At 70.2% G+C, this 56356-nt stretch carries 54 protein-coding genes, 1 tRNA gene and 1 pseudogene; 32 read left to right on the top strand and 24 right to left on the bottom strand.

Annotation, left to right across the window (positions count from 1 at the left end):
* The first annotated feature begins 686 nt into the window (after positions 1-686).
* The 4 genes from Pme01_RS24610 (at position 687) to Pme01_RS24595 (ending at position 7180) form a co-directional block, all read left to right on the top strand.
* On the top strand, positions 687-3116 hold the full coding sequence (locus Pme01_RS24610) for an HsdM family class I SAM-dependent methyltransferase (RefSeq protein WP_168115153.1): 2430 nt from the start codon (positions 687-689) through the stop codon (positions 3114-3116).
* Between the two features lie 437 nt (positions 3117-3553).
* Positions 3554-4660 (top strand): restriction endonuclease subunit S, encoded by a 1107-nt coding sequence (locus Pme01_RS24605; RefSeq protein ID WP_168115152.1) that lies wholly within the window; start codon positions 3554-3556, stop codon positions 4658-4660.
* 749 nt (positions 4661-5409) lie between these two features.
* Entirely contained in the window at positions 5410-6561 is a 1152-nt protein-coding gene (locus Pme01_RS24600) for a hypothetical protein (protein WP_168115151.1), read from the top strand.
* A gap of 415 nt (positions 6562-6976) precedes the next feature.
* Positions 6977-7180 (top strand): hypothetical protein, encoded by a 204-nt coding sequence (locus Pme01_RS24595; protein WP_168115150.1) that lies wholly within the window; start codon positions 6977-6979, stop codon positions 7178-7180.
* A 326-nt stretch (positions 7181-7506) separates the two neighbouring features.
* Here the strand turns inward: Pme01_RS24595 and Pme01_RS24590 are convergent, their stop codons facing one another.
* The 3 genes from Pme01_RS24590 to Pme01_RS24580 are packed head-to-tail and all read right to left on the bottom strand — an operon-like array spanning position 7507 to position 9586.
* A complete protein-coding gene (locus Pme01_RS24590) occupies positions 7507-7962 on the bottom strand; it encodes an NUDIX hydrolase (RefSeq protein WP_168115149.1) in 456 nt (151 codons plus the stop codon).
* A gap of 2 nt (positions 7963-7964) precedes the next feature.
* Positions 7965-8804, bottom strand: coding sequence for a hypothetical protein (locus Pme01_RS24585; RefSeq protein WP_168115280.1), 840 nt, complete (start codon positions 8802-8804; stop codon positions 7965-7967).
* On the bottom strand, positions 8804-9586 hold the full coding sequence (locus Pme01_RS24580) for a GntR family transcriptional regulator (RefSeq protein WP_168115148.1): 783 nt from the start codon (positions 9584-9586) through the stop codon (positions 8804-8806). The genes Pme01_RS24585 and Pme01_RS24580 overlap by 1 nt, the downstream gene beginning before the upstream one ends.
* A 171-nt stretch (positions 9587-9757) precedes the next feature.
* Here Pme01_RS24580 and Pme01_RS24575 point away from each other — a divergent pair, with 171 nt between their 5' ends.
* From Pme01_RS24575 to Pme01_RS24530, 10 genes are all read left to right on the top strand, one after another.
* Complete coding sequence (locus tag Pme01_RS24575; protein ID WP_168115147.1) at positions 9758-10186, top strand: plasmid replication, integration and excision activator; 429 nt, start codon at positions 9758-9760, stop codon at positions 10184-10186.
* 107 nt (positions 10187-10293) lie between these two features.
* Positions 10294-10497 carry a hypothetical protein gene (locus tag Pme01_RS24570; RefSeq protein WP_168115146.1) on the top strand — a complete coding sequence of 68 codons (204 nt, stop codon included), beginning with the start codon at positions 10294-10296 and terminating at the stop codon, positions 10495-10497.
* Positions 10494-10787 carry a hypothetical protein gene (locus Pme01_RS24565; protein WP_168115145.1) on the top strand — a complete coding sequence of 98 codons (294 nt, stop codon included), beginning with the start codon at positions 10494-10496 and terminating at the stop codon, positions 10785-10787. The genes Pme01_RS24570 and Pme01_RS24565 overlap by 4 nt, the downstream gene beginning before the upstream one ends.
* Positions 10787-12217, top strand: coding sequence for an FtsK/SpoIIIE domain-containing protein (locus tag Pme01_RS24560; protein WP_168115144.1), 1431 nt, complete (start codon positions 10787-10789; stop codon positions 12215-12217). The genes Pme01_RS24565 and Pme01_RS24560 overlap by 1 nt, the downstream gene beginning before the upstream one ends.
* A complete protein-coding gene (locus tag Pme01_RS31695; protein ID WP_308441111.1) occupies positions 12214-13014 on the top strand; it encodes a hypothetical protein in 801 nt (266 codons plus the stop codon). Before Pme01_RS24560 ends, Pme01_RS31695 begins: the two co-directional genes overlap by 4 nt.
* Entirely contained in the window at positions 13011-13802 is a 792-nt protein-coding gene (locus Pme01_RS24550) for a deazapurine DNA modification protein DpdA family protein (protein ID WP_168115143.1), read from the top strand. Before Pme01_RS31695 ends, Pme01_RS24550 begins: the two co-directional genes overlap by 4 nt.
* Positions 13803-13827: 25 nt before the next feature.
* Positions 13828-15534 carry a replication initiator gene (locus Pme01_RS24545; RefSeq protein WP_168115142.1) on the top strand — a complete coding sequence of 569 codons (1707 nt, stop codon included), beginning with the start codon at positions 13828-13830 and terminating at the stop codon, positions 15532-15534.
* 198 nt (positions 15535-15732) lie between these two features.
* Positions 15733-15936 (top strand): hypothetical protein, encoded by a 204-nt coding sequence (locus tag Pme01_RS24540; protein ID WP_168115141.1) that lies wholly within the window; start codon positions 15733-15735, stop codon positions 15934-15936.
* Complete coding sequence (locus Pme01_RS24535) at positions 15933-16136, top strand: helix-turn-helix domain-containing protein (protein ID WP_168115140.1); 204 nt, start codon at positions 15933-15935, stop codon at positions 16134-16136. The genes Pme01_RS24540 and Pme01_RS24535 overlap by 4 nt, the downstream gene beginning before the upstream one ends.
* 77 nt (positions 16137-16213) lie before the next feature.
* Positions 16214-17305, top strand: coding sequence for a tyrosine-type recombinase/integrase (locus Pme01_RS24530; RefSeq protein WP_203935840.1), 1092 nt, complete (start codon positions 16214-16216; stop codon positions 17303-17305).
* Positions 17306-17378: 73 nt separating this feature from the next.
* Here Pme01_RS24530 and Pme01_RS24525 read toward each other — a convergent pair.
* Positions 17379-17454: transfer RNA gene (locus tag Pme01_RS24525), tRNA-Thr, on the bottom strand.
* A gap of 302 nt (positions 17455-17756) precedes the next feature.
* Between Pme01_RS24525 and Pme01_RS24520 the strand changes: the two genes are divergently transcribed.
* Positions 17757-18848 carry an ABC transporter ATP-binding protein gene (locus Pme01_RS24520; RefSeq protein WP_168115138.1) on the top strand — a complete coding sequence of 364 codons (1092 nt, stop codon included), beginning with the start codon at positions 17757-17759 and terminating at the stop codon, positions 18846-18848.
* Positions 18849-18921: 73 nt separating this feature from the next.
* On the opposite strand, the gene Pme01_RS24515 is transcribed toward Pme01_RS24520, so the two are convergent.
* Positions 18922-20124 (bottom strand): mechanosensitive ion channel family protein, encoded by a 1203-nt coding sequence (locus Pme01_RS24515; protein WP_239088438.1) that lies wholly within the window; start codon positions 20122-20124, stop codon positions 18922-18924.
* A 236-nt stretch (positions 20125-20360) separates the two neighbouring features.
* Here Pme01_RS24515 and Pme01_RS24510 point away from each other — a divergent pair, with 236 nt between their 5' ends.
* A complete protein-coding gene (locus tag Pme01_RS24510) occupies positions 20361-20564 on the top strand; it encodes a hypothetical protein (protein WP_168115136.1) in 204 nt (67 codons plus the stop codon).
* Here Pme01_RS24510 and rlmB read toward each other — a convergent pair.
* Positions 20521-21645, bottom strand: a complete 1125-nt coding sequence (gene rlmB / locus Pme01_RS24505; RefSeq protein ID WP_168115135.1) for a 23S rRNA (guanosine(2251)-2'-O)-methyltransferase RlmB — start codon at positions 21643-21645, stop codon at positions 20521-20523. The genes Pme01_RS24510 and rlmB overlap by 44 nt on opposite strands.
* Complete coding sequence (gene cysS / locus Pme01_RS24500; RefSeq protein ID WP_168115134.1) at positions 21645-23057, bottom strand: cysteine--tRNA ligase; 1413 nt, start codon at positions 23055-23057, stop codon at positions 21645-21647. Before cysS ends, rlmB begins: the two co-directional genes overlap by 1 nt.
* Positions 23058-23165: 108 nt before the next feature.
* Here cysS and Pme01_RS24495 point away from each other — a divergent pair, with 108 nt between their 5' ends.
* Positions 23166-23792, top strand: coding sequence for an IclR family transcriptional regulator (locus Pme01_RS24495; RefSeq protein ID WP_168115279.1), 627 nt, complete (start codon positions 23166-23168; stop codon positions 23790-23792).
* Between the two features lie 13 nt (positions 23793-23805).
* Here Pme01_RS24495 and Pme01_RS24490 read toward each other — a convergent pair whose 3' ends face one another.
* From Pme01_RS24490 to Pme01_RS24475, 4 genes are all read right to left on the bottom strand, one after another.
* Positions 23806-25203, bottom strand: a complete 1398-nt coding sequence (locus Pme01_RS24490; RefSeq protein WP_168115133.1) for a class II fumarate hydratase — start codon at positions 25201-25203, stop codon at positions 23806-23808.
* Positions 25204-25257: 54 nt separating this feature from the next.
* Positions 25258-28347, bottom strand: coding sequence for an AfsR/SARP family transcriptional regulator (locus Pme01_RS24485; RefSeq protein WP_168115132.1), 3090 nt, complete (start codon positions 28345-28347; stop codon positions 25258-25260).
* A 360-nt stretch (positions 28348-28707) separates the two neighbouring features.
* Positions 28708-30351, bottom strand: coding sequence for a fumarate hydratase (locus tag Pme01_RS24480; RefSeq protein ID WP_168115131.1), 1644 nt, complete (start codon positions 30349-30351; stop codon positions 28708-28710).
* 94 nt (positions 30352-30445) lie between these two features.
* The gene (locus Pme01_RS24475) at positions 30446-31711 is read right to left on the bottom strand and encodes a PQQ-binding-like beta-propeller repeat protein (RefSeq protein ID WP_168115130.1); all 1266 of its coding nucleotides are present in this window, start codon (positions 31709-31711) and stop codon (positions 30446-30448) included.
* Positions 31712-31796: 85 nt separating this feature from the next.
* Here Pme01_RS24475 and Pme01_RS31200 point away from each other — a divergent pair.
* Positions 31797-32441: pseudogene (locus tag Pme01_RS31200) on the top strand (RibD family protein); the annotation flags it as partial.
* Positions 32418-32870 (top strand): cytidine/deoxycytidylate deaminase family protein, encoded by a 453-nt coding sequence (locus tag Pme01_RS31195; protein WP_239088440.1) that lies wholly within the window; start codon positions 32418-32420, stop codon positions 32868-32870. The pseudogene Pme01_RS31200 and the gene Pme01_RS31195, both read left to right, overlap by 24 nt.
* Before the next feature lie 79 nt (positions 32871-32949).
* On the opposite strand, the gene Pme01_RS24465 is transcribed toward Pme01_RS31195, so the two are convergent.
* Positions 32950-33423, bottom strand: coding sequence for an Lrp/AsnC family transcriptional regulator (locus tag Pme01_RS24465; RefSeq protein WP_373315525.1), 474 nt, complete (start codon positions 33421-33423; stop codon positions 32950-32952).
* A gap of 125 nt (positions 33424-33548) precedes the next feature.
* On the opposite strand from Pme01_RS24465, the gene hppD reads away from it, so the two are divergent.
* From hppD to hisC, 4 genes are read left to right on the top strand one after another with little or no spacing between them, the layout of a single operon-like run.
* The gene (hppD, locus tag Pme01_RS24460; protein ID WP_168115127.1) at positions 33549-34745 is read left to right on the top strand and encodes a 4-hydroxyphenylpyruvate dioxygenase; all 1197 of its coding nucleotides are present in this window, start codon (positions 33549-33551) and stop codon (positions 34743-34745) included.
* 10 nt (positions 34746-34755) lie between these two features.
* The gene (locus Pme01_RS24455) at positions 34756-35403 is read left to right on the top strand and encodes an RDD family protein (RefSeq protein ID WP_168115126.1); all 648 of its coding nucleotides are present in this window, start codon (positions 34756-34758) and stop codon (positions 35401-35403) included.
* Positions 35400-36473, top strand: a complete 1074-nt coding sequence (locus tag Pme01_RS24450) for an RDD family protein (protein WP_168115125.1) — start codon at positions 35400-35402, stop codon at positions 36471-36473. The genes Pme01_RS24455 and Pme01_RS24450 overlap by 4 nt, the downstream gene beginning before the upstream one ends.
* Positions 36470-37522, top strand: coding sequence for a histidinol-phosphate transaminase (hisC, locus tag Pme01_RS24445; RefSeq protein WP_168115124.1), 1053 nt, complete (start codon positions 36470-36472; stop codon positions 37520-37522). Before Pme01_RS24450 ends, hisC begins: the two co-directional genes overlap by 4 nt.
* A gap of 3 nt (positions 37523-37525) precedes the next feature.
* Here the strand turns inward: hisC and fahA are convergent, their stop codons facing one another.
* Together fahA and Pme01_RS24435 are read right to left on the bottom strand one after the other, a co-directional pair.
* Positions 37526-38731 carry a fumarylacetoacetase gene (gene fahA / locus Pme01_RS24440; protein WP_168115123.1) on the bottom strand — a complete coding sequence of 402 codons (1206 nt, stop codon included), beginning with the start codon at positions 38729-38731 and terminating at the stop codon, positions 37526-37528.
* Positions 38728-39552, bottom strand: coding sequence for a hypothetical protein (locus tag Pme01_RS24435; protein ID WP_168115278.1), 825 nt, complete (start codon positions 39550-39552; stop codon positions 38728-38730). The genes fahA and Pme01_RS24435 overlap by 4 nt, the downstream gene beginning before the upstream one ends.
* Positions 39553-39652: 100 nt before the next feature.
* On the opposite strand from Pme01_RS24435, the gene Pme01_RS24430 reads away from it, so the two are divergent.
* Positions 39653-40819: a homogentisate 1,2-dioxygenase gene (locus tag Pme01_RS24430; RefSeq protein ID WP_168115122.1), complete on the top strand. Its 1167-nt coding sequence runs from the start codon at positions 39653-39655 to the stop codon at positions 40817-40819.
* A gap of 12 nt (positions 40820-40831) precedes the next feature.
* On the opposite strand, the gene ispF is transcribed toward Pme01_RS24430, so the two are convergent.
* Complete coding sequence (gene ispF / locus Pme01_RS31190) at positions 40832-41308, bottom strand: 2-C-methyl-D-erythritol 2,4-cyclodiphosphate synthase (protein ID WP_239088437.1); 477 nt, start codon at positions 41306-41308, stop codon at positions 40832-40834.
* Positions 41309-41410: 102 nt separating this feature from the next.
* Between ispF and Pme01_RS24420 the strand changes: the two genes are divergently transcribed.
* Positions 41411-42223 carry a TVP38/TMEM64 family protein gene (locus Pme01_RS24420; RefSeq protein WP_239088436.1) on the top strand — a complete coding sequence of 271 codons (813 nt, stop codon included), beginning with the start codon at positions 41411-41413 and terminating at the stop codon, positions 42221-42223.
* Positions 42224-42241: 18 nt separating this feature from the next.
* On the opposite strand, the gene ispD is transcribed toward Pme01_RS24420, so the two are convergent.
* Together ispD and Pme01_RS24410 are read right to left on the bottom strand one after the other, a co-directional pair.
* A complete protein-coding gene (ispD, locus tag Pme01_RS24415) occupies positions 42242-42940 on the bottom strand; it encodes a 2-C-methyl-D-erythritol 4-phosphate cytidylyltransferase (RefSeq protein ID WP_168115120.1) in 699 nt (232 codons plus the stop codon).
* 39 nt (positions 42941-42979) lie between these two features.
* Entirely contained in the window at positions 42980-43465 is a 486-nt protein-coding gene (locus Pme01_RS24410) for a CarD family transcriptional regulator (RefSeq protein WP_168115119.1), read from the bottom strand.
* A 372-nt stretch (positions 43466-43837) separates the two neighbouring features.
* Here Pme01_RS24410 and Pme01_RS24405 point away from each other — a divergent pair, with 372 nt between their 5' ends.
* Positions 43838-44335, top strand: a complete 498-nt coding sequence (locus tag Pme01_RS24405) for a hypothetical protein (protein WP_168115118.1) — start codon at positions 43838-43840, stop codon at positions 44333-44335.
* An 11-nt stretch (positions 44336-44346) separates the two neighbouring features.
* On the opposite strand, the gene Pme01_RS24400 is transcribed toward Pme01_RS24405, so the two are convergent.
* From Pme01_RS24400 to Pme01_RS24390, 3 genes are all read right to left on the bottom strand, one after another.
* Complete coding sequence (locus tag Pme01_RS24400; protein ID WP_168115117.1) at positions 44347-45402, bottom strand: type III polyketide synthase; 1056 nt, start codon at positions 45400-45402, stop codon at positions 44347-44349.
* 65 nt (positions 45403-45467) lie between these two features.
* The gene (locus Pme01_RS24395) at positions 45468-46634 is read right to left on the bottom strand and encodes an acyl-CoA dehydrogenase family protein (protein ID WP_168115116.1); all 1167 of its coding nucleotides are present in this window, start codon (positions 46632-46634) and stop codon (positions 45468-45470) included.
* Positions 46631-47344 (bottom strand): methyltransferase domain-containing protein, encoded by a 714-nt coding sequence (locus Pme01_RS24390; RefSeq protein WP_168115115.1) that lies wholly within the window; start codon positions 47342-47344, stop codon positions 46631-46633. The genes Pme01_RS24395 and Pme01_RS24390 overlap by 4 nt, the downstream gene beginning before the upstream one ends.
* 45 nt (positions 47345-47389) lie before the next feature.
* Here Pme01_RS24390 and Pme01_RS24385 point away from each other — a divergent pair, with 45 nt between their 5' ends.
* From Pme01_RS24385 to disA, 4 genes are all read left to right on the top strand, one after another.
* The gene (locus Pme01_RS24385) at positions 47390-48205 is read left to right on the top strand and encodes a UbiA family prenyltransferase (protein ID WP_168115114.1); all 816 of its coding nucleotides are present in this window, start codon (positions 47390-47392) and stop codon (positions 48203-48205) included.
* Positions 48206-48324: 119 nt separating this feature from the next.
* Positions 48325-49170: a copper chaperone PCu(A)C domain-containing protein gene (locus tag Pme01_RS24380; RefSeq protein WP_168115113.1), complete on the top strand. Its 846-nt coding sequence runs from the start codon at positions 48325-48327 to the stop codon at positions 49168-49170.
* 40 nt (positions 49171-49210) lie between these two features.
* The gene (radA, locus tag Pme01_RS24375; protein WP_168115112.1) at positions 49211-50650 is read left to right on the top strand and encodes a DNA repair protein RadA; all 1440 of its coding nucleotides are present in this window, start codon (positions 49211-49213) and stop codon (positions 50648-50650) included.
* A 179-nt stretch (positions 50651-50829) separates the two neighbouring features.
* Entirely contained in the window at positions 50830-51906 is a 1077-nt protein-coding gene (gene disA, locus Pme01_RS24370; RefSeq protein WP_168115111.1) for a DNA integrity scanning diadenylate cyclase DisA, read from the top strand.
* A gap of 3 nt (positions 51907-51909) precedes the next feature.
* Here the strand turns inward: disA and Pme01_RS24365 are convergent, their stop codons facing one another.
* Genes Pme01_RS24365 through Pme01_RS24355 form a run of 3 tightly spaced genes read right to left on the bottom strand, consistent with a single transcriptional unit; the run spans position 51910 to position 53722 of the window.
* On the bottom strand, positions 51910-52596 hold the full coding sequence (locus tag Pme01_RS24365) for a hypothetical protein (protein ID WP_168115110.1): 687 nt from the start codon (positions 52594-52596) through the stop codon (positions 51910-51912).
* A gap of 53 nt (positions 52597-52649) precedes the next feature.
* A complete protein-coding gene (gene def, locus Pme01_RS24360; RefSeq protein WP_168115109.1) occupies positions 52650-53195 on the bottom strand; it encodes a peptide deformylase in 546 nt (181 codons plus the stop codon).
* Entirely contained in the window at positions 53192-53722 is a 531-nt protein-coding gene (locus tag Pme01_RS24355; protein ID WP_168115108.1) for a glycine cleavage system transcriptional repressor, read from the bottom strand. The genes def and Pme01_RS24355 overlap by 4 nt, the downstream gene beginning before the upstream one ends.
* Before the next feature lie 45 nt (positions 53723-53767).
* Between Pme01_RS24355 and Pme01_RS24350 the strand changes: the two genes are divergently transcribed.
* Complete coding sequence (locus Pme01_RS24350) at positions 53768-54643, top strand: iron-sulfur binding domain-containing protein (protein ID WP_168115107.1); 876 nt, start codon at positions 53768-53770, stop codon at positions 54641-54643.
* A 111-nt stretch (positions 54644-54754) separates the two neighbouring features.
* Positions 54755-55663, top strand: coding sequence for a polysaccharide deacetylase family protein (locus Pme01_RS24345; protein ID WP_239088435.1), 909 nt, complete (start codon positions 54755-54757; stop codon positions 55661-55663).
* Between the two features lie 142 nt (positions 55664-55805).
* Here the strand turns inward: Pme01_RS24345 and Pme01_RS24340 are convergent.
* A partial coding sequence (locus Pme01_RS24340; protein ID WP_203935839.1) for a ClpB D2-like domain containing protein occupies positions 55806-56356 on the bottom strand: 551 nt, incomplete at its 5' end.

The raw sequence follows: 56356 nt of genomic DNA, 5'->3' as shown, positions 1-56356 counted from the left end.
GGCGGCGAAGCTGAAGAATTTCCGCCGTTACGCGTGCCGCTGCAGTTAGGCATAGCCGGTGCGGTTGCTGCACTCCGCTGCTGTACGGCTCGCCCCAAGCCGGTTAATGGCCGCATCGGCAAGGCCGGTAGCTGGGGAGATGGAGCCGACGGCGGGACTTGAACCCGCAACCTTCCGATTACAAGTGCGGTGGAAGCCTTCCGCCGCCGTTCACCCGAGTCTGTCGACCGCGCTCGGCGGCGGGTTGTCATCCGCGCTGGTCCACCGCTGTCCACCTTGATACGTAGAGCTTGTGACATCTGCGTGACACCGCCTCCGGTCGCCCTGGCCCGCTTGGCGGTCTTGCGCGGACGGCGCACCTCGTCGCCGCCGTCCACCGTGACCACTCTGTTGGCGTCCAGTGTTGCGGTCAGGCCGGGGCGGTAAGCACTTTGCGCATCTCTCGAACTGTCTCCAGGAAGATCGCCGCTGTACCGCCGGCCCTGGGAGAGTTACGGAGGGGTGTCCGTCCAAGGCGCTTCGATGGTCGGACGTCTACACCGGCAGCGTCACCCTGCTCTCGGCGTGGCGCGGGTGATGGTGGTGGCGAGAGATCCCACCGTTGCGGAACTGAAGCATGGGCAAGCGGCTAGCCGTGTTTGCCAACGCCAACCATTCCCGTAGGTTCTTGGTCGGTGGGGAGCAGAATGACTCTCCCCGATCGACCCACGATCGACGAGACAAGTGGAGCACTGTTGCCACTACCGCAGTTAGGCCACGTCGGACAAGAGGCACTTGCGCGGGCCATCCGCGAACTCGACCCTGAAGGGGAGTTCGTCACCCTGGATGTGGACGCTAAACAGGTGACCTACTCTCCGCGGATTAGACAGCATGAGCTGATCCGTGACTACGTCGGTGAGGAAGAGCCCGTTCGTGCGTATCTCGTGGCTTGGCTGTGCACGATGGGTCTTTATCCGCCGGAAGCCCTGGAACTTGAGCGGCCTTATTCCTACGGTCGCGGAGGCCAAGCTCAGGTGGATGTGCGGATATCCCATGCAGATGCCCCTGAGAGGGCTTTCGCAATTATCGAGACCAAGCCGCCCGGTGACTGGGGCGGTTCCACCGACCCTCGGATTCGTGGCCAACTGTTTGCCCTCACTGCCGAGAACCCCGATACGAGCGTGCTTTCCCTCGTCACCGCGCAGGTTGGGGCGGACGGCCGCCCCTTCCTGAATACTGTCACCGTTGACTACCGACCTGGCTTGACGTTCCAGCGATGGGAACGGGACGGCCGTCCCCACGTCGAAGACTTCCCGGTCAATTATCAGGAGCCCACTCAGGTACCCTACGCGCCTGGAACTGACCGAGATCTGCGCACAGACCTCACTCGACCCCAACTCGATCGCATCCGACGAGAGTTGCACAACAAGCTCTGGGGTGGGTCCCGTGACGACAACCAGATTTATGCCTGGCTCGTACGACTATTTCTCACGAAGATCCACGACGAGAAGGTTACCAACGAGGGAGAGGCATACCGCTTCCAAGTGCGTCACCGCGGCACAGACAAGGAGTCGGCCTCGGATACCCTTAAGCGAGTCAACGAGTGTTACCAAGAGGCGTACCAGCGATACGTCGATCAAGACGTCACTCAGGTCGATCCTCTCGATGAGTCGCTCTACTCTGCTGAGGAGGTTCAGTGGGTCGTCGAGACCCTTCAAGGGTTCTCCCTAACAGCGGCCGGACGCACCACTGGGGACCTGCTCGGAACGTTTTTCGAGGCCATCACGCGTGAGGGATTCAAACAGAGTAAGGGCCTCTTTTTCACCCATTACAATCTAGCCATTTTCATGCTGGAAGTACTCGGCATCGGCGACTTGGCCGAAGAAAAGCTGACGAGCCGCGCCCACACGAACGACCGGTTACCATACGTGATCGACCCTTCCTGCGGAAGCGGCACATTCCTTCTCGCGAGCATGCGACTAATCAGTCAGCATATTGCCGAGCGGCGGCCTCAACTTTCTCGTAACCGGGACGTGCGGGAGCAACTTGCATCCAAGTTCCCCGAAAATGCGCCGAACGAATGGGCGAAAGAATTCATCTACGGCGTCGAAAAGCGCGAGGACCTGGCAATCTCAACGAAGGTGAATATGGTCCTTCATCGGGATGGCCATACGCATATCTACCACGACGACGGGCTAGCGGAACTTGACGCTCTGGCGACTAAACACCGCGAGCAGAAGTTCCGGGCTGGGCGAGATGCTGACGGGGTCTACGAGAAGCCCGTCGCCGAAACGTTCGACGTGGTGGTGACGAACCCACCTTTCAGTATCACGCTGGATGGGTCCGTAAAGGAGCGATTCGCTGACAACTTCCAACTCGCCGCGGACAGGAACTCCGAGAATCTATTCTTAGAGCGTTGGTACCAGCTCCTTAAGCACGGCGGAAGGCTAGCCGCCGTCCTCCCCGAGAGTTTCTTCTCTACGACCGAGAACCTGGCTGCCAGATTATTCTTATTCCAGCGCTTCAACGTACGCGCCGTTGTTAGCCTTCCCGTACATGCGTTCCAACCATGGACGCCCACTCGTACCAGTTTGCTTTTCGCCCAAAAGAAGACGCCAGCAGAGGAGATCGCCTGGACGGCGGCGTTCTCGGCCCACTTCGCCCAGATCACCGCCGATCGTGACGCCGTCTTGGCAGCTACACGAATAGTCATCAAGCCGGGGCAAAGGACAACTCCCGAACAGCTGGCCGCTCATGCCCGTACTGCAACCGCAGCGCTAGAGCGACTCGGTCTGCCAGTGCCCGACGGCGACCCTACTACGCAGGCATGGGCGGTCCAGGCACAGACGGCGGCGAAGGCGGTTAGCCCGGAGTCTTCCGCATTTGCCGCGACCGTTTACCAGATCGGTGGGGACAGCTACCTTGGCGTCATTGTCGGCGAGGTGGGTTATCGGCGAACTAAACGCGCAGAGAATGCATCCCGCAATGATCTATTCCACGCAGTGCAGCCTGACGGGGAGGGTGGTACCGAACCGGTACGCAATCTGAATGACGCGAAGAATGGTTGGCAGATCGTCGTTACGGACGGCGCCACCGATGCCCTCGCCGTGCTCCGGCGGGAGGCGCTATGGCGCTAACGCTGGTTCGGGTGACGCCGGAATCTGTTGCCGCTTCGGGTACGGCACGGCTTGATCCGCGTCACCATCACCTCCGTCAACTCGCGGCACCACTCCTCGACGCCCTTGCGGCAACGGACCGACTGGGTGCAATCGCTACCTTTACAAATGGCGTGAACCTTCCTCGGTCTGCCTATGCCGATGACGCAGACGACTCGTTTGCTCTTTACGCATCCGTCGCCCCGATCGCTCCCTTTGTGTTCCGTCAGGAAGCTTGCATACCGTTAGCCTGCTCGCCGCGAAACCCCGCCGTGATTGCTGGTACTACGATCAAAGCCAGTGACGTGGCTATCACAGAGCATGAAGTTCTAATCACAAGGTCCCGCGCATCAGCCCCCGGCCTCGCCTGGCCGGGAGATCTGGCGCCGCCGGACCTCGCGGTTGTCCCTGCTGGGTTCTTGATCCGTGTAGCCCTGCCGGAATCGGTGCCGCCTGGATACGTAGCCGCGATTTTGAACCATCCGACCTGGCGGCTACTCACCGCCGCCCTTGCGGCTGGAAAATCCCAGGACAACCTGAGCCAAGAATTGCTTAGTCCTGTTCCAATCCCCTCCCTTTCCGCTGAGGTCATGGAGAAGATAGCCGAGCGGTATCGACAAGCGCTCGCCGATATCGCGGCGATCTACGAGAGTGAGGCCGCCTTCTCCGCAGTCTGCGACGGCGTCCTCCGGGATGTCCTCGGCCTGCACTCCCCAACGGTTCCTAGCGGCCGAGTGCAGATCGCCACGGTAGCCCTAGCTGAAGTCGCCGCTACACGCGGACTACGCTGCGACAATCGCTGGCACAGCCCATCGAACACAACTATACGATCAATGCTTACTGCCCGGCCCACGGTACGGCTTGCAGACATGCTTGATGGCGTGCCAGTAAAGGGCCGCCAACCAATTTGGGCCGATGAGGACGAGATTGACGACGACACCCCTTACGCCGTCGCCACCATCACCATTCAATCGGGTATGATCGCTCGAGATCGAGCCAAACCGACCACTAAAAAGTCGGTCGAGAGATTCTCCGTCCGCACCGGGGACCTCCTGGTCTCCATGGATGGCGATGGCTCCCTCGGCAAAGCAGCTGTCTACGACGGTGACAAAGACGGCACAATAGACTCGCACATCGCACGCTGCCGCCTCTTAGGTGGACTAGAAGCCGCAGACGCCGCGAGCTGCTGGCTCAACAGCACTTGGGGTCGCGTGCAAACGACCAGTCTGATGACGGGTTCCACTGGTCAAACCCAGCTGAATCCTGCCGATCTGCTGGATGTACTCATTCCGGCGGATCTCGTCACCCGAGCTAATGAAATATCGGTCGCATATCGGGCAGCGCTTAGCGCGTTTGAGCCTGTGACTAGGCGGGCTCGCCGCATGATTTGTGCGGCTTCTGCCGACGTGACTGAACTTCTTGTCGCGAACGGTGCGATCAGACCCGGCGCGTTGGTTGATGAATTTACGGATCCGGACCAGCTCTTGCAAAGACTCGATGTGCTCTACCCAAGCACACGAGTGTGAGCTCCGGCGCATTGATTCCCGAACTGGCCGAGATGAAGTAGTTGGTCGAAAGCCAACGCACAATGTCGCCCAGGAGTTATCCCGTCTGCCTGTGCTTCGCAATGCCGGGCCGGCGCCCGGGTGTCAAACACGCTCCATCGTTTGACACCCGGGAGACGGGCTGGCATCCCTTCGGGCAGGCAGACGGGATAACTCCGGCCCAGCACCTCCACCGTCCGCCGCGGCAGACGCCCGGCGATCTTGCATCCCGGAGCCTGCCCGTCCGGCGAGGACATCAAAGCCCTTGCGGCGACGACCAGGAGCTGGCCGACGCCGCCGGGCCTGAACCGACATCGGCCCCGTGCCTCGATGGATCTTCTTCCGTCGAAGCACGGGGCCGCTTCGTGTGCGCGTCCGCCGCGGGCGGCCGCCGCGCCGCAGGTGAAGGCGGGCCGCCCAGCGGGCGGCGCGCTGGCGCGCTCTGCGCGCCCTTGATCTCGTAGGGAAAAGTTCATCCGGAAGCGGGACCGCACCTCGATCGCGTTCGGAAAGAGGAGGGACCACCACCTCGACACCTCTGGATATTGGCAGGTCACGGCGGATCCAGGAGAGCCGCGATGCCGGGTCCACCTGGGCCGACCGACAGCAAATTGGTCGTCGAGCTATAAGCCCGGAGCCGTAAGCTGATCCAGCCCCCGCCGATGCCAGCCGCGCCAGGAAGGACTGGGGACCAGAGACATCTCTGTATAGGGAGAAGGCCGGGGGAGGAAATGCAAAAACTGCCTGTCGAGCACGGTCACGGCCTCAGGGGTCTCGACAGGCACGCCTGGGTCACCCTGGCCGAACGGGAGGTCTTCAACCTCGTCAACACCTCCCTTGCGGTCCCCCACTTGGAGATCGAGGCCAGGTTGTGGGACGCAGGCACAACAGTCCCCGGAGCACCCAGGCGGGTCTCGTTCTTCCCGCACATCCTCAGTGAAGCAATCAACAACCTGGTGGCGGGAGGCAACCTCGAGCTGACGTCGCACACGACCAAGGGTGGAGCCACTGCCGAACTGTACGTTCCTCGCGACGCCCGGCGCCGCACCACAGCGATTAGCGCCGCAACACGCCGTAAGGCGATGCTATACGCTCGGTTTCTTAGGTGCAGCACAACGTTCGGCGCTGCGGGCGAGGCAGTCGTACGCACCTCGCTCATGGACGCGATGCCAGTCGGGTACCTACCCATGGTCGACAAGCCGGTCTTCGGCGAAGTACCCCGCATTGGGACTGCAGACCGCCTTCCCGGAGCCCTCGACTCCGGAGCGTGGTTGGTGATCAAGGACCGGGACACCGGCATTCCACTCCCTCCACACGCGCTGCTGGTGGAGATCAAAAACCGCCGGATGACCCTCTATCCTCGTCACAACGAGGTGCACCAACTCCTGCACAAGGCCGCCCTCGTCCAGGAGCAGCACCCCGACCTCGCTGTCGTCCCCCTCCTTATCTGCCGTCGCGGGCACGACCGACTCTTCTGGATGGCAAAGGACCTTGGCTTTCTCGTGCACGCGACGCGCGCTCAGTACTTCACGATGCCGGAGGACACGACCGAGCGTCACGTTGACGAGATGCGAAACGAGCTTGGCCTGGCCGACCTGAAGCTCGTCGCCCCCGACACACCGGCTCGCATCATTAGCCTCTTTACCTCGACGATTCCGAAGACCGCCGCTGCGACTGCCGCTCGCTGGTCCAGCGTTGGGTCCAAGCTACTACCTCACTACAAAGAGCTACGTCTCGATACAATCGATAACGAAACGCGCAACTCGACGCTCGCTACACTGCGCCTCGACGCCGAGGCGGAGCTAGCTGCCGCTGGCGTCAAGGACCCGATCCTCGCGTGGGCACTCGATCCTGAGGGCGACGCCGAAGGCGACTGGTACTGACCTCGGCCGTCCGGTGCACCCACGCCAATCGCGGCGTGAGGTGATCTGACCCGAGCGAGCCGGTGACGGTCCGGCCGGGTAAAACGTGGCGGCCACCGAAACGACGAACTCCGGTGGCCGCCGTCTCCGTGCAGCCGGAGCAGGATGGCACCAGGGTGTCGGTACGCGGGCGGATCCAGCCGCGTTTGGCGCAGTCGGCCTCAGCTGTGTCGTCAGCTCACCCAGTCCGCCCCACGCCAACCGACGCCACGGGGGCCGCCGACACACGGACGCCAGCAAATCGATACGCGCCACGGCGTGGCGCATTCCGTTATCTGGCCGCACACCCTAACGTCCACCCTCGGCACCAAGTCCGCTGCTTCTGCTGCGCGCTGCCCGCCTTCCGGCTGATCGATCCCGGAAGGAGGTGAGACACATGGCAGATCCGGGGGGCGAGGCGCTGAAGCGGCCACCGCGCCGTACGCCGCCGATCGTGACCGGTTGGCGGTTCGTGCGGGCGGGCCTCGAGGCTACGGCGCTGGTCACGGCGTACGAAAAGCACGGGGCCCTCGCGATGATCGCGAAGGCCCTCGTGGTGTGCGGTGACTCGGTGGTCGCGTTCTGGCAGGACCGCCACTGAGCACCCGGCTGGAGAGGGGCGGGAAGTTCCAGCTTCCCGTCCCTCTCGTCTTACGTCGCCATCTGCGCGGCCAATTAGCCGAACTAATAGCTACTGTATTGCCAGACCATACAGTCCTGTCTAGTCACGCACTACAGCGACACGCCAACGATCCACCAAGCGCATTCGACGTCAACGCTTGTGGGTGGTGCTCATCATCGCAGCTCAGCGGCCGTTGGCGCCGGTCACCGAGCATCATCCCGGACAGACGGCTTAGCCGATCAAGTAGACCGGGACTGGACAAGCAGCGACCTCGAGGCGGCCAGGTAGCTCCTGACATCGCTGGATCACGTGCCGGTCGGTTGCGCTGAACTCTCTGCGAGAAGGTGGATGCCGTCGTGAAGCCGGATCGCGACGTCCTGGGCATCGAGCGCGTCGAGTACCCGTACCGCGAAGGTCTCAGACATCCGGGCCGTGACGTCGTCAGCGGTCCACCAGCCGACGTTCGCGCTCTCCTCGGTTGGTCTGGCCTGGCCGCCGACGACACGTGCGCGGAACACGAGCGCGACTACACCTAGGTTGAGGTTCTTGTAGACGCCGGTGAGTCGGTCGGGCTCGACTTGGAGGCCGGTCTCCTCTTCGACCTCACGGCGGACCCCGTCAAGGATCGACTCGTGCAGTTCGAGAACGCCACCGGGGATCTCCCACTTGCCGTTATCGCGGCGCTGCACAACGAGAACACGACCGTCGTCGTTCGTTACGACCGCCGCGACGCTGACGGAGTGCCGGTTCGGGGACGTCATGTCTACTCCTCTTCGAAGAGGCAAAGGGCTGCCGTGGCGTCGTCATGTCGCTTGTGGCGAGACTGGATGCGCGTGTCGTCGGCGATTTCGGCCCGGCGCACCTGGCGGATCAGCTCCGCCGGACCGTGGACCGTGAGTAGGTCCAGCAAGCCGGGCCAATCGGTCAGCCGGAAATGCTCGACCGCACGGGACGCGCCGTCAGTGAGCAGGGCCGCCCGGCGCACCCTTGCTGGCCCTCGCAAGGGCAGAGTGCCCGTGACTGCCTCGAAAGCGGCCTGAGGGTTAGCCGCGGCGATCCAGTACCCGCCGGACTGGTTGATGTAGCGGTACTTGCCCGGCGTGTGCTGAGGCACGAGCGCCCCTACGCCTACGGACTGCGACCCGTCGGGTACCAAAGCCGCCTCGCGGAGCCGCGCGATCGTGTGCGCGAACCGTTCGTCGGCGATGACCTCGACTCCGCGTCCGCCGCAGTCCAGCACGAGCGGGCTGTCCCCGAGCACGAGGTACTCCACGTGCTCGCCGTCGACCCGAAGCAGGCACACCGTCGACGCCGGTGTACGCGGGCACGTCAGGTCGCAACCGTCGCCGTGGTCCCTGCGGAGCCCGTCGATGGCCACCGCCAGCAGCTGCGCGAGGCTCGCCGTTGGCATGGCGTCGTGTGCCTGGCCGAGGCGCGTGGCCAATCGCCGCACGTACCAGGCGGGACCGTGCCGGCAGCCGCTGTCCAGGCCCGGGTCCTCGGTCACCCCGTCGAGCACGCCGACTAGGTCGCCGTACGCGAACGCATGGTCTTCATTGACTGGACGGCCTGGTGCCGCCACGGACGCGAGCCGGACTTCCATCACGGCGACACGCTCGCCGCGGAGTCGTCGTCCCACCCGTAGCGCAGGGTCCAGAGGTGGCCGGCCATAACGTGGACGCAGACCTCCACCGGCCGGTCGTCGGCTGCGTAAGCGACGTGCCAGATCTCGAACACCGGCTGCGTGGCTTCAAGCTCAAGCGTCCGCTGCTCGGCGTCGTCGGGGACGCGGACGGTCACGTCCTCCGTGAACCGGACCGGCGCATGCCCGAGTTCGGCCAGCCGCCCGTACGAGCCCCCTTGGCCGGCGTCTTCCCGAAGCAGGGCATCGCTGCCCTTGGCGATCGACCACGGGTAGTAAGAGTCGGCGATCTGGGTCGGCTCGCCGTTGGCGTACAGCACCCGCCGCCGAATGAGGACGTCTTCGCTCTTGCGCAGGCCCAGGGTCCTCGCGATCGGCTGCGGGGCGGGTACGCGCCCGATCTCGCGGTACTTCGTCAGCGACTCGAGTTTGAGCTTGTTGACCTCGACCTGGCCGGCGCCCGTGCCTTCCATGCGGGCGGCGTACCGTCGCTTCGCATCGCGCGGGATGCGCGGCAGGCTGCGCACGGATGTGCCCGAGCCCCGGCGTACCTTGACGTCGCCGGAGGCGCGTAGCAGCGTGATGGCTTTGTTGACCGTCACCCGCGAGACGCCCAGTTCCTCCGCGAGCCGGGGCTCGCTGGGAAGCAGGCTTCCTGGCGGGTAGGTGCCGTTCTCGATACGCAGGCGCAGCTCATCGGCGATCTGCGCGTACTGCGACTTCGGCGTCTCGATCACGGTCACCAGCCCCTCGGCTGTAGGACGTCTTACCGGTTCAGTCTCAACCCTAGCTGTGGCCGACGGAATCGGCAGAACAGGTCTTCAGAAGATGTAAGACATCTTGCGTGTAGTCGATGCCAGACGTACTGTCATCGGCAAGATGTAAGACGTCTTACGGACCGCCTGGAGGCGAGCGTGGGAATCAACCCGAAGTCGATGATCCCGATCCGGTTCGAGCTGATGTTCAGCCACGGTGCGCAGCTCATCACCGCGATCGAGCCGGTGATGGAGTTCGAGAACGGCAAGTCGACCGGCCGGCAGAAGGTCGACCAGGGCACGGGTGAGCCGATCTGGTCGTGCACGGTGCTCGACAACGATCCGGACACCCGAGGTCCGGCCAAGAGCGTGAAGGTGCAGATCCTGTCGCGGGTGCAGCCGGTGCCACCTTCTCCGATCAAGGTGCCGGGCACGTCGATCGAGGTGACGCCGGTGGAGTTCGAGGGGATGGCGATCCGCCCGTACGTGGCGCAGGTGATGGAGGGCCGCTACAAGGTGGCGTACTCGGTGTTCGCCCGCGACATCGTCGCTCCGGCGCCCGCCGACTTCACCCCGGCCGGGAAGTGACCGGCCGACAGTTCAACAGCAACGCAGGGGCGGACCTCCTCCGCCAAGACGACGCCCGTCCCCTGCGCCCCTAACCCGATATCCGCTTCTTTCGAAGGGAGTGGGCTGTGAAGCCCATGCTAGTCAAACGCGCCCTCGAACGAGATGACGGCGCGTTGTGGCGGGCCTGCCACGTCTGCGGCGGCTTGGCCCCACTCACCCCGGACCTTGAGGTGTGCGACCGGTGCGCCGAGGTCATCCCCGCCGACACCGCCGCGTTCCTGTACGACCCGCACCACCGCACCGCCAACGACGTGCGGGGCCGGTCATGACCGCCGCGGCTGCGACCGTCGCTGCGCCGGACGCCGGAACCGGATCGGTTCCCGTTCTGCCACTGGCGGTCGGCCTGTACAGCAATCCGGTGTTCGTGCTGGCGATGCAGGTGCAGTACCGGCTGTCCCGGCTGCTGATTGGCACCGCCGGCACGGACGCGGCGTGGCTGGAGTCGGCTGCGGCCGACCTGGACGCCATCGCTGCCACTGGGCACCGCGACGCCGACCTTGCCGCCGAGACCGCGGGGATCGCCCGGACCGCTGCCGCGGCGTTGCGGGGGTGGTCGTGATGCCGCTGGTCAACGTGATCCGGGGCGAGCGCATCGACACGGCACCCCTCAACGTCCGCACCCCGATCGTGCGGCTGCCGATCTGGCTGGTGCTGTCCTGGTGGTTCCTCAAGGGCCTGGCCCTCACGCTGGTCCTGGCCTGCCGGTACTGGTACGTCACCGGCCCCGCCGCGCTGCTGCTGTGGCTGTACGTCGACTTCGGCTGGCTCGGCCCGGTCGGCCTGGTCGCCGGTCTGATCTGTGCCGGCTGCGGCTGGCACTTCGGCCATCGGTCGTCGTTCCTGCGCTGGGGCTGGTTTCCGGTGCTGGGCCGGTGGCGGCGCGGGGTGTACCGGCGGCGCTGGCACCCGGCCATGGCCACCGCCAAGCTCGCCGTCTCGTTCGATGGGCACACCGTCCTGCCGGTACTCAAGCGGGTGCGCTGCCGGCCCGGCTGCGACGAGCTGCTGGTGCGGATGGTGACCGGGCAGATCCCGGACGACTTCGCCGCCGCCGCCGAGCGGCTGGCGCACACGTTCGGTGCGCGGGCGGTCAAGGCCCTGCCCGGCCCCCGTTACGGCGAGGCACTGCTGCTGGTGATGCGCGGCGACCCGTTGGCGGCCACGGTCGGGCCGCTGCCGGTACCCGACGTGCCGGACTTCACCGCCCTGCCCCTCGGTATCCGCGAGGACGGCGAGATCTACCTGCTGTGCCTGTTCGGCACCCAGGTGCTCATCGTCGGGGCCACGGGTGCCGGCAAGGGCTCGGTGATCTGGTCACTGCTGCGCGCCCTCGCTGCGGGCATCCGTAGCGGGCTGGTGCAGGTATGGGGCCTGGACCCCAAGGGCGGCATGGAACTCGGCATCGGCCTGGACCTGTTCACCCGGTTCGCCTGCAAGAACGCCGAAGCGATGGCGGACATGCTCGACGAGGCCCTGGCCGTCGTGCAGGAGCGCACCGCCCGGCTGATGGGCCTCACCCGCCAGCACATCCCCACCGTCGACGACCCGCTGTATCTGATCGTCATCGACGAACTGGCCGCGCTCACCTCCTACGCCGACCGCAAAACCAAGGAACGCATCAAGTCCAGCCTCGGGCTGCTGCTCACCCAGGGCCGTGCCGTTGGCGTGCACGTGGTCGCCGCGATCCAGGACCCGCGCAAGGAGACCCTGCCCGACCGCAACCTGTTCCCCACCCGCATCGCCCTGCGCCTGTCCGAAGAGAGCGAGGTCGAGATGGTTTTCGGCAAGGGCATGCGCGACCGCGGCGCACTCTGCGACCGCATCCCCATGGCCACCCCCGGGGTCGCCTTCGTCGCCCTCGACGGCGACCCCACCCCGATGCGGGTGCGGTTCTCGTTCCTGACCGACAGGCAGATACGCACCATGGCCCGCACCTACGCCGCGCGCCCCGTCATCGACGGCCAGTGGACCGAAGGAGGTGCCGCATGACCACCACCGGGCGACCGGCGGGCGACCGCGCCGAGGGCGTCGTCCAGGTCGTCATCCTGCTCGCCGTGGCGGGGATGGCCGGCGCCGCGAGCTTCACCCACGTCCACGACTGGACCATGCACAACAGCCCCGCACACACCGGCGACTGGTTCGGCTGGGCCAACGCCATGGTCTCCGAGCTCATCCCGCTCGCCGCCGGTCTGGAGGTCCGCCGCCGACGCCGCAAGCACCTGCCGGTCGGCGCCTACCCCATCGCCCTGATCCTGGGCGCCGTCGCGCTGTCCCTGGCCGGCCAGTTCGCCGAAGCCAAACCCGGACCGTCCGGCTGGCTGATCTCCGCCGTCCCCGCCCTGGGCTTCCTCGCTCTCGTCAAGCTCGTCCTGTCTCGGCCCACGTCGTCCCCGGACTCCGTCCCCACCGTCCCGGCCTCAGCTTCCGTCCGGGACGAGCGCACCGACACCGGCCCCGTCCCGGACCGACAAGCCGTCGCCGTCCCGGCTCCGGCCCCGCTCGTCCCGGTATCGGTCCCGACCGTCCCGGTATCGGTCCCGACCGTCCCGGACGGTTATCCGGCGCCGCCGCTGGATCCGGCGTTGATCGCCGCTGCACGCACCGCTGCCGCCGACCACGAACGCGGTCACGGCCGCGTCATCACCCGCGACGCCTTGCGTGCCGCACTCAAGGTCTCCAACGCCACCGCCTCGGATCTGCTCCGGACACTGCGCACCGAACCAGCCACCCCGCCCGCCGTACCGGCCAATGGGGTCCGTCCCGACCTGGCCAAGGTGCCGGAATGACAGCGCTGTTCTACCTGGGCACCCACCAGCCGGGTTGGCTGGCCGCCGCGACCGTGCCGTTGTTCGTCTCCGACCGGCGGCTGCGCGGCTATCGGCATCTGCCCCGCGCCAGCGCAGCGTGGGCCCTCGACTCCGGTGGCTTCACCGAACTGGCCACGCACGGGAGTTGGAGCCACGGCCCGACCCCGTGCCAGTACGTGGCCCGGATCCGCCGCTACCGCGACGAGATCGGTCGACTGACGTGGGCCGCGCCGCAGGACTGGATGTGCGAACCCTGGATCGTTGCCAAGACCGGCCTGTCGGTGGCCGAACATCAGCGCCGGACCGTCGCCAATTACCAGCAGTTGCATGACCTCGCCCCCGACCTGCCCATCGTCCCGGTGCTGCAGGGCTGGACCGTCGCCGACTACCTGCGCTGCGCCGACCGCTACATCAGCGCCGGTGTCGACCTCACGGCTGCACCGTTGGTCGGCCTGGGCACTGTCTGCCGGCGCCAGTCCACCGCCGACGCCGGCCGCATCATCGGCGCCCTGCACGCCGCCGGCATCCGCCGGTTGCACGGCTTCGGCTTCAAAGTTCTCGGCCTGCGCCGCTACAGCCACCTGCTGGCGTCGGCTGACTCGATGGCCTGGTCGGTTGAGGCCCGTCGCAGCGCTCCGCTGCCCGGATGCACCCGGCACATCAACTGCGCCAACTGTCCCCGCTACGCCTACCGCTGGCGTGACCAGGTCCTCGCCGCGATCGCTACCCCGGCCGCCGAGCAACTGGCCCTGTTCGACGTCGCCTGACAACCCGGAAGGGAGGTACCCGCCGATGACCAGCACCGACCACACCGCCGCGGCGGGTACCCCCGCGGTACCCGGCATCGTCGGTCTGCTCGCCGACCTCGCCGGACTGCCCGCCGACGTGCACACCGGCGGCGCCGACCCGTACGGCCTGATCGCCCGCGCCACCTCGCCGGACTTCGGCACCTGGTACGGCCGGGCCGGTCGGCTGCGCGGCTGCACCCACCCGGTCCGCCTCTACGGGGGCTCCACCACGGTCGACGCCGCGACCGGCCGGGTCCTGGAGGTCTTCGACAGCACGAGTCTGCCGGACGGGGTGTTGTACAAGTCGTGCGGCAACCGCCGCGAACAGGTCTGCCCCGCCTGCTCTCGGGTCTACCGGTACGACACCTATCACGTCATCGCCGCCGGCCTGCGCGGCGGCAAAGGTGTTCCCGAGCATGTGGCCGAACATCCGGCGCTGTTCATCACCCTGGTCGCCCCGTCGTTCGGCCCGGTCCACACCGGACCCTCGCACCAACACGCCGCCCGCACCCGCTGCCGGCCCCGCCGCGACAAACCGCTGTGTCTACATGGCAAACCGGCCTACTGCTACGCCAGCCACGCCCACACCGACCGGGTCCTCGGCCGGCCGCTGTGCCTGGACTGCTACGACCACGCCGCCCAGGTCGTGTGGAATCACTTCGCCCCCCGGCTGTGGGACCGCACCATGACCCGGCTGCGCGCCCTGCTGCGCGCCGAGGCCAAGCGGCTCCGGGTACGGGTCGCGGTGCGGTACGCGAAGATCGCCGAGACCCAGCGCCGCGGCGTTATCCACTACCACGCCGTGCTCCGCCTGGACGGCTACGACAAGACCGACCCCGAGGCCATCCTTCCCCCGCCTGCGCAGCTGTCGGCTGAGACGTTTCGCCGTCTGGTCCTGGCGGCCGCGGCCGACGTCACCTACCGCACCCCACCGCACCCCGACCGGCCCGCCGGCTGGTTGTTGGAATGGGGCGCCCCCACCGGCGAGCACCGCGCCGACGTGCGCATCATCCGCCGCGGCATCCCCGACGCCGCCGTCACCGAACAGCACGTCGCCGGCTACCTCGCCAAATACGTCACCAAATCCACCGAGGTCACCGGCCTGGTCACCCGGCGGCTGACCGGCGACACCGTCGAGCACTACGCCGACCCCGACCGCCACACCGGCCGCCTCATCGACGCCTGCTGGACCCTCGGCCGCCCCACCCACACCCCGACCCGGCTCTCCGACCGGCCACAGCCCGACCGCCCCGCGCCCGGCCTCCGCGGCCGCTGGAGCTGCCCGGACTGCGGCCGGCCGACCCGGCTCGCCGCCTGCGCATACTGCAACCCCAGCGAACCGGCCCCCGACGCCGAGACGCCCACCGCTAGCGAAGGCAACCCGTATGCCGGCCTGCGGCGGTGGGCCCACCAGTACGGCCACGGCGGCCACATCACCACCAAGTCCCGCCGCTACTCCATCACCATGGGCGAACTCCGCGCCGCCCGGCAACGCCACATCACCGCTCATGCGTCCACTGGCCCGGCCGACCCCGACCCGGCCGACCACACCTCGACCACCGCCACCGAGCACGACCAAGACGCCACCGTCGTCATCGGCCAATGGCGCTACCTCGGCACCGGCTGGAAGACCATCGCCGACGCGGCCCTCGCCCTGGCCGCCGCCGACGCCGCCCGCTCGCGTACCCCCGTCGGCCTCGCCACCGCCTAGTACGCGCGCGTTCTTTGACAACTCCACAGCGACAGATCGCAGCCGCCGCACTCTACGGGCGGCTGCGCACGCGCCTCACCGCCCACTGCACCAGCATCACCAGACCACCGATCGCGGCCCCGACGAACGCCAATCCCATCCCAACCGGCCCCATGTCCTCACCGTAGGACGGCCGGCCAACACCCACCAGGAGATTCCATGCCTGCCCGACGACCCGCACCGAGCTTCCAGATCCGCGTCATCGGCCCCGCCGGCTGGGCCGAAAAGCTCCTCAACCACCTCGCCGAACAGGCAACGCCGCTATTCGGCCCGCTCGTCACCTGCACCACCCAGACCCGCCCGGCCCGCCGCCGCGGCCACGTCCGCGCCTACTTCACCGTCACGCCGAAGGAGGAGATTTGACCACTACGACGACCGAACCCCCGCGACTGGTCCGCGTCGAAGAAGCTGCGCGACTGCTCAACGTCGGGCGATCGCTGGCGTACGAACTCGTCCGCACCGGCCGCCTGCGCTCGTTGAAGCTGGGCAACCGGAGGCTCATTCCGCGTGAGGCCATCGAAGAAATGATTGCGGCACTCACCGACGAACAGGGGAGCCACTGATGCCGCCCCGCCGTCGGCTTCCGCCAGGCGCCAGATGGGTAACGCTGCCCAGTGGTGAACGCCGCGTCGAACTCGTCGTGGACGTCGGAACCGATCCGGCGACCGGCAAGCGGCGCCAGGTCCGCCGCCGCTTCAAGACTGTGGACGAGGCGGTCGCGGAGTACGCCAAGCTGAAGGGAGAGGTACGGACAGGGACTTATGTCGGGCAGTCGAGCTTAACGGTGGCGCAGGCGTGCGAGAACTGGCTCGCCGGCCGACGTGGTATTCGCGCGAAGACGGCCAGCTGTTACCACGACGCGCTCCGCCCCGTCATTACGACCTACGGAGCGGTCGCCGTTCAGCGCCTCACGAAGAAGGACATCGACGATCTCATCCCGCTGCTGGTGGCCGGCAAGCTACCGCGGTCCAACGGCAAGCCGAGACGGCCATGGAAAGCGCGAACTGTCAATCTGATGCTGTTCGTGCTCGGTAGCGTGCTGGACGACCTGGTCCGGCAGGGCGAGCTTGCACGCAACGTCGTAGCCTTGGTCGACCGTCTTCCGCAGGTCAAGCAGGAGATGCAGACCTACAGCCCGGCCGAAGTCAAGAAGGTACTCACGGCCGCCCGCCCTGATCGCCTCGAACCGGCCTGGTTACTCGCCCTGTCCGGGCTCCGCCGCGGTGAGATCTGCGGCATGCGATGGGCGGACGTCGATCTCAAGCGCCGGACGATCACGATCCGGGAGAACAACGTGGTGGTCGATGGTCTGCCCATGAAATCGGAGCCGAAGTCCGAGCGCAGCAAGCGGACCCTGCCCCTTACTGACGCCCTGGTGGAGGTCCTGAAACGGGCCAAGCGGCGCCAGGCCGCTGAACGCCGACGCGCTGGGGACGCGTACCGGGACACCGGCTATCTGGTGGTCAACGAACTCGGCGAGCAGCTCCACCCGGAGACGGTGGCGGACAAGTGGGACACGCTCGTCAAGAGAGCTAGCGTTCGCCGGATCCGTCTCCACGACGCCCGCCATACCTGCGGCACGCTGATGCATCTCCAGGGCGTCCCGGTCGCGGTGATCGCGGCCTGGCTAGGGCACGCCGACCCGGCCTTCACGATGCGGACCTACGTCCACTCGCAAGATCATGCACTCCACGACGCAGCCAGGGTGCTCGGGCATGTGACATCGGCGTGACATCGGTGCGACATTCGGTGCAGCCCCTGCCCGATCCACGGCGAAGAGACAAGGCCCTGAACTGGGAAAAGAGTGGAGCCGACGGCGGGACTTGAACCCGCAACCTTCCGATTACAAGTCGGGTGCGCTACCAATTGCGCCACGTCGGCGGACATACCGGCTCGCGGTACCCCTGAGATGGTACGCGGCCGTCGCCCCCGCCCGGAGTGACCCCGACGGTGCGCCGGAAACCGGCGCGACCCCCGACCGCGCGCCGGAAACCGGCGCGACCCCCGACCGCGCGCCGGAAACCGGCGCGCCACCCCGAATCCCGACCACGAGACCCGGACCGAACAGCGGCTTGGCAGGCGATCGGAACCCATCTAAGTTGTGTGGACTGGCCGTGACTACGGCCACGTCTTTCACTCGGATCGTCCGGCACGTTCCTGCCGGTGAAAGGGAGTACATCGTCATGGCTACGGTCAGGTACGACAAGGCCACCCGGATCTACCCGGGTACGTCCCGCCCCGCGGTTGACGGCCTTGAGCTCGAGATCGGCGACGGGGAGTTCCTGGTCCTCGTAGGCCCCTCCGGTTGCGGTAAGTCCACCAGCCTGCGGATGCTCGCCGGCCTGGAGGACGTGGACCAGGGCGCGATCTACATCCAGGACCGCGACGTCACCAACCTGCCGCCGAAGGCGCGGGACATCGCGATGGTGTTCCAGAACTACGCCCTCTACCCGCACATGACGGTGTACGAGAACATGGCGTTCGCCCTCAAGCTGCGCAAGACGCCCAAGCACGAGATCGACGTCCGGGTCAAGAAGGCCGCGGCCATGCTGCAGCTCGAGGAGTACCTCGGCCGCAAGCCGAAGGCCCTCTCCGGTGGTCAGCGCCAGCGGGTCGCGATGGGCCGCGCGATCGTCCGTGAGCCGCAGGTCTTCCTCATGGACGAGCCGCTGTCCAACCTTGACGCGAAGCTGCGGGTGCAGACCCGTTCGCAGATCGCGACGCTGCAGGCCGACCTGGGGATCACGACGGTCTACGTCACCCACGACCAGGTCGAGGCCATGACGATGGGCCACCGCGTGGCGGTCATGCTGGACGGCGTGCTCCAGCAGGTGGCGAGCCCGCGCGAGCTGTACGACAAGCCGGCCAACGTCTTCGTCGCCGGCTTCATGGGCTCCCCGGCCATGAACATCAAGAAGGTCCCGCTGACCGAGTCCGGCGCCAAGTTCGCCGACATGATCCTGCCGTTGGAGCGGTCGCAGATCGAGGCCGCCTCCGCCGACGGTGGCGACAAGCACGTACAGGTCGGCTTCCGACCCGAGGACACCGACCTGGTGGGCGCGGAGGACGGCGGCATGCCGATCCACGTCGACCTGGTCGAGGAGCTTGGTTCGGACGCGTACGTGTACGGCACGGTCGCGCTGGAGGGTCAGGACGAGCGGATCATCGTCCGGGCCGACCCTCGTAACGCGCCGAGCCTGGGCGACACGGTCTACGTCAAGCCGCGCGCCGGCCAGCACCACGCGTTCCACGCGGGGAACGGCCGCCGCCTCTGATACCGAAGACAGCCGAAGGCCGTCATGGTGGACTGCTCACCATGACGGCCTTCGTACGAGTAGGGCAGAAAGACTAGCGGCGGGAGCCGGCGTCGACCGGCTCCTCGGGGCCGACGAAGGCCTCGCTGCGGGCTTCGCCGTCCTCGCTGCCGCCGAACACCCGCGCGTCGTCCGGGACGTTCCCGTTCGTGCCGACCCCGTCCGCGATCCGGGAATGCTCCCACCTCCACGGCCGCGTGACCCGGCTGTCCGCCAGTTCGGCGCGCGTGCGGGGCAGGGCGGTCGGCCGGTTTTCGCGCACCCAGGCGATCATGTGCTCACGGACCATGCAGCGCAGGTCCCACAGCTTTCCGGAGTCGGCGGCGCTCACCAGGGCCCGCAGCCGCACCGTCCCCTTGACCGCGTCGGTCACCTGGAGCACGCAGACCCGCCCGTCCCACAGGTCGGTGCCCTCGACCATGCGGCGCATCTCCTCCCGGAGGTCCTGTACCGGCACCGACCAGTCGACGTCGAACTCGGCCGTACCGAGGACGGCGGACTGCGTACGGGTCCAGTTCTGGAAGGGCTTGGTCGTGAAGTAGGAGGTGGGCAGGATCAGCCGGCGGTCGTCCCAGATGTGTACGACCACGTAGCTGAGCGTCAGCTCCTCGATCCGGCCCCATTCGCCCTCGACCACGACGACGTCGTCGATCCGGACGGCGCCGCTGAACGCCAGTTGCACCCCGGCGACCACGTTGCCCAGGACGCTCTGGGCGGCCAGGGCGGCTACCGCGCCGATGACGCCGGCAGACGCCAGTACGGTCGTCCCGATCGCGCGCACGCTGGGGAAGGTCATGAGCATGACGCCCAGGGCGATGATCGCGACCACCGCGACGGTGACCCGGCGCAGCATGACGATCTGGGTACGGATCCGACGCGCCTCCCGGTTGTCCGGCGTATCGATCCGGAACCGGGTGAGCGCCGTGTCCTGGAGCACCAGCAGCAGGGAGGCGACCAGCCAGCCGGTCGCGGCGATCAGGACCAGCGCGAGGAGGTGCAGCAGGTTCTGGCGCCAGGGCCGACCCGCGGCGTGCGCGGTGGCCGGCTGGATCGCCACCTGCACGGCGAGGACGGTGACGACCATCTGTAACGGCCGGTGGGAGTGCTCGGTCAGCGCGGTGAGTAGGACCGAGCGTCTACCGAGCCGTCGAACGGCTCGATGTACCACCTCCACCACGCCGAGCGCGATCACCACCGCGGCAACCGTGGCGATGATCGCCCAGATGACGCCCCGCAAAGGTCTTACCTCCTCTGGTAGCCAGAAGTCCGGTCGCATCCGTGTACCCGTCGGCGGCCGGCCCCAAAACCATACATAAGGTGCGGCAATCGATTTTCTGTCGGTGCCCGCGCCTACCGTCAGCAGCCATGGAGGCATCCTGCGGACCCACGTCCTGCGGCCGGCGTGGCACTTCGTCCTGCCCGCGGACATCCGGTGGATGTTGGAGCTCACCGCGTCCCGGAGCTACGCGCTGAGTGCCTACCACTACCGTCAGCGCGGCCCCGGGGCAGTGGAAACGGACCGTCGGCGACGACCGCGTGACCATCGAGGCGACCCTCTCCGCGCCGCTCGACCAGGAGACCCTGCGGGCGGCCGCGGACCGCTACGGCGAGTTCCTCGGCCTGCCCGCCACGGTCACAGCGGTGGTGGGCCGGACCGCACCACAGGCGGTGGGGTAGCCAGGTCGGCGTCGACGCGGCGGCGCCGGGCGACCTCGCCGAGGGCGACCGAGGCGGCGACCGAGGCGTTGAGCGACTCGATGTCGGACGCCATCGGGATGTTCACCCGCAGGTCGCAGGTCTCCCCGACGAGCCGGGACAGCCCGCGCCCCTCGGAGCCGACGACCACCACGAGCGGTTCGACGGCCACCTCGAGGTTGTACAGTTCGACCTCGCCGTCGGCGTCCAGCCCCACGACGGTGTAGCCCTGGTCCTGGCAGGTCTTCAGCGCCCGGGTCAGGTTGGTCACCTGGGCCACCGGGATCCGGGCGGCCGCGCCGGCGCTGGTACGCCACGCGGTCGCGGTCATGCCCGCGGCCCGGCGCTCGGGGAAGAACACGCCGTGCGCGCCGAACGCGGCGGCCGACCGCACGATCGCGCCCAGGTTGCGCGGGTCGGTCACCCCGTCGAGCGCCACCAGCAGCGGCGCCACCTTCTCGGACGCGGCGGCGACCAGGTCGTCGAACGACTCGTACGCGAACGACGGCACCTGGAGCCCGATGCCCTGGTGCAGCACCCCGCCGGTCATCCGGTCCAACTCGGCGCGGCTCACCTCGAGGATCGGGATGCCCCGGTCGGCCGCCGTCCGGACGGCCTCGTTGATCCGGTCGTCGACGTCGAGGCCCTGCGCGACGTAGAGCGCCATCGCGGGTACGTGCGTACGCAGCGCCTCCAGCACCGGGTTGCGCCCGACGAGCAGTTCGGGGGCGTCCTTCGGCGTCGCGGCCTTCCGTCCGGGCGCGACGCGGGGGCCCGCCTTGCCGCCGCCCTTCTTCGCGGCGGGGGCGCCCTTCTTGCCGGGCGTACCGATCTTCGGGGCCCGCCCCTCGGCGGCCGCCTTGCGCCGCTCCTTCTCCTGCTTCCAGGCGGTGCGCTCGGGCAGCGGCTCGTCGCCCGAGTACGCCTTGTGCCACGGCCGTTCGGACGCGGGCAGCGTGCGCCCGCGCCCGGCCAGGCTCTGCCGGCCCTTACCCCCCGAGCCGACCGTCGGGCCCTTGCGAGGCGTGGAACGCCGACCACGGCGCTGTGAATTACCGGCCATCAGGCACCATCCGAAAGAGTCCAACGCGGGCCGGCGGGAGTGTCCTCCACCACGACTCCGGCCTGCTTGAGCTGGTCGCGGACGGCATCGGCCGCGGCCCAGTCCTTGCGTGCGCGGGCGGCTGCCCGCTGTTCGAGCGCCAACGCGACGAGCGAGTCGACCACTCCGGTCAGCTCCGCCGCCGCCTCGGTCGTCCACTGAGGATCGAGCGGGTCGAGGCCCAGGACCCCGAGCATCGCCTGTACCCGGGACAGGATCGACGCCACCGCGGCGTCGTCGCCGGACGCCAGGGCGGCGTTGCCCTCGCGTACCGTGTCGTGCACCACGGCGAGGGCCCGCGGCGTGTTGAGATCGTCGTTCATCGCCTCGACGAACTCCGCCGGCAGGTCACCGGGCTCGCCTACGCCGACCCGCTCGGCGGCGCGCTGCACGAAGCCTTCGACGCGGCGGTACCCGACGGCCGCCTCCTGGAGCGCCTCGTCGGAGTAGTCGATCGCGGAGCGGTAGTGCGGCGCGGTGATGTAGTAGCGCAGCTCGACCGGCCGGACCCCCTTGGCCACCAGCGCCTCGACGTTGAGCACGTTCCCCAGCGACTTGGCCATCTTCGTGCCACCGAGGTTGAGCAGGGCGACGTGCATCCAGTGGCCGGCGAAGCCGAACCCTGCCGCGCGCGACTGCGCGATCTCGTTCTCGTGGTGCGGGAAGATCAGGTCCAGCCCGCCGCCGTGGAGGTCGAACTCCTCGCCGAGGTACCGCCAGCACATGGCCGAGCACTCGATGTGCCAGCCGGGGCGGCCGGGGCCCCACGGCGAGGGCCAGGACGCCTCGGCCGGCTCGCCCGGCTTGGCGCCCTTCCACAGCGCGAAGTCGCGCGGGTCGCGCTTGCCGCGCGCCGGGGCGTCGTCGGCCGGCTCCATCGCGTCGACCCGCTGGCCCGACAGGGCGCCGTAGGCCGGGTACGAGCGGACGTCGAAGTACACGTCGCCGCTGCCGTCCTCGGCCGCGTACGCGTGACCCTTGTCGATCAACCGCTTGATCAGCTCATGCATCTCCGGGATGTGCCCGGTGGCGCGCGGCTCATAGGTGGGCGGCAGTACGCCGAGCGTCGCGTAGTCGCGGGCGAGCCGGCGCTCGTTGGCGTAGGCGATCGCCCAGAACGGCTCACCGGCTTCGACGGACTTCACGAGGATCTTGTCATCGATGTCGGTGACGTTGCGGATGAACCGGACGTCGTATCCGGCGTGCGTCAGCCAGCGGCGCAGCACGTCGTAGTTGACGCCACCGCGAAGGTGGCCGATGTGCGGCCCGCCCTGCAGGGTGAGGCCACACAGGTAGATCCCGACCTGACCGGGGGTCCGCGGGACGAAGTCCCGCACCGTGCGGGTCGCGGTGTCGTACAGCCTCAACGTCACATTGCCAGGGTAGCCGCCGAGGGGGTCGCCGCCGTTGCCCCCACTGCCTACAGAGTGAAATGGGACCGCGCGACACCGGTTGTTACGCGTACATTTCTGCGCGTGGCAATGGAGACGGCGCAGACCCTCGATCGGGGGCTTCGCCTGCTGCATCTGGTCGCGGAGGCCCCCGGCGGCCTGACCGTGACCGAGGCAGCGGCCCGGCTCGGGGTGGGTCGCGCCGTCGTCTACCGGCTCGCGACGACGCTCGGCGCGCACGGCATGATCCGGCGCGACGGCGCCGGCCGGCTGCGGCTGGGCGCCGGCGTGCTCCACCTCGCGCGACGGGCGCAGCCCCTCGTCGCCGACGCCGCCCTGCCGGCACTGCGGCGCCTCGCCGAGAAGGTCGGCGCAACGGCCCACCTGACGGTCGCCGAGGGCGCCGAAGGGTTCGCGCTGGCGGTGGTCGAGCCGAGCTGGACGCAGTTCCACGTCGCGTACCGCACCGGCTCCCGGCACCCGCTGGAACTGGGCGCGGCCGGGCAGGCGATCCTGGCCGGTCGCGACGGCGACTACGGGTACGTGACGAGCGCCGGCCAGCTGCAGACCGGCGCGTACGGGGTGGCCGCCGCCGTGCCGGGCGTCGACGGGCTGGAGGCCAGCGTCGGCGTGGTCGCGCTGTCGGCGCTGAACGCCGACGTGATCGGCCCGCAGGTCGTGGCGGCCGCGTCGGCCGTGTCCAAGGCCCTGTCCTAGGCGGGCGGCCGGGTCACCGCTCCGACCTGGGTCGGGTCATCGCCAGCACGTCCAGCGTCCGGTCGAGATCGGATTCGCTGATCTTGCCGTCCTCGACGTGACCCCGCTCGATCACGACCTGCCGGATCGTCTTGTTCTCCTTGAGTGCCTGCTTGGCGATCGAGGCCGCCTCGTCGTACCCGAGGTACCGGTTGAGCGGCGTGACGATCGAGGGCGAGCTCTCCGCGTACTGCCGGGCGATCTCCTCGTTGGCGGTCAGCCCGGCGACCGTCCGGTCGGCCAGCAGCCGGCTGACGTTGGTCAGCAGCCGGATCGACTCCAGCAGGTTGCGGGCGATCACCGGCAGCATGACGTTGAGCTCGAAGTCGCCCTGCGAGCCGGCGAACGCGACGGCGGCGTCGTTGCCGTACACCTGCGCGCAGACCTGGCGGACCGCCTCCGGTACGACCGGGTTGACCTTGCCCGGCATGATCGACGATCCCGGCTGCAGGTCGGGCAGGGCCAGCTCGCGCAGGCCGGCGCGGGGGCCCGAACCCATCCACCGGATGTCGTTCGCGATCTTGTACAGACCGGCCGCGATCGTGCGCAGCTGGCCCGACGCCTCGACGAGGGCGTCCCGCGCGCCCTGCGCCTCGAAGTGGTTGCGCGCCTCGGTCAGCGGCAGCCCGGTCTCGTGGGCCAGCCGCTCGATGACCAGCCGGGCGAAGCCGGGCGGGGTGTTGATGCCGGTACCGACCGCGGTCCCGCCCAGCGGCAGTTCCGCGACGCGGCCCAGGCTCGCCCGCAGCCGCTCGATGCCGTAGCGCACCTGCGCCGCGTACCCGGAGAACTCCTGCCCGAGGGTGACCGGCGTGGCGTCCATCAGGTGGGTACGGCCTGCCTTGACCACGGACGCGAAATCCTCGGCCTTGCTCTCCAGCGCCTCCGCCAGGTGGTCCAGCGCCGGGATCAGGTCGACCGAGATCGCCTCGGTCGCCGCCAGGTGTACCGAGGACGGGAAGACGTCGTTGGACGACTGGGAGGCGTTGACGTGGTCGTTGGGGTGCACGGTGACCGCCAGGCGGTTGACCGCGAGCGACGCGAGCACCTCGTTCATGTTCATGTTCGACGAGGTACCGGAGCCGGTCTGGAACACGTCCACCGGGAACTGGTCGTCGTGGCGGCCGCCGGCCACCGCCTCGGCGGCGCCGACGATCGCGTCAGCGATCTTGCGGTCGAGCACCCCCAGCTCGGCGTTGACCGCCGCCGCCGCGGCCTTGATCTGGGCCAGGGCCCGGATGTGCCGGCGCTCCAGGCGCCCGCCGGAGATCGGGAAGTTCTCCACCGCCCGCTGGGTCTGCGCCCGGTACAGCGCGTGAGCGGGGACGCGTACCTCACCCATCGTGTCGCGTTCGACGCGGTACTCCACCATGTCCCCTATCGTGCCCAGCGGCGCGGTCGATGAATCCACACGTCCCTCTCATGATCAGGAAGTTTTCCCCGTGCCCTGACCCGGAAAGAACTCCGTGATCATGAGAGGACGCGCGGCCCGGCGGCCGGCGCCCAGGTCTGCCAGCCGGCGCTCGACGTCGGCGCGCTCGGGTACGCCCAGCTCGGTGAAGAGCGCCAGCGCGATCTCCCAGTGCTCGCGGGCCCGTACCGGGTCCGTGCCCTCCCACGCGGCGCCGAGACCGTCGTGCGCCCGGGCCCGCTCGTACCGGTCGACGACGTCCTCGGTCCGCGCCAGCGCCAGGCCATGCAGCTCGCGGGCCTCGGCGGTCGCCCCCGCGGCGGTGAGGGTGGTAGCCAGGTCGTTGAGGACCTGGCACTCGCCGGCGAGGTCGCCGACGGCCCGCATCTCCGCCAACGCCTGCCGCTGGACCGCGATGGCCTCGGCCTGGCGGCCCAGACCGCGGTAGGCGCTGCCGAGGTCGGAGAGGGTTTCGGCGCTGCCGTACCGGTTGCCCTGCTCCGACTTGAGCTGCACGGCGCGCTTGAGCAGCGCCACCGCGACCGTCAGATGACCGAGCCGGAGGTGTACCACGCCGAGATCGCCCAGGGCGAGCCCCTCGCCGTACCGGCTTCCGGTCCGGCGGCTTGCGGCGAGGTCCTGCCGGTGCTGCTCCAGTGCCTCCTCGTACCGGCCGAGCACCATGTAGACGCTGCCGAGGTTGGCCAGCGGCCGGGAGGGCAGGTCCGGGCCGACCTCCCCGGCCAGCGCCAGCTGTTGCTGGATGTGCTCCACCGCCTCGGCGTACCGCCCCAGCCTGCGGTAGACCGAGGCGAGGTTGCCGAGCGTACTCGCCTGCCCGAGCTTGTCATCCAGGCGCCGGCGCGCCTCCAGCGCCTGCTGGAGATGGGTCACCACGTCGGCCCAGCGGCCTTGGCGGAAGTACCCGGAGGCGACGTAGTTGTGCGCGCTGGCGATCGCCGCCTCGTCGTCGAGCTGGCGGGCCGCGGCCAGCGCCAGCTCGTAGGTCTCGATCAGCTCGGCGGTGTAACCGTGCCGCCACAGGTACACCCACAGGGCCCGGGCGAGCTTGCAGACAACGCGCGACCGGCCCAGCTCGGCCGCGACCCGGATGCACGTCACCACGTTGGCCAGCTCGTGCTCCAGCCAGGCCAACGCCTCCGCCTGGTCGGCAAGCTCCAGTACCCGGCGCGTGCCGTCGGGAGGGTCGAGGCCCTCCCGCAGGTGTGCGGATTCGAGGAACGCGGTGGCCTCCGCCGTCGCGTACAGGTAGTGGTCGAGCATCCGCGTGGTCACGTCGTGGCGCTCGGCCGCCAGGTCGTCGGCGGCCGACAGCTCCCGGGCGTACTCGTGAAGCAGGTCGTGGAGGCGGTACCGGTGCGCCGTGGGCGCCTCGACCAGGTGGGCGTCGACGAGGTCCTCGAGGACGTCCTGCGCGGCGTCGGGGTCGATGTGGGCCAGCGCCGCGACGGCGCGTGCGTCGAACGAGTTCGGCGGATGCAGACCGAGCAGCCGGAACACCCGCCGGCCGGTCTCGTCGAGGTGCTGGTACGACAGCGCGAACGCCGCCGAGACGGTACGGCCCTCGACGGCCAGCTCGGCCAGCGGGATCCTGGTCCGTCGCAGCCTGTCGGCCAGGTCCGCGGCGGTCCAGGACCGGCGGTGCACCAACCGGGCCGCGGCCAGTCGCAGCGCCAGCGGCAGGTACCCGCACAGCCGCGCGACCTGGGCAGCGGCAGCCGGGTTCGCCTCCACCCGGTCGCCGGCGACGCGGACGAGCAGCCGCATCGCCTCCACCGGGTCCAGGACGTCGAGGGAGAAGTGGTGCACGCCGTCCAGGCCCGACAGCCGGCGCCGGCTGGTCACCAGCGCCAGCGCCCGGGCCCCACCCGGCAGCAGCGGCAGGACCTGCGCGGAGTCCGCGGCGTTGTCGAGGACCACCAGCGCGCGCCGGCTGGCCAGCTCCGTACGCCACACCGTCATGCGCTCGTCGAGCCGTTCCGGGATCCCCTCGGCGGGGATGCCGAGCTGCCGCAGCAGGACGTCCAGCGCGGCGACCGGGGCGGTCGGCGCCCGGTCCGAATGGCCGTGCAGGTCGATGTAGAGCTGCGCGTCCGGGTAGCGCTCGGCGACCAGGTGCGCCACGTGTACCGCGAGGCTGGTCTTGCCGGTGCCCGCCATGCCGTCGATGACCTGGATGACGGGGGTGGCCGGGCCGTCGGACGGGTCGGCCGGCACCAGCGACAGCAGCCGGGCGATCCACTCGTCACGGCCGGTGAAGTCGACGACGTCGCGCGGTAGGCCGTGCCGGGGGGCCGGTCTCGCCGCCGGACCGGGCTGCTCCCGCGGCGCGCCGAGCAGGTCCGGATCGCGGTTGAGGATGCGCCGGTGCAGCTCCTCCAGGTGCGGGCCGGGCTCCAGGCCCAGCTCCTCGGCGAGGGCCTCGCGGCCCTGCCGGTAGACGGCGAGGGCGTCGGCCTGCCGCCCCGCCCGGTACAGCGCGATCATGAGCTGACCCCGCAGCCGCTCCCGTACCGGGAACCGCTCGACCAGGTCGGTCAGCTCGCCCAGCAACTCCTGCGCCAGGCCGAGTCGCAGCTCGAGGTCGACGCAGTCCTCCACGGCCGTCGAGTGCTGCTCCTCCAGGCCGGAGGCGCCGATCTCGACCTGACGGCTGCCGATACCGGCCAGGGCCGGCCCCCGCCACAGCGCGAGCGCGGCCCGCAACTGGGCTCTGGCCTCCTCCAACCGGCCGGCCGCCGCTGCCTCCCGGCCTTCGGCCACCCGCCGGGCGAAGACGAGGGAGTCGAGGTCGTCCGCGTCGACGCGGACCACGTATCCGGCCGGGTCGGTGGCGATGACCTTGTCTTCGATGCCCTTCTCGCGCAGGGCCCGGCGCAGTCGGGAGACGCAGCTGTGTACCTGGGCCCGCATGGTCGAGGGAGGAGCCGAGCCCCACACCGCGTCGGCCAGCCGCTCGACGGGTACGACCTCGTTCGGGTACAGCAGTAGGACCGCCAGCACGGTCCGCTCACGGCCGGCCGCCAGCGTCGTATCCGTCTCACCCACCCGGATCCGCAGTGGACCCAGGATGCCAAAACGCATGCCTTCTCCTGCCCGGCGATCGCGGTTAGAAGACTACTGTGGACGGTCGAGGGTACCCATGTGGAACGGTTGCCATTAATCAATTTCGTACCGGCGTAACCGGCACTGTCGTCATCTTTACTGTTGTGCGGGGTTGCTGGTAGCGCGATGAGAGCAAGACGACAGCGCGGTACGGCACGATGTCCGTGATGAGCTGAGCGGCTGGCTTCGCGCGTCAGCGAACCGGGGAGGTTGCCAGCCTGCTCGCCGTCGCCGTGATCCGGCGCAGTGGCGGGTGCCGGATCACCCGAATGGCGGGTGGTGCCGGCGATTCCCTCCCAAGGCGCCGGCACCACCCCTCAGAGGGCTTTGCGACAACCCTCAGCGCTTGCCGATCGTCAGCACGGGCTGGCTGGTCTCGGCGAAGAAGTCGTTGCCCTTGTCGTCGACCACGATGAAGGCGGGGAAGTCGACCACCTCGATCTTCCAGATCGCCTCCATGCCCAGCTCCGGGTACTCCAGCACCTCGACGTGCTTGATGCAGTCCTGCGCGAGGCGCGCGGCCGGGCCACCGATCGAGCCGAGGTAGAAGCCGCCGTACCGCTGGCACGCGTCGGTCACCTGCTTCGAGCGGTTGCCCTTGGCCAGCATGACCATCGAGCCGCCCGCGGCCTGGAACTTCTCCACGTACGCGTCCATCCGCCCAGCCGTGGTCGGCCCGAAGGAGCCGGAGGCGTACCCGTCCGGGGTCTTGGCCGGCCCGGCGTAGTAGACGGCGTGGTCGCGCAGGTAGTCGGGCATCGGCTCGCCCGCGTCGAGCCGCTCGGCGATCTTGGCGTGGGCGATGTCCCGGGCGACCACGAGCGGGCCGGTCAGTGACAGCCGGGTCTTGACCGGGTACTTCGCCAGCTCCGCCCGGATCTCGGACATCGGCCGGTTGAGGTCGACCTGCACCACCTCACCGGACGTGTCGGCCTCGGTCACGTCGGGCAGGAACCGCGCGGGGTCCTTCTCGAGCCGCTCCAGCCAGACGCCGTCCGCGGTGATCTTGCCGAGCGCCTGCCGGTCGGCCGAGCAGGAGACCGCGATCGCCACCGGGCAGGACGCACCGTGGCGGGGCAGCCGGACCACGCGGACGTCGTGGCAGAAGTACCGGCCGCCGAACTGGGCACCGATGCCGAAGTTGCGGGTCAACTCCAGCACCTCGGCCTCGAGCTCGATGTCGCGGAAGCCGTGCGCGGTCATGTCGCCGCTGGTGGGCAGGTTGTCGAGGTACTTCGCCGAGGCGTACTTCGCGGTCTTGAGCGCGTACTCGGCGCTGGTACCGCCGATCACGATCGCCAGGTGGTACGGGGGACAGGCGGCCGTGCCGATCAGGCGCAGCTTCTCCTCCAGGAACTGCATCATCCGCTTCGGGTTCAGCAGCGCCTTGGTCTCCTGGTACAGGTAGCTCTTGTTCGCCGAGCCGCCGCCCTTGGCCATGAAGAGGAACTTGTACGCCTCATCGCCCTCGGCGTAGAGCTCGATCTGCGCCGGCAGGTTGGAGCCGGTGTTCTTCTCGTCCCACATGGTGAGCGGCGCGAGCTGCGAGTACCGCAGGTTCAGGCGGGTGTACGCGGCGTGGACGCCCCGCGCGATCGCCTCCTCGTCGCGTCCGTCGGTGAGCACGAACCGGCCGCGCTTGCCCATCACGATCGCGGTGCCGGTGTCCTGGCACATCGGCAGCACGCCGCCGGCCGCGATGTTCGCGTTGCGCAGCAGGTCGAGCGCGACGAACCGGTCGTTCGGCGACGCCGCCGGGTCGTCGATGATCGATCGGAGCTGCGTCAGGTGCGCCGGCCGCAGGTAGTGCGCGATGTCGTGCATCGCCTCATCGGTGAGCCGCGTGAGCACCTCCGGCTCGACCGTCAGGAACCGGCGGCCACCCGGGCCGTCGATCAGGTTGACGCCGTCGGTGCTGACCAGGCGGTACTCGGTCGTATCCGGGCCGAGGGGAAGCAGGGGCGCGTATGCGAACTCGGGCATGAGCGCGAGCGTAACGCCGCTGCCGCCCCGTCCCGTCACGACTTCGGACAAGTTGTGGTCTCGAGGCGTGTCGAAGACCACAACCACGTGATGATCATGGGTCGGCCCTGAACTTCAGCAGCCCCACCGTCCGGCCCCGGGCAAGGATCAGACCGTTCGGACCGGCACCGAGTACCGACGCCTGGCTCTCCACCTCGGCCAGGGCCGCTCCCCCGCTCCGCCCGTACGCGACGAGCCGGCCCGAGGCGGGATCGGTGACGACCACCGCGTACGGGGTGAGCGCCACGTCCCCCGGCGCCGGCTTCGCCCACCTCGTACCGCCGCCGTCCAGGCCGACCAGCGCGATCGAGTCACCCGACCGCACCACGGCGTCGCGGTCGTCGACAACGACCACCGACTCCCCCGGCGCCCCGGCCCACAGTTCCCGGCCGTCGGTGGTGGACAGGATGACGGGTCGGTTGTCGCCGCGGGTGGCCACCAGTACGCGCTGCGCCCCGGCCGGGTCGCGGCGCTGGTCGCAGCCGGCGCCCGAAACGGTGCCCAGGTCGTACCCCTCCCGCCGCCACAGCTGGCGTCCGCTGGCCGCGTCCCGCCCCTCGACCGTGTACCGGCAGTGCCCCTCGGTGCGCGCCGTCGACGACCGGATGATCCGTCCACCGACCACGGCGACCCGGGTGGTGGCGCTGGACGCCTCGTCGCGTGGCCGGCCGCCGTTCGCGGTGTTCACGACCGTGATCCGGCCGTCCACCGGCAGCCCCAGCAGCGGCGGCAGGTTCCCGGTCGACGGGTGGGCCCCGGCCAGCAGCCGCGCGCCGGCCGGCAGGCCGACCGTCCAGCCCGTACGCCCGTCGGCGATCGACCGCGACGAGAGGGCGCAGTCCCGGCCGGCCGGGCAGGCCAGCGAGAGCAGCGCGTCGCGGTACGTCCAGACCCCCAGCCCGGCATCGCGCCAGCGCACCGCGCCGGACACCGGGTCGACCACGTCGTACCCGCTGTCGCGCCCCTTGCCGACGACGACCATCGCGCTCGCGCCGTCGCCGGCCACCGCGGTCCAGGGCGCCGCCCGGGTCCAGAGCACCCGGCCGTCGCGCGCGTCCCGCACCTCGGCCCCGGTACGGGTACCGAACACCACGGCCTGGCCGGCCACCGTCACCGAGGTCGGCTGGTCGTCCAGGCGCTGGGTCCAGGCGGTCTGCGGGTCGGACAGCGACCGGAACCGGCCGAGCGCGTCCGTGAAGCCCTTGCCGATCCCCGGCAGCGGATTCTGCCCGGTGACGATCAGGTACGTGAGGACGAGCGCGACCACGCCGACGAACGCGAGCACGGATCGCGCCCCGCTGACCACTCGTGACTGAGCCACGGGTCGAATCTCACGTACGTCGATCTACGGCCACCTCGACACCGTAGCCATGCTCCATGATCGGCACAATGGCAGACTGGTATCCGTGACGAGCCGGCCGTACACGCTGCTCAGCTGTGCCGTCTCGATCGACGGGTACCTCGACGACAGCAGCGAACAGCGTCTGCTGCTGTCCAACGGGGCCGACTTCGACGCCGTCGACGAGGCACGGGCCGGCTGCGACGCGATCCTGGTCGGCGCCAACACGGTCCGCCGCGACGACCCCCGCCTGGTCATCCGCGATCCGGCCCGGCGCGCCGACCGGGTCGCCCGGGGGTTGCCGCCCGATCCGCTCAAGGCGACCGTCACGACCGGCGGCGACCTGGATCCCGGCAGTCGCTTCTTCACCGTCGGGGAGTCCGAGAAACTCGTCTACTCGCCCTCACCGCCGACGCACCTCGACGGCGTCGCCACGGTCGTCCCCGCCGGCGACCTCCGGGCGGTCCTCGCCGACCTGGCCGGACGCGGCGTACGGCGGCTGATGGTCGAGGGTGGCGCCACGATCCTGGCCGCGCTGCTCGCCGACGGCCTGGCCGACGAGCTACGCCTGGCGATCGCGCCGCGGTTCGTGGGCGATCCCGCCGCGCCCCGGTTCAACGGGTGTCCTGGTCGAACCCCCGTCCTGGCCGGCGTCACCGACCTCGACGGCGTCGCGGTGCTCCGGTACCTGCTGTCGCAGGCGGCCGTCGACCGGCACTGGCTGGAGGCGGCGATCGACGAGGCGCGGCGCTGCCCGCCGTCGCGGGCCGCGTTCTCGGTGGGCGCGGTCATCGTGGACGCCGCGGGCCGGGAGATTTCGAGAGGGTACTCGCGGGAGAGCGACCCGGTCGTGCACGCCGAGGAGTCGGCGCTGGCCAAGGTCGACCCGGCGGACCCCCGGCTGGCGGGTGCGACGATCTACAGCTCGCTGGAGCCGTGCAGCGTCCGCAGGTCCCGGCCGGCGTCCTGCGCGGCGCTGATCCGGGCCGCCGGAATCCCGCGTGTGGTGTACGCCTGGCGCGAGCCGGTGCTGTTCGTGGACGGGGAAGGCGCCGAGGAACTGGACGTCGCCGGGGTCGAGGTCGTCCAGGTCCCCGACCTGGAGCCCGCGGCCCGCGCCGTGAACGCCCACCTGCTCTGAGCACCGCCCGGCCGCCCGCGCCGCCGGCGCCCGCCCATGATCCACGCAGCGTCGCCCGAACTGCTGGGATCTTGGCGCCTCACGCCGAGGTAGCCGCCTCGTGGACCAGGGGGAGCGTCCGGTACGGGATCTGCTCGGCCAGCGCGATGATCGTCGAGGCCCGCGCGATCCCCTCGTACCCGACCACCCTGTCGATCACCCGCTGCAGATCCACGTTCGAGCGCGCCACGATCCGGCACAGCACATCGGCGGAGCCGGTGATCGTGTATGCCTCCAGGACCTCGGGTATCTCGGCCAGATGGGCGGCGACCGGATCATGCCCGTACCGCTGGCTGATCTCCAGGGTGACGAACGCGGTCACCCCGTACCCGAGCCCGACCGTGTCGATCTCCGGGCCGAAGCCGCGCACCACGCCACGCTCGACCAGCCTGTCCAGCCGGGCCTGGACGGTACCCCGCGCCACCCGCAGCCGGCGCGAGCACTCCAGCACCCCGATCCGCGGCTCGGCGGCGAGCAGCGCGAGGAGGCGCGCGTCGAGCGCATCGATGGACAACTTGACCACCTCGTACCCGGTTCTCGGCGACGATCTGTACAAGCTGACCACCAACATTAGTCTCTGTTGCCCAGTTCCCGTACCTGATCGAGGCTGTCCGAAAGGCCTCCGGGAGGGAGTCAACGATGACCCAGGCAATCGATCGACCCGAGATCACCGGCGACAACGCGGAAGACGTCGACCGGCTCATCGGCGCCGTCGCCCACGACATCGCCGCCGATCCCTTCCCGGTGAAGGGGCTCGACCACATCCGCTTCTACGTCGGCAACGCCAAGCAGTCGGCGCACTACTACTCGACGGCGTTCGGCATGACCTGCGTGGCGTACCGCGGGCCGGAGCAGGGCTACCGGGACCACGCCGAGTACGTGCTCGTCTCCGGCGGCGCCCGGTTCGTGGTCGTGGGCGGGGTGCACGCGAACGCGGAGGCGACCCGGCACTACGCCCGGCACGGCGACGGCATCGTCGACATCGCGCTCGAGGTACCGGACGTGGACAAGGCGTACCAGCACGCGACCGCCCAGGGCGCCACGGGCATCGAGGCCCCGTACGACCTGACCGACGAGCACGGCACGGTACGGGTGGCGGCGGTCGCCACGTACGGCGAGACCCGGCACACGCTGATCGACCGGCGCGGGTACAGCGGCCCGTTCCTGCCCGGCTTCGTCCGCCGCGACCCGATCGTCACACGCGACCCCGCTGGGCCGAAGCGCTACTTCCAGGCCGTCGACCACGTCGTCGGCAACGTCGAACTGGGCCGCATGGACGAGTGGGTCGAGTTCTACAAGCGGGTCATGGGCTTCACCAACATGGCCGAGTTCGTCGGCGACGACATCGCCACCGACTACTCGGCGCTGATGAGCAAGGTCGTCGCGAGCGGTACCCGCAAGGTGAAGTTCCCGCTCAACGAGCCGGCCGTGTCGGCGCGCAAGTCGCAGATCGACGAGTACCTGGAGTTCTACGGCGGTCCCGGCGCGCAGCACATCGCGGTCGCCACGAACGACATCCTCGCGAGCGTCGACGCGATGCGCGCGGCCGGCGTGGAGTTCCTGGACACGCCCGACTCGTACTACGACGACCCCGAGTTGCGGGGCCGGATCGGCCAGGTCCGGGTGCCGATCGAGGAGCTCAAGGCGCGCAAGATCCTGGTCGACCGGGACGAGGACGGGTACCTGCTGCAGATCTTCACCAAGCCGGTGCAGGACCGCCCGACGGTGTTCTTCGAACTCATCGAACGGCACGGCTCCCTGGGCTTCGGCAAGGGCAACTTCAAGGCCCTGTTCGAAGCCATCGAGCGGGAGCAGGAGCGTCGCGGCAACCTGTAAGACTGTCTGGGTGACGTACCCCGCCGACCAGCAGACTCCCCCGGCGCCGCCACCCGCGGCGCCGGGCGCCGGCTACCCGCCCCCGGGCGGCTACTCGGTCCCGCCGACCGCTGTCCCCCGCTACGGTTACCCGCCCGCCGCCTTCCGGCCACCCGGCCCCGTCGGGCCCGGCGGCGTGCCGCTGGCGGAGTTCTGGCAGCGGCTCGTGGCGTACCTCATCGACGGCTTGATCGTGGGCGCCGTGCTGCTGATCCCGATGGCGCTGCTGCTCGGCCTGCTGTCCGTGCCGTTCTTCGCCTCGGTCGACCCGGACACCGGGCCTGACCCGGCGCAAATGCTGCTGCTCTGGGCGCTGATGGTCGTGGTGATCGTCGCGCTGAACGTGATCGGGTCATACGTTTATTTCGTCCGCATGTGTCACCGCACCGGCCAGACGGTCGGCAAGCGCGTCATGAACATCCGGGTGGTACGGGCGCTCGACGGCGGCCCGATCGACCTGCGGATCTTGAAGCGCCGGTGGATCGTGCAGCACGTGTCCGGGATCGTGGCGTCCTACTTCAACCTCGCTGACGGCCTGTGGCAACTGTGGGACCAGCCATACCGGCAGTGCCTGCACGACAAGGCCGCCGGGACCATCGTGGTACAGGTGACAGCGTGAGCACGATCGAGCCGGGCTGGTACAAGGACCCCGCCGAGCCGACGACCCAGCGGTACTGGGACGGCGAGGGCTGGATCGGCGCGCCCCTGCCCGTCGACGCCACCCCGCCCCCGGGTCCACCACCCGCCGAACCCGAGGACACGCAGGCCCCGAGCGACGCGACCGGCCCCTCGGGTGGCCCGGCCAGACCCCGGACGCCGCCTGCGCCCGGTGCCCCGCAGACGCCACCACCGGGCGGGCCGAACGAGGCCGGCCCGCCGGCACGGTCCACGGCGACACCGCCGGGCACCGGCCAACCGGGCACCCCGCCGGGTCCGACCGGCGCGGCACCCGGCGCGCCGTGGCAGCCGTCCTGGCCGCCACCCGGTGTGCCGCTGCCGCCCGGCACCCAGCTGCCGCCCGGCACCCAGCTGCCGCCCGGCTACCCGATGCACCCGATGTATGCCCGGCTCCTGGCGCCACCGCCGCGACCGCACGGCTACCCGCTGGCCGACATCGGCCGGCGGCTGGTCGCCCGGCTGGTCGACATCGGCGTCCTGATTATGATCAACGTCTTGGTCAACGGCTGGTTCATCTACCAGTTCTGGCGGGAGTTCTGGCCCTACTGGCGGGTCGTCTGGCAGCGGGCGCAGGCACAGCTGCCCTACGACGACATCCCCCCGCCGCAGGACGTCGACCGGCTCGCCCTCACGATCACGCTGGTCGCGGCCGGCCTGTGGCTCGCCTACGAGGTCCCCGCGCTGGCCAACCGCGGTCAGACGCTCGGCAAACGGCTGCTTGGGATCAAGGTGATGCCGGTGGAGGCGGACAACCCGCTGGGCATGGGTCGCGCGCTGCGCCGCTGGAACCCGCTCGGAGTGGCGACCCTGCTCTGGATCCTCGGCTGCGGGTTGGTCTTCCAGGCCGGCATGGCCACGTTGATAGGGATGAGCATGATCGCAGCCGTCCTGCTGTTCATCGACTGGCTCCACGGCGCGGTCGACCAGCCGCTGCACCAGTCCCTGCGCGACAAGGCGGCCGCTACCGTCGTGGTCGACGTCAAACAACTCCAGACCGGAGAGAAGAAATGAGCGGTCTCACCCGTCCCGACCTTGACGCGCTGCCCAACTACGTACCCGGCCGCACCGTGCCGGGCGCGATCAAGCTGGCCAGCAACGAGGTGCCCTATGGTCCGCTGCCCGGCGTGGTGGAGGCGATCGCCGAGGCGGCCGCCGACACGCACCGGTACCCGGACATGGGCGTGGTCGCGCTGCGGGAGGCGCTCGCGGAGCGGTACGGCGTCGACCCGGACCGGATCGCCACCGGCTGCGGCTCGGTCGCCCTGGCCGAGCACCTCGCCCGCGTCACCTGCATGCCCGGGGACGAGATGCTGTACTCATGGCGCTCCTTCGAGGCGTACCCGATCATCGCCGCGACGGCCGCGGCCGCCAGCGTCAAGGTGCCCAACACCCCGGAGCACGGCCACGACCTGCCCGCGATGGCGGCGGCCGTCACCGACCGGACCCGGCTGGTGCTGGTCTGCAACCCGAACAACCCCACCGGTACCGCGATCCGCCGCCCCGAACTGGAGGCGTTCCTCGACGCCGTACCGGAGAACGTGCTGGTCGTGATCGACGAGGCGTACCGGGAGTTCGTCACCGACCCACAGGTACCGGACGGCCTGGAGATCGCCGGCGACCGGCCCAACGTGGTCGTGCTGCGCACGCTGTCCAAGGCGTGGGGGCTCGCCGGGCTGCGGGTCGGCTTCCTGGTGGCCCCGCCCGAGGTGGCGGCCGCGGTCCGCAAGATCGTCACGCCGTTCTCCACCTCCAGCACCGCCCAGGCCGCCGCGCTGGCCGCGCTGCGCCAGGCCGAGGAGATGCAGCGCCGGGCCGACCAGGTGGTCGCGGAGCGGGAGCGGTTGGTCCCGGCGCTGCGCAAGCTGGGCGCGGACGTACCCGAGAGCCAGGCCAACTTCGTGTGGCTGCCGCTGGGTGACGGTGCGACGGAGTTCGCGGCCGCGTGCGAGCGGGCCGGTGTGATCGTGCGCCCGTTCGCCGGCGACGGGGTACGGGTCACCGTCGGTACCCCCGAGGAGAACGACACGTTCCTGGCCGCCGCCGAGGCCGCCCTCGCGTGACGATCAGGAAGCGGTCGGGAGGATCCGGCCCACCACCTCGCCGAGGCCGATCACCGAGCCGTCCGGGCCGGGCGCGGTCGCGGTCAGGGTCACCGTGTCGCCGTCCTCCAGGAACGTGCGGATCCGGCCGTCGGCCAGCGTCACCGGCTCGGCCCCACCCCAGCTCAGCTCGATGAACGAACCGACCTCGTCGCGCCGGGCCCCGGAGACCGTACCTGACGCGTACAGGTCCCCGGGGCGCACCGAGGCGCCGTTGGCCGTCATGTGTGCGAGCTGCTGCGCGGGCGTCCAGTACAGGCCGGAGAACGGCGGCCTCGACACGACCGTGCCGTTCCAGACCACCTCGATCCGGATGTCGTACCCGATCCGCTCGTCGGCCAGGTACGGCAGCACCGGCGGCGACTGCTCCGGGGCCGGCGTCCGGGCCGCGGCGAGCGCGTCGAGCGGTACCACCCAGGCCGACACCGAGGTGGCGAACGACTTGCCGAGGAACGGCCCGAGCGGCTGGTACTCCCACGCCTGCAGGTCGCGGGCGGACCAGTCGTTGACCAGGACAACGCCGAACACGTACTCGTAGAAGTCCTTGGTGGTCAGCGGCGTGCCGAGCGACGACGCCGCGCCGACCACGAATCCCACCTCGGCCTCGATGTCGAGACGCTGGGACGGGCCGGAGACCGGCACCGGAGCGTCCGCCGGCTTGCGCTGGCCGCCGGGGCGCACGATGTCGGTGCCCGAGACCACGACCGTGCCGGACCGTCCGTGGTACCCGATGGGCAGGTGCTTCCAGTTCGGCAGCAGCGGCTCGGAGCCGGGCCGGAACAGCCGGCCCAGGTTGGTCGCGTGCTCCTCCGAAGAGTAGAAGTCGACGTAGTCGCCGACCTCGAACGGCAGCCGTGACGCCACGTCCGCCAGCGGCAGCAGCAGCCGCTCCACGCGGCGGCGGTACGCGTCGTCGGTGAGCAGTTCGGTCAGCCGGTCCCGGACCGCGCTCCAGTGTGGACGCCCCAGCGCCAGGAACGGGTTGAGCGTGGCGGCCTGCAGGGCGCCACGCGCCTCGATGAGCCCGGCCCGCTCCAGCCCGGCGAGGTCGAGCACGCGGTCGCCGATGCGCACGCCGAGCCTCGACGAACCGTCACCGGGGTCGAACGCGCCGTACGGCAGGTTGTGCACCCCGAACGGGTCGTCGGCCGGGATGTCGAGCCAGGTCACGTCGATCCTTCTTCCGTGGTCGGTAGGAGTCCGAGTACCCGCAGGTCAGCCAGCGGCTCGGCGATGCTGCAACTGCCGAAGCCGATCCACAGCGGCCGCTCCCGCGCCATCCACGGGTGAACGGCGGTGACCAGCGAAACCGCGTCGCCGGACGCCAGCACCTTGGCGACGTCCGCCGGCCCGGCGCCGTCCGCCGCCACTGCCGAGGCGACCAGCACGTTGAGGAAGCCGTGGTGGATGAAGCCGGTCTCGGGGTCGCTGTGCCGGATCGCGTGGTGCAGCCCGGCGGTCAGTTTGAACGGCAGCCCCCGGTCCCGGCAGGCGCAGACGACCGCGGCGAGCTCGACCGGGGTCGGGAACAGTTCGGCGGCCAGCCCACCGGTACGGAACTTGGGCGCGACGGGCAGCCCGGCCGCCCGCGCCTCCGCCAGCGTGTCCAGTGCCGCCGTCAGGCCCCAGGTCAGGGGGGTCTCCGCGTACGCGGTGAGCCCGGTCGTGCGGATGAGCGCGAGCAGGTCGGCCAGTCCCGGTTGGGGGTCCTCGCCGCGCTTGGCGACGGGTACCTCCAGCTGGCGTACCGCCCGCCCGCTGTCCACCACCCGGGCGACGGCGTCGAGCGGGCCGACCACCCCGATCTCCAGATCGTCGGGTACGCCGGGGACGTCCTCGGGTGGCACCAGCAGCGGGCCGACCATGGGCGCGTACCAGGCCGCCCGGTGTTCACGGTGCGCGGCGACGGCGCCGGCCAGCGGCGCGTTGCCCGGCGGAAACACCGCGGCGTCGTCGAGAAGGCCGACGAGCACGGCCGGAACGGGACGGATTGACACGAGAATTGAACCTAGTGGAGGCTACGAATGACGGACAATAGTGTTCGATTATCGGACGCGCTGATTTGCGAAGCGGACAAAGCAGGAGGACGGAATGCCGTACTACCGCAGCGTCGGCGATCTACCCCGCAAACGTCATACCCAGTTCCGGCAACCCGACGGCAGCCTTTACGCCGAAGAGTTGATGGGGCAGGAGGGTTTTTCCAGCGACTCGTCCCTGCTGTACCACCGGCACCTTCCGACGGCGATCGTCGCGGCCGAGGAGTTCACGCCGCCGGCCCGGTCGCGGCGGCCGAACCTGCCGCTCAAGCCGCGCCACCTACGTACCCACAAGCTGGATTCCGGCGGCGCCGACCCGATCCTGGGACGGGCGCACCTGCTCGCCAACGACGACTGCCGGATCTCGTACGCGGTCGCCGACCGGCCCTCGCCGCTGTACCGGAACGCGATCGGCGACGAGTGCGTGTACGTGGAGGCCGGCCGGGCCCGCATCGAGTCGGTCTTCGGGGCGCTCGAGGTGGGCGAGGGCGACTACGTGATCATCCCGACGTCGGTGATCCACCGGATCGTGCCGCTGGACGGCCTGCTGCGCACGCTGGTCATCGAGGCCACGGGCCACATCGGGCCGCCCAAGCGGTACCTCTCGGTGCGCGGCCAGTTCCTGGAGCACGCGCCGTACTGCGAGCGGGACCTCCGGGGCCCGTCGCAACCGCTGATCGTCGACGGGACCGACGTGGACGTGTACGTCCAGCACCGCCGCGGGTGGACGACGTTCACGTACGCCAACCACCCGTTCGACGTCGTCGGCTGGGACGGCTGCCTGTACCCGTGGGCGTTCTCGATCCACGACTTCGAGCCGATCACCGGCCGGGTGCACCAGCCCCCACCGGTGCACCAGACGTTCGAGGGCCCGAACTTCGTGATCTGCTCGTTCGTGCCGCGCAAGGTCGACTACCACCCGCTGGCCATCCCGGTCCCGTACAACCACCACAACGTCGACTCCGACGAGGTGCTGTTCTACACCGGCGGCAACTACGAGGCCCGGCGCGGCTCGGGCATCGAGCAGGGGTCGATCTCGCTGCACCCGAGCGGGTTCACGCACGGGCCGCAGCCCGGAGCGGCGGAGCGGGCGATCGGGGTCGACTACTTCGACGAGCTCGCCGTCATGGTCGACACGTTCCGGCCGCTGGACCTGTGCGAGCCGGCCCTGGCGTGCGAGGACTCGGGCTACGCCTGGACCTGGGCCGGGCGCTCCTCCTGACCCGCAGAATCGTCACGGGGCCGGGTAGACGAGCGCGGTCGCGATCGCGGCCAGGCCCTCGCCCCGGCCGGTGAAGCCCAGCCCGTCGGTGGTGGTACCGGACAGCCGGAAGGTCCCCCCGATCGCCTCGCCGAGCACCGCCTCCGCCTCCGCCCGCCGCTTGCCGACCTTCGGCGCCACCCCGACCACCTGGGCGGACACGTTGCCGATCTCGAACCCTGCCGCCCGTACCCGGCGGGCGGTCTCGGTGAGCAGGGAGGCCCCGGACGCGCCGGACCACTCCGGGCGGCTGGTGCCGTAGTTCGACCCGAGGTCGCCCAGGCCGGCGGCGGACAGCAGCGCGTCGCAGGCGGCGTGGGCGACGACGTCACCGTCGGAGTGGCCGGCGAGGCCGTCCACGCCGTCCCAGCGCAGCCCGGCCACCCAGCAGTCGCGGCCCGGCTCGTACGCGTGCACGTCGGTCCCGACGCCGACCAAAGGAATGATCACGCCAACGAGCGTACGCAGGAAACGGTTACCGACACCCGCCCGCACCCGGATGTGAACCTGCGTACCCCCCGGCGGTCGCCCGCGGCGCCTACCCTTGATCTGATGCCCTCGCCTTCTTCGACCGGCCCGGCCCGCAGTGTGACCAGACTGGTCCGCGGGCTGCGCCGCACGGCCCGGCCAGGCCGCCGCGAAGGCGACTCCGGCCGCCCGCCCAACCGGTCCGCCACTGCCGCCGCCGTACGCTTCGGCCTGCTCGTCGTGCTCGTCGCCGGGCTGGGCCTGACCACTCTGCTCGCGCATCCGAGTCGGCGCGGCCTGCTGCACGCGGTGCACTCCAGCCATCTGGTGGCACCCCTCGTCGCGGTCGTGGGCAGCGCGATCCTGGTCGCCGCGCTGACCCCGCGTACCCTGCTGTCCTTCGTCGGCGGCGCGCTGTTCGGCACCCTCGCCGGCTCGGCGTACGTGCTGGCCGGCGTCATGGTGGGGGCGACCCTGGCGTTCGGCGTCGGTCGCCTGCTCGGCCGCGACTTCGTGTCCGGTCACCTGCGGGGCAGGTTCGCGCTCATCGAGCAGGCCGTGGCCAGCCGGGCGCTCACGGCCGTGATGGTCTCCCGGCTGATCCCGCTCGTACCGTTCGGCATCTCCAACTACACGTTCGGTACGACCTCGGTCGGTTTCGGCTCCTACCTTGCCGGCACCCTGATCGGCGCCGTCCCGGCGACCCTCGCGTACGCCGCGCTCGGCGCCGCGACGATGAAGGGCGACCCGGCCGCCGCCACGTACGCCGGGATCGCGGTGGGAGGGCTCGCCGTCGGCGGCGCGATCGGTACGTACCTGGTCTGGCGACGCCGACCCCGCCACCAGGAGCGGCAACGATCAGAGCCCGTCGTGCTCACCGCCACCGGATCCGACTGACGACGACCGATCACGCCCTCAGCGGTCGAGCAGGAGTTCGGCGATCGCCAGATCGAGCGGTCTTGTGATCTTGAGGGCCAGCTCCTCGCCCGGCACCGTCCAGACCGGGACGCCCATCTTCTCCGCCATGCCGGCATCGTCGGTGTGGTCGTCGACGGCGGCGGCATGCGCCTCGACGAGTACCGATCGCAGGAAGCCTTGTGGCGTCTGAGCAGCGCGCAACGCCGATCGATCCAGGGTCGCCAGGACCTCGCCGTTCGGCTGTACGTGCTTGATGGTGTCGACGACGGGCAGCGCCGGTATGACGGCGGCGTGGCCGTCCCGTACCGCCGCGGCGACCCGTTCGACCAGTTCGGGCGGGGTGAGCGCGCGGGCCGCGTCGTGGACGAGCACGATGTCGTACCGGTCCGGCACCGCGCCCAGCGCCGCGGCCACGGACTCCTGCCGGGTGGTTCCGCCCGCGACCACCAGCAGCTCGACGTGCTCGTGGACGGATGAGAGCAGGTCGCGTACGGCGGCCACGGAGTCGGCCGGTGCCGCCACGACCACGCACCCGACGCAAGGGGCAGCGGCGACCCGGCGCACCGCGTGGACCAGCAGCGGCTCCCCCCGCAGCGATCGCAGCGCCTTCGGGCCTCCCGGCCCGAGCCGGATCCCCTGACCCGCCGCTGGAACGAGGACCGCGACGTCACCACGCATACGTTGCTGCGCGGTCACGTCGCGGTCCTCGGCTACGAATGAGCAGGTAGTGAAGGATCAGGCTCCGGTGAGCACCTTGTCGAGGAGCACCTCGGCCTCGTCCTTGGTGCTCTTCTCGGCGAGTGCCACCTCGCCGACCAGGATGTCGCGGGCCTTCGCGAGCATCCGCTTCTCACCCGCGGACAGGCCGCGCTCACGCTCGCGACGCCACAGGTCACGCACGACCTCAGCAACCTTGAGCGGGTTGCCCGACGCCAGCTTCTCCAGGTTTGCCTTGTAACGCCGAGACCAGTTGGTCGGCTCCTCGGTGTGCGGAGCGCGCAGAACATCGAAGACCTTCGTCAGGCCCTCTTCGCCAACAACCTCACGCACGCCGACGCTCTCGGCGTTTTCGGCGGGCACCCGCACCGTCAGGTCGCCCTGAGCGACCCTCAGGACGAGATACTGCTTTTCCTCGCCCTTGACGACCCGAGTCTCGATTGCCTCGATGAGTGCGGCCCCGTGGTGGGGGTAGACAACGGTCTCGCCGACACTGAAAACCATAGGTTCGAAACCCCTTTCGCTGTGTCTAGCGTAACACGGCGACAGCGCGTAGTCCCAGCCTGATCTTCACCATTAGTGCTGCTCAGAGCACGTGTGAAGCGCCTTTCTCCCGCTTGACAGAAGCCCTGAAACCTGCTTTCGACTGCACTGAGTGACTGAATGGTGACCAGTAAGGTAGGCGACGAACCCTCAGATTTATCGTCGCCCAACCATTGACGTGCGTTGCGGAAACCGACGCCAACCATTCTGAGCAGGCACTTCAATGGTCGACTCAACACCGTCGGATCAGCGCTTACAAGATCTACAAAGCGGCCCCTGGTTTTCGCGCCCGACAAGGGGGAGAGTGAGAGGTCCAGGCGCGAGGAGTCGGCCATGGGGACGCTCAGCGGTGGGAACGGCGGCGGTTGGCCGCCGGACGAACTACCCGATCTGCCCCCGGAGTGGGGCAGGATCGTCATTCCGGATGACGCATCTGAACTGGCCCAGGAAGCGGCAAAGGTGCGCCGCGAACTTCGGGCCGAGGCCCGCGCCCGTCGCTTGAAACGCCGACTGCACCTACCACGTACCGATCTGCGGCCAGGCGAATCGGACGCGCCACCGCTGGGTGTGCCGCTGCTGGTCATCCTGATCGCGACGATCGCCACGCTCACCAGCCTGTTCGTCATCTCCTGGCCGACGCCGCCGCAGCGGCCGCAACTCCAGCCGACCGCCGTCTCCACACCGTCGGCCGACGCACCCTCCGGTACCGCGCCGGCGAACCAGTCGGTCCCGAACGGTGGCGCCGGCACACCGGCCAGCGGACCGGCCACCCCGCAGGGGCTCGACCTGGGCCACGCCGCGCAGGTGGAGCCCGTCAGCGCAGCCACCTAGGTGGACGCACGTCAGACCGCCGACAGCAGCGCGGCGTACAGCGTCAGCCCCGGGCCGAACGCCAACGCGACGATGTGGCGCGGTGGTGTCGGCGCCCGCCGCAACACATCCACGATCAGCAGTACGGTCGGCGACGAGCAGTTGCCGTGAGCGGTGAGGGCGTCGCGTGACGGGCTCATCCGCTCCTCGGACAGGCCCAGACAGTCACGGACGACATCGAGGATCCTCGGGCCGCCCGGGTGCACCGCCCAACCGTCGACGTCGGACACCGCCAGGCCCTGACCGTCGAGCAACCCGTGCACCAGCGGCCCCACGTGCTCGGCGAGGACGTCCGGTACCCGGGGGGACAGTCCCATCCGGAATCCCGTGTCGGTCACGTCCCACGTCATGTGGTCGGCCGTGGCGGTGTCCGTGACCGCGGCGACCTCGCGGACCGCATAGCCGGGCCCCGGGACGCCGGCGGGCCGCACCGCGACGGCGGCCGCCGCGTCGGAGAACAGCGCGTGCGCGACGATCTGCTGCGGATCCCTGGTCGGCGGCTGCAGATGCAGTGAGGTCAGTTCGAGGCAGAGCAGCAGCGCCGGCCGACCGCGGCCGGCGACGAAGTCGGTGACCACACCCAGGCCGGGCAGCGCCGCATAGCAGCCCATGTGACCGATGAACAGCCGCTGGGTACGGGCGGACATCCCCAGGTCGCGGGCGAGCAGGATGTCCAGCCCCGGCGTCGCGTACCCGGTACAGGAGCAGACGGCGAACAGCCCCAGGTCGGCCGGGTCGAGACCGGCCGAGTCGAGCGCGCCGGCCACCGCCTCCTTGCCCAGTGGCAGCGCCTCCACGAGGTACCGCTCCATCCGCGCCTTGGTCGACCAGCGCGACACGTCCTCGAGGACGGGGTTCACCACGGCGTGACGGGTGGCGATGCCGGAGTTGGCGAAGATCCGTTGAGCCAGGCCACGCTGTACTCCCGCGTAGTGGCCGGCGAAGAAGTCGCGCCACAGATCGTCCTGGCGCATCGAGGGCGGATGGGTCACGCCGACACCGGCGATCACGGGCCGCGGCTCAGTCATCCCTGCCTCCTACCCCTCGGTAAGAGCGGGCATGCCGCTCACCGTCCCGGGCCGCGGCCCTCGGCTCACCATCGCGAGCCGACCCCGTCGGCGTCAGGATCGCCGCCGAGCGCGGCCACGCCCAGCCAGTCGGCGCAGACGTCGGACGTCGCCGGCTGCAGTGATCCGCACCTGGCGTCGCGGTACAGCCGCTCCAGCGGGTGGCCGCGGCGGCTGGCGCCGGTACCCGCCGCCTCCAGCATGCTCGCCGCCACGTCCGCCGCGGTCGTACCGGCCAGCAGCTTCGCCCGCCACACCCAGCGGTTGGTCTCCGGCTCACCGGGTGCGGCGTCCACCCGACGCGCCGCCTCGTCCACCACCAGTCGGGCCGCCGCCACCGCCGCGTCGGCCCGGCCGATCCTGGCCCGCGCGGCGGGCAGGTCCGCCAGCCCGCGGTCGTTGAGATGGGCGACGGCCGCATCGATCGCGGCCTGCGCGACGCCCACGTACACCGCCGCGTAGCTGGCCACCATCCAGTGCGGCATCAGCTGGGCGACCAGCAGCGCAAGCCCCTCGACGCCGCCGAGCAGCGCGTCGGCCGGCACGGTCACGTCCAGGTGCAGATCGTGCGACGACGTGGCACGCATGCCGAGGGCGTCCCAGGTGGACTCGACCGTCAACCCCTCGGTACCCGCGGACACCAGGAACTGCGACACCAGCGACGGGTCGGCCGCGCTGCGGGCGGCGACCAGGTAGCCATCGGCGTGCCCGGCGCCGGAGACGAACGTCTTGGAACCCTTGATACGGAAGGTGCCGTCGCCTACCTCGTACATCGTGGACATCCGGGACAGCCGGGAGCCGACCCCGCGCTCACTCATCGCGACCGCGTACCAGGCGCCGCCGGCCGCCGCCGACAGCACGCGGTCGCGGGCGTCCAGGAAGCTCTCCGGCACCCCGAGGGCCTCGATGAGCTGGTCCGGGATGCCGGCGAGCGCCCCGGTGACCGAGGCGTGCATGTTGAACACCAGCGCGGTCGCACCGTCGCCCCGGGCCAGTTCGTGGGCGACCGCGGCGTACTCGGCGAAGCCGGCACCCATCCCGCCGAGCCGCTCCGGGACCATCAGCCCGAACAGCCCCGTCCGGCGCAGGTCGGCGAAGTCGTCGACGGGGAACGCGCCGTCGCGGTCGTACCCCGCGGCGCGGGCGGCGAGGCGGGGTACCAGCCGGCGGGCGGCTTCCAACGCGTCGCTCACGAAGCCTCCTTGGTACCCACAGCCTGGTAGAGCACGGCCGTCGACCAGGTCGGCACCATCGGTGTGCCGCCCCGACGGGTCACCAGCCAGCGCAGCAACCCGCGTACCTGGGGCCGCAGGCCACGGGTACGCAGTGCGACCCCGTGCCGCGCGAACTCGGCGACCAGCCACTTCGGATCGACGAAGAGGTCGGGGTCGTGGATGCCGCGGGGCGCGCCACCCGGTACCCGCTCGGCCACCGAGATGGCCAGGAACCGGCAGAGCGCGGTGTCGGCAAGCGTGTCGAGAACGACCGTGCCGCCGGGGCGCAGGATCCGGCACACCTCCGACACCGTCGCCGGAAGGTCCGTGACGTGCTCCAACAGTTCCCCGGCGCTGACCACGTCGGCTAGGGCGTCGGCCAGCGGTAGCCGGGTCACGTCCGCCCGTACCGGCGACACGCCGTGGTCGCGGGCAAGTTCCAGGGCCGACCGGACCAGATCGACGCCGATGTGCCGGTACCCCTTGCCCGCGACATGCGGCGCGAGCAGGCCACCGCCGCAGCCGAGATCGACCAGGATCGCGCCCGGGCGGCTCGCCGGCGGCACCAGTCGGCCACGGGCCGCCGCGATCCAGGCCAGCATCGCGAACCGACCCTCCGGCCGCCACCATTCGCCCGCCAGGTCGTCGTACTGACGTATGTCGTTGCGCGGTCGGGTGGGCGTCCGCATGGACGAAGCCTGACACGAAACGATCTGTCCGGCCACACTTACCGCATGCGTACCGCGTTGGGTCTACTCAAGGCGTGCCATCCCGAGCCGACGGCCGCGGTCACCACGGTCGCCGCGCTGCTGGCCCTCGCCACCGGGCGCGGACCGGCCGGCGCGCTCGCCGTCGCCGCCGCCGTACTGGCCAGCCAGCTCGCCGTGGGGTGGAGCAACGACGCGGTCGACGCCGGGCGCGACGCGGCAGTCGGCCGCCGTGACAAGCCCGTCGTCGCGGGGACCGTCTCCCGGCGTACGGTCGCCGTCGCGGCCGGCGTGGCAGCGGCGGCGACCATACCGCTCGCGCTCCGGTCCGGGGTGCCGGCCGGGTTGGTGGCAACGGTCGGCCTGGTGTCAGCGCTGCTGTACAACTGGCCGCTGAAATTCACGGTCGCCTCGGTCGTCCCGTACGCGGTGTCGTTCGCCGCGCTGCCCGCGTTCGTGGTGCTCGGGGTGGCGCGCCCGCCGTGGTGGCTGCTCGGCGCGGGGGCGCTGCTCGGGGCGGGCGCCCACTTCGCCAACGTGCTGCCCGATCTCGACGACGACCGGCGCACGGGGGTGCGCGGACTGCCGCACCGGCTCGGCCGGCGCGCGAGCACCCTGGCCGCCGCCGGCCTGCTGTTCGCGGCGACCGCGGCGCTCGCGTTCGGGCCGCCAGGCCCTCCGTCCTGGGCCGGGATCTGCGCGTTCGCGGCCGCCGCCGTGATCCTGGCCGCCGGCGGGTACGCGGCCGGCCGCCGACCGACCTCGCGCGCCGCCTTCCGGTCGGTCCTGGTGGTGGCCGTCGTGGACGTGGTCCTGCTGCTCGCGGCCGGCCTGCGGGTGTGACCCGGCACACCGGTGAGATCCGCCGGACCGCAGGTGAGCGGGTCGGCGCCGGTCCGAAAGAAGGGACAACTAGGCTGTACTGCGGCTTGAATTCCGGGTTGTCGCCTAGGAGGACCGAAGTGCCGCGCTCGATCACCGGTACGCCGTCGCGCCGTCGCACGTCGCGCGTCGCGGCACTGCTCGCCGCACCGGCGGCGGCCATCTGTCTGTTGTCGGGCTGCAGCGCCGGCCAGGTCGATCAGACCAGCAGGATGTCCGCGACCGTGCCCGGCGTCGACGTCACCTCCAAGCACGGCATCGCGGCGCTGCGCGACGTCCAGATCAAGTACAACAACCCCCAGGGGTACCCGGTGGGCGCGACGGCGCCGCTGTCGCTGTACATCGCCAACAACAACCCCGGCAAGGCGCTGGTCCTGCGTAGCGTGACCGCCGTCAGCCGGACGAACGGCGCCAAGGTCGGCACGGTCGTCCTCACCGGCGGCGTACCGGAGATCGGGGCGCTCCCGGCCGCGACCCCGAGCTCGCGCACCGCGTCGGCGCTCCCGAGCGTCCCGCCCACGGGCCGGGCGTCCACTGCCCCGGCCGCCGGCGCCGCTGCCCCGTCCGCCGGTGCCGCTGCCCCGTCCGCCGGTGCGGCTGCCCCGTCCGCCGGTGCGGCTGCCCCGTCCGCCGGTGCCGCCAGCGCGGCCCCGGCGCCCGCCGCCCCCAGCCCGTCGTCGGCGGGCGGCGCCCCGACCCTGACGATCCCGGCGAACGGGTACGCCCGGCTGACCCCGGAGGCCGGGTCCCACCTGGCCATCGTGGGGATCACGGAGCCGCTCGCGCCCGGCTCCTCGGTCGTGGTGACGTTCACCTTCGAGGGTGAGGACCCGGTCGAGACCCGCGTGCCGTTCGGCGTCCCGCTGTCGCCGGTACCGCGCATCGAGCCGTCGACCGAGGCGCACTCGGAGCCCGGCGGCCACTAGGAGTGAGGTTTCGTCACACCCCTCCGCTAGGTTTCCGGGCGTGACTGAGCGCTCCACCTCATCGTCCCGTCTGTCGTCCAAGTCCTCCGGACCGCGCGCCAGCTACGAGTGCGACGCCTGCGGGCACCGGCCGCCCAAGTGGGTCGGTCGCTGCCCGGAGTGCGGCGAGTGGGGGTCCATCGTCGAGGCGGCCGCGAGTACACCGGCCGCACTGCGCGCGGTGACCGCCCGCCGCCCGGCTGAGCCGGCCCGCCCGATCGCCACCATCAGCGCCGCGCCGGCGAAGGCCCGGCCCACCAACGTCCCGGAGTTCGACCGGGTGCTCGGCGGTGGCCTGGTGCCGGGCGGGGTGGTGCTGCTCGCCGGTGAGCCCGGCGTCGGCAAGTCCACCCTGCTGCTCGACGTCGCCCAGCAGTGGGCGGCCACGGGTGAGACCCCGGCGCTCGTCGTCAGCGGCGAGGAGTCGGTGAGCCAGGTGCGGCTGCGGGCCGAGCGGATCGGCGCGCTGCACGAGCGGCTCTACCTGGCCGCCGAGACCGACCTGTCCGCCGTCCTCGGCCATCTGGACGCGGTCAAGCCGGGCCTGCTGGTCCTCGACTCGGTGCAGACCATCTCCGCCCCCGGCGCCGACGGCGTCCCCGGCGGCGTCACCCAGGTGCGCGGGGTCACGGCGGCGATCGTGGCGGTCGCCAAGGAGCGCGGCATCGCGACCGTGCTTGTGGGCCACGTCACGAAGGACGGCCAGGTCGCCGGCCCGCGGGTGTTGGAGCACCTGGTCGACGTGGTGCTGAACTTCGAGGGTGACAAGCACTCCTCGCTGCGGATGGTGCGCGGCCTGAAGAACCGGTTCGGCGCCGCCGACGAGGTCGGCTGCTTCGAGATGCACGAGGGGGGCATCGCGAGCCTGCCCGACCCCTCGGGGCTGTTCCTCACGCGGTACGCCGACGCGGTCCCCGGTACCTGCGTCACCGTCGCCATGGAGGGCCGACGGGCCCTGGTGACCGAGGTGCAGGCGTTGATCGGTGCACCGGTGGCCGGCTCGCCCCGGCGTACGGTCAGCGGCCTGGACGGCGCCCGACTGGCCATGGTGCTCGCGGTGCTGCAGCGCCGCTCCAAGCTCCAGCTCCACGACCGGGAGGTCTTCGCGGCCACCGTCGGTGGCGTCCGGGTGATCGAGCCCGCCGCCGACCTGGGGGTCGCGCTCGCGGTCGCGTCCGCCGCCACCGAGCTTCCGATGGCACCGGATCTGGTCGCCGTCGGCGAGGTGGGGCTGACCGGTGAGGTGCGGCGGGTCGGCGCGGTGCCCCGGCGGCTCGCGGAGGCGGCGCGGCTGGGCTTCCGCTTCGCGCTCGTGCCACCGGGATGCGGGCCGGCCGCCACCGGTTCGGTCCCGGAGGGGATGAAGGTGCTGGAGGTGGGCGACGTCCGCGCCGCCTTGCACTTCGCGGTGCAGGCGGGCGACCGCAGCGATTCGCGCTAGAGCTCGACGTCGTAGGTCAGGACGGTGTGGGCGGCGAGCCGCACGTGAGGTGGTTCACCCCTGGCGGGTCGCCGCGCTGGTCCGCCCACGCGAGGTCCCGGCCGGGTGGGCGGTCACTTTACGGGCTTTCCTGCCTACCGCAACAGCACCGCTGGCACGACGGTCCGTAAACTGTTCGGGTGCCGATAGACCGCGATGACCCGCTACGCGCCAACCTGGCGCTCATGGCGCCGGGCACCGCGCTGCGCGACGGGCTGGAGCGCATCCTGCGCGGGCGCACCGGCGCGCTGATCGTGCTGGGGTACGACCACGCCGTCGAGACCCTGTGTACCGGTGGATTCCCGCTCGACGTCGAGTTCTCCGCCACCCGGCTGCGCGAGCTGTGCAAGATGGACGGCGCGGTCGTGCTGTCCAGCGACGGCACCCGCATCGTGCGAGCCGCCGTGCACCTGATGCCCGACCCGGGCATTCCGTCCGAGGAGTCCGGCACGCGGCACCGTACCGCGGAGCGGGTGGCCAAGCAGACCGGGTTCCCGGTCATCTCGGTCAGCCAGTCGATGCGCATCATCGGCTTGTACGTCAACGGGCAGCGCCACGTCCTCGACGACTCGGCGGCCATCCTGTCCCGGGCCAACCAGGCCCTGGCCACCCTGGAGCGGTACAAGCTGCGCCTGGACGAGGTGAGCGGCACCCTCTCGGCACTGGAGATCGAAGATCTGGTGACCGTACGGGACTCCATGGCCGTGGTGCAGCGGCTGGAGATGGTGCGCCGGATCGCCGACGAGATCGCCGGGTACGTGGTGGAGCTGGGCACCGACGGCCGGCTGCTCGCGCTGCAGCTCGAGGAGCTGATGGCGGGCGTGGAGGCCGACCGCACCCTGGTGATCCGCGACTACCTGCCGGACGGGCACCGGTTCAACACCGCCGACGACGCGCTCGACGAGTTGGACCGGCTCTCGGCCACCGACCTGATCGATCTCGTCGCCGTGGCCAAGGCCCTCGGCTACCCGGGGGCGAGCGACGCGCTCGAGGCGGCGGTGTCGCCGCGGGGGTTCCGCCTGCTGGCGAAGGTCCCGCGGCTGCCGGGTGCGGTCATCGACCGCCTGGTCAACCACTTCGGCAGCCTGCAACGACTGCTCGGAGCGACGGTGGAGGACCTGCAGGCCGTCGACGGGGTCGGGGACGCGCGCGCCCGCAGCGTCCGGGAAGGCCTGTCCCGGCTGGCCGAGGCGTCGATCCTCGAACGGTACGTGTAGGTCCTACTTCAGCTCGACCGCGACGGGGTCACCGAGCTTCGTGGCCAGCCGGCCGAACAGCTCATACTTCCCGACCGGCGGCGCCTTGCGGTCGGTGCAGCCGGCGTTGGTGGCCTTGCCGTCCCACACCTGCCAGAACTGGGTCTCGATCCCGGGGCCGAAGGTGCGCACGTCCGTGCCGTGCGGCGGGTCGCACGAGTCCGACGACCAGACCTTCACCTTCCCCGCGTCCTGCAGGTACAGCTCCTGGGCGTCCGCGCCAACGTCCCGGGTACACGACCGGTTGGACACGTTCTTGATCCGGAGCGTGAACTTCACGAACGATCCCTGGCCGACCGAGGCGGACTCGGCTACGGCGGTGACCGACATCTCCTCGTCGGTACAGGGCGAACTGGGCGCGGCCGGCGGATCCGAGGAGTTCGGTGCCGCGGGCGGCAAGTCGCCCCCCTCACCGACCTGAGGCAGGCCGGAGGCCGGGGTGAACACCTGGCGCGACGGCGAGGGCGAGGGCGAACCGGACGAGCCCGGGCTCGGCTTCCCCGCCGGCTTGCCACCGGCGGTCCTGGAGTCGTTCGCGTTGCCCGTGCACGAGTAGACGAGCGTCGCCACGACCACGACCAGGGCACCAGCGACCGCCGCCCGGCGTCGCCAGTAGACGGCCGGGGGCAACGGGCCAACCGTCAGCTTCATGATGGACACACGCTATCGGTGGGACGGCCCCATCGACAGAACGGCACGCCGCCTCACAGGTACACCTTTCTGGTGTGGATCGCGTGGGCGCCGGCGACTCGATCAAGGAACAGCAGGCCGGTGCAGTGGTCGATCTCATGTTGCAGCGCGCGGGCCTCGAACCCATCAGTTGTGAATTGCGTCTCACTCTTTCCGGGGAGCGCGCCGGCCACCACCACCCGGCCGGCGCGCTTCACGTCACCGGTCAGGTCGGGCACGGACATGCAGCCCTCGCGCCCCTTCTGCCACTGGCTCGCCTCGACCAGCCGGGCGTTGCAGAGCACGAACGTACCGTGAACCGTGCGCGCCTTCGGGTGACCGGTGACATCGACCGCGAACACCTGCGCCGACACGCCGATCTGCGGTGCGGCCAGCCCGACGCAGCCCGGTGACACCCGCATGGTGGCAACCAGGTCCGCCGCCAGCCGCAGGATCTCGGGGTCGTTCGGGTCCACCGGCTCACCCGGGGCCGCGAGTACCGGATCGGGGGCGCGCACCACCGGGCGTACGACGCCCGCGACGCCAAGGTCCTCGATCGACCAGTCGACGATGCCTGTCACAGCACGTCCGTCTCGGCTGGACGCAGCGTCACCTCGACACCGAGGGCGCGCGCGACGGCGCTCAGGCGCTCATGAACCATGTCCACGTCCGTACCGGCGGGCAGGTCGAGCTCTGCCACGAGTACGTACAAGGAGTTGGACAGCCGGGTGGTCAGGTCGGTGATGTTGCCCCCGAACTCGGCGAGCCCGCGGGTCACGGAGGCGACGATCCCGAGCCGGTCGGCACCGTGTACGGACAGCACGTAGTGCCCGCCGGGGGCCTCCGGCGCGGACTCCGGATGTACCCGGCTCACGGTGGCGATCAGCGACCCGTCCGCGGTCAGCGGCGCGATTGCCGCCTCCACGTCCTCCAACGACGGCGAGGCGTCCGCCGCGCCGGTACAGATCAGCGTCATCGCGAAGTGCCCCCGCAGCCGGGTCATCGTCGAGTCCGTCAGGTTCATGCCCAGCCCGGCGAGGACCTCGGCCACGTCGGCGATGATGCCCGGCCGGTCACGTCCGATTACGGTGATCGCTAGCTCGTCCACCCTCGCATCATCGGGCATCCGGCCGACCGTGGCAGGATGGCCCCGATGCCCGCCCACAATCTGGCTACGACCGCCGTCGCGTGGTACGACGCGAACGCCCGCGACCTGCCCTGGCGGTCGGCCGACGCGACGCCCTGGGGCGTCCTCGTCAGCGAGGTGATGCTCCAGCAGACGCCGGTGTCGCGGGTACTGCCGGCCTGGCTGGAGTGGATGGCCCGCTGGCCCACCGCCGCCGATCTCGCCGCCGACGCGCCGGGCGAGGCGATCCGGGCGTGGGGGCGGCTGGGCTACCCACGCCGGGCGCTGCGCCTGCACGAGTGCGCCGTCGCCATCGTCGCCTCGCACGGCGGCGAGGTGCCGTCCGACGTCGACCAGCTCCTCGCGCTGCCCGGCATTGGGGCGTACACGGCCCGCGCGGTCGCCGCGTTCGCGTACCGGCAGCGCCAACCGGTGGTCGACACGAACGTACGGCGGTTCGTCGCCCGCGCGGTCGCCGGCGCCCCCGATGCCGGCCCGGCCACGACCGCACGCGACCTGACGGCCGTCGCCGAACTGCTCCCCGAGGAGCCGGAACTGGCGGCGCGCGCCTCGGTGGCGTTCATGGAACTGGGCGCCCTGGTGTGCACGGCACGCAACCCGCGCTGTGTGGACTGTCCGATCGCGACGATGTGCGAATTCCGGCTGTCGGGAGCCGTGGCTCCGGCCGGGCCGACCCGCCGGCCGCAGCGGTACGCGGGCACCGACCGCCAGGTACGCGGCCTGCTCCTGGCGGTCCTGCGGGAGTCGGACGGCCCGGTGACCCGGGCTCGGCTGGACCTGGTGTGGCCGGACGCCGACCAGCGTGGCCGGGCGCTCGCCGGGCTGCTCGCGGACGGACTGGTGTGTGAAGTGAAAGAGGACCTGATCGGCCTACCCGGTTAAATCCGACACACGGGTACCCGGTGTTTGACTTCGATCGCTAGGCTCAGCCGGATGCGTTACCTCGCGGTAGTCCGACATCTGTGGTCGTCACACCGCCTCCGCCCACGTCTGGTGGCAGCGCTGGTCGCATCCCTGCTCATCGTGCTGATCGGCAACGCCGGCGCAACCGACGGGTCACGTGACTCCCGCTGGATCAACGCTCGCGGTGTCAGTACCGGTACCGGCGGCGGCCAACCCGTACCGGTGCCCCTGCCGTCGTCCGGCAGGAGTGCGGCCTCCTCCGGTCGACCGGGTGCCGGCCCCCCGAGGGCTTGGGCCGCCCCGGCCGCTCCGAGCACGCCCCCGTCGCCGACCGGTACGCCGTCCGCGAGCCCGAGCGGCCTGCTCGCCCGGATCCCGACGTTCCCGCCCGCGCCGCCGGCGGAGAAGATCACGCTGCCGCCGGGACCGGCCGCCGCGTGGATCAGCCGGGTTCCGACCTCCCAGAAGGTCGCGTTCATCACCATCGATGACGGCTGGACCAAGCAGCCGGACGCGATCGGGCTGCTCCAGGCGGCACACGTACCGGTCACGCTGTTCCTCACGACGAACGCCATCCGCAGCGACCCCGGGTACTTCAAGCAGCTTGAGGCGGCCGGCGCGGTGATCGAGGCCCACACGATCACGCACGCCGACCTCAAGGGCATGTCGCCCAGCTTCCAGCGGCACGAGATCTGTGGCTCGGCAGACCAGCTGGGGGCGATCTACGGCCGTCGCCCGGTGCTGTTCCGCCCGCCGTTCGGCGACAAGGACAACACCACCCTTCAGGTGACCCACGAGTGCGGCATGAAGGCCGCGTTCTTCTGGAAGGAGACGGTGGACAAGGGCGTCGTCCGCTTCCAGGAGGGGAACGCGGTACAGCCCGGCGACATCCTCCTGATGCACTTCCGCCCGGCGTTCGCCGAGGACTTCCTCGCCGCCCTCCAGGCGATTCACGACGCCGGCCTGACCCCCGCCCTGCTCGAGGACTACATCCCCTGACCCTGATCCGGATACGCAAAGAGCGGGCGGTCGCCGTAGCGACAGCCCGCTCTCTTTGTGCCCTGTCCACCGGTGAACGGAACGGGCGGCCGCCGTAGCGACCGCCCGTTCTCCTTCGTGCCTAGCTATCTACCAGTGGCGCTCACTCGTCGCCGCTGGCACCACCCAGGTCGGCCGGAACCGCATCGGGCACCAGCGTCGGCTTGTCCGCACCGCGGAACACCAGCTTGGCGTGCTCGGTGTCGATCGGGTCGCCCTCGCAGTCGACGAAGACGATCTGGCCGGGCCGGAGCTCGTTGAACAGGATCCGCTCCGACAGGTTGTCCTCGATCTCGCGCTGGATGGTCCGGCGCAGCGGCCGGGCGCCCAGCACCGGGTCGTAGCCCTTCTTCGCCAGGAAGCGCTTGGCGTTGTCGGTCAACTCCAGGCCCATGTCCTTGTTGCGAAGCTGGGTCTCGATCCGGGAGATCATCAGATCCACGATGTTGAGGATCTCCGGCTCGGTGAGCTGGTGGAACACGATGGTGTCGTCGATGCGGTTGAGGAACTCCGGGCGGAAGTGCTGCTTCAGCTCGTCGTTGACCTTGATCTTCATCCGCTCGTAGTTGGACTCGACGTCCTCCGACGACTGGAAGCCCATCGAGACCGCCTTGGCGACGTCCCGGGTACCGAGGTTGGTGGTCAGGATGATCA

Source organism: Planosporangium mesophilum (assembly GCF_016863255.1).
GTDB lineage: Bacteria > Actinomycetota > Actinomycetes > Mycobacteriales > Micromonosporaceae > Planosporangium > Planosporangium mesophilum.
The sequence above is the reverse complement of the archived record's forward strand: the minus strand, read 5'-3'. Positions and strand labels throughout refer to the sequence as shown.

What these genes read in the sequence shown, in the direction of transcription:
- Pme01_RS24365 (WP_168115110.1), bottom strand. Translation starts at nt 52,596, where the DNA reads ATGAAGCTGACGGTTGGCCCGTTGCCCCCGGCCGTCTACTGGCGACGC.
- Pme01_RS24545 (WP_168115142.1), top strand. Translation starts at nt 13,828, where the DNA reads ATGACCAGCACCGACCACACCGCCGCGGCGGGTACCCCCGCGGTACCC.
- Pme01_RS24565 (WP_168115145.1), top strand. Translation starts at nt 10,494, where the DNA reads ATGACCGCCGCGGCTGCGACCGTCGCTGCGCCGGACGCCGGAACCGGA.
- Pme01_RS24600 (WP_168115151.1), top strand. Translation starts at nt 5,410, where the DNA reads ATGCAAAAACTGCCTGTCGAGCACGGTCACGGCCTCAGGGGTCTCGAC.
- Pme01_RS24610 (WP_168115153.1), top strand. Translation starts at nt 687, where the DNA reads ATGACTCTCCCCGATCGACCCACGATCGACGAGACAAGTGGAGCACTG.
- Pme01_RS24350 (WP_168115107.1), top strand. Translation starts at nt 53,768, where the DNA reads ATGCCCGCCCACAATCTGGCTACGACCGCCGTCGCGTGGTACGACGCG.
- Pme01_RS24385 (WP_168115114.1), top strand. Translation starts at nt 47,390, where the DNA reads ATGCGTACCGCGTTGGGTCTACTCAAGGCGTGCCATCCCGAGCCGACG.
- rlmB (WP_168115135.1), bottom strand. Translation starts at nt 21,645, where the DNA reads ATGGCCGGTAATTCACAGCGCCGTGGTCGGCGTTCCACGCCTCGCAAG.
- Pme01_RS24590 (WP_168115149.1), bottom strand. Translation starts at nt 7,962, where the DNA reads ATGACGTCCCCGAACCGGCACTCCGTCAGCGTCGCGGCGGTCGTAACG.
- Pme01_RS24560 (WP_168115144.1), top strand. Translation starts at nt 10,787, where the DNA reads ATGCCGCTGGTCAACGTGATCCGGGGCGAGCGCATCGACACGGCACCC.
- Pme01_RS24490 (WP_168115133.1), bottom strand. Translation starts at nt 25,203, where the DNA reads ATGGTGGAGTACCGCGTCGAACGCGACACGATGGGTGAGGTACGCGTC.
- Pme01_RS24405 (WP_168115118.1), top strand. Translation starts at nt 43,838, where the DNA reads ATGGGGACGCTCAGCGGTGGGAACGGCGGCGGTTGGCCGCCGGACGAA.
- Pme01_RS24585 (WP_168115280.1), bottom strand. Translation starts at nt 8,804, where the DNA reads ATGGAAGTCCGGCTCGCGTCCGTGGCGGCACCAGGCCGTCCAGTCAAT.
- Pme01_RS24430 (WP_168115122.1), top strand. Translation starts at nt 39,653, where the DNA reads ATGCCGTACTACCGCAGCGTCGGCGATCTACCCCGCAAACGTCATACC.
- Pme01_RS24495 (WP_168115279.1), top strand. Translation starts at nt 23,166, where the DNA reads ATGGAGACGGCGCAGACCCTCGATCGGGGGCTTCGCCTGCTGCATCTG.
- Pme01_RS24400 (WP_168115117.1), bottom strand. Translation starts at nt 45,402, where the DNA reads ATGACTGAGCCGCGGCCCGTGATCGCCGGTGTCGGCGTGACCCATCCG.
- hppD (WP_168115127.1), top strand. Translation starts at nt 33,549, where the DNA reads ATGACCCAGGCAATCGATCGACCCGAGATCACCGGCGACAACGCGGAA.
- Pme01_RS24520 (WP_168115138.1), top strand. Translation starts at nt 17,757, where the DNA reads ATGGCTACGGTCAGGTACGACAAGGCCACCCGGATCTACCCGGGTACG.
- Pme01_RS31695 (WP_308441111.1), top strand. Translation starts at nt 12,214, where the DNA reads ATGACCACCACCGGGCGACCGGCGGGCGACCGCGCCGAGGGCGTCGTC.
- hisC (WP_168115124.1), top strand. Translation starts at nt 36,470, where the DNA reads ATGAGCGGTCTCACCCGTCCCGACCTTGACGCGCTGCCCAACTACGTA.
- Pme01_RS24480 (WP_168115131.1), bottom strand. Translation starts at nt 30,351, where the DNA reads ATGCCCGAGTTCGCATACGCGCCCCTGCTTCCCCTCGGCCCGGATACG.
- Pme01_RS24595 (WP_168115150.1), top strand. Translation starts at nt 6,977, where the DNA reads ATGGCAGATCCGGGGGGCGAGGCGCTGAAGCGGCCACCGCGCCGTACG.
- Pme01_RS24550 (WP_168115143.1), top strand. Translation starts at nt 13,011, where the DNA reads ATGACAGCGCTGTTCTACCTGGGCACCCACCAGCCGGGTTGGCTGGCC.
- Pme01_RS24410 (WP_168115119.1), bottom strand. Translation starts at nt 43,465, where the DNA reads ATGGTTTTCAGTGTCGGCGAGACCGTTGTCTACCCCCACCACGGGGCC.
- Pme01_RS24485 (WP_168115132.1), bottom strand. Translation starts at nt 28,347, where the DNA reads ATGCGTTTTGGCATCCTGGGTCCACTGCGGATCCGGGTGGGTGAGACG.
- Pme01_RS24420 (WP_239088436.1), top strand. Translation starts at nt 41,411, where the DNA reads ATGCCCTCGCCTTCTTCGACCGGCCCGGCCCGCAGTGTGACCAGACTG.
- Pme01_RS24540 (WP_168115141.1), top strand. Translation starts at nt 15,733, where the DNA reads ATGCCTGCCCGACGACCCGCACCGAGCTTCCAGATCCGCGTCATCGGC.
- Pme01_RS24390 (WP_168115115.1), bottom strand. Translation starts at nt 47,344, where the DNA reads ATGCGGACGCCCACCCGACCGCGCAACGACATACGTCAGTACGACGAC.